This is a genomic window from Metabacillus sp. GQ13, from assembly GCF_059758525.1.
Map to the genome: position 1 here is coordinate 1 of NZ_JCAXET010000012.1, position 57,671 is coordinate 57,671.

Consider the following 57,671-nt stretch of genomic DNA (forward strand, 5'->3'; position numbering starts at 1 on the left):
ATTTTTACGAGTTTGGTCCGATGTACTAATTTGAAATGAGCATTACTCATTTCGTTAAATATATTGTCATTTTCTTTGAAGAAGGATTTCAATGGTAAAAATCCTAGTGCCGATTTTTACGAGTTTGGTCCAATGTACTAATTTGAAATGAGCTAATGAGCATATACCCTGATTAAAAAGGGCACATTAATTTTTAAGATGTATTTCAGGGAGGATAATATGAAGTCGATCTCACTATCAAAGGTTTTTTTTACATTCATAGCACTAACGATTCTTTTGACAGCAGGTATAAAAGCATATGGAGAACAGAATGAAGTGGTTAATATTGATTATGAAAAGTGGAGTCGAATTGCCCTTTCAACAATAAAGGATAAGTATCCTGAGGCACAGTTAATTGATTATAAATACGTAAAGCGTGAAGCAGTAAATGATGAAGAATCCAAAGATATATTTCATGTTAAGGTGAAAGACAAAGAAGAAGTATTTATTGAAAACGTTCAAGTCGTGTTTAATCCGAAAACAGGAAAACTTATAACAGTGAATGCAGAAAAAAAAGAAGGCGCTGACTCAATGGGTCAGGCCCCTCAAACTCAATTTATTGGCACTTGATTAATAGAAAGGGTTGATACATTGGGCTTGTAAGAGGGACAGAACCTTATACCCCTCATTCTCAATATATCGGCTTTTGGCTAATTGAAAGGCTATTTATATGGGTTTGGAGGGGGGGACTGATCCTTATGAGTCACCGTTATCTCATTCTTTATTTATGGAAAAATAAGCTAAAAGTGAATGTTGATTAATAACTAAATCAGATAATGTGTACTGGTCAAGCACGTTAAGATAAGCCTGTAATGCTTTGTTAAGGACGTGTTTTAGGCCACAGGCTGGCGATATGATGCATTGATTATGGTCATCATCAAAACATTCGACTAGCCGAAAGTCTTCCTCAGTTCTACGAACGATTTGACCGATATTAATGTCCTCCGGAGAATGTGCTAACCGAATACCACCATTACGTCCACGAATCGTCTCTATCACATTCATTTTACCTAATTCGAAGGTAACCTTCATCAAGTGATTTTTTGAAATATTATAGCTTTCGGCTATTTCTTTAATATTCGAAAGCTCACCGCTAGGTTTAGTTGCTAAATATATTAAAACTCTTAGTGAGTAATCAGTATAATTTGTTAATCGCATGATTGACCTCGCATTTTATAAAAGAAGTTCTCCCCCTTTGTAGGAAGTTTCTTATATCTTACCACAATTCATTCAAATTTCTTTCATTTTAGGACCCGAATGTGACATCTTTATTAAAGATGTATTTTATATATTGCTTTTAATATTGAAAGGGCTATTATAAAGATATATTTAAAATACATCTTTAGGGGCTGGTTTTATGTTATCTGAAAATACAATTAAAATAGTGAAGTCAACTGCACCAATTTTAGCGGAGCGTGGCGTAGAGATTACATCATACTTTTACAAAACATTGTTTGAAGCACATCCAGAATTATTGAATATATTTAATCATGCGAATCAAGAGCAAGGACGCCAGCAAACAGCTTTAGCTAACACTGTATATGCTGCTGCAACTTATATTGATCAACTTGAAGTGCTTCTTCCTGCAGTTAAGCAAATTGCTCATAAACACCGAAGTTTATCTGTGAAAAAAGAGCATTATCCTATAGTTGGAGAATTTTTGCTAAAAGCGATTAAGGATGTCCTAGGTGATGGCGCAACACCAGAGGTCATTCAAGCTTGGGGAGAAGCGTATCAAGTGATTGCCCAAGTATTTATTGATATCGAGACAGAAATGTATGCAGAGGCAAAACAGCAAAAATGGGAAGGTTTCAAATCGTTTAAAGTAATGAAAAAGGTGAAAGAAAGTGCATTAATTACTTCTTTTTATTTACAACCTGAGGATAAAAATGATGTACTATCCTTCCAACCAGGTCAATACGTAACCGTTCGTTTAACAGTTGATGGTGAGGAATATTTACTTAATCGCCAATATAGTTTATCCGATGCGCCAGGTAAAAATCACTTGAGAATATCAGTTAAGAAAGAAGGAGTAGAACCTACGACGCTTGGGAAGGTATCTAATTATCTGCATGATCATGTGAATGAGAATGACATAATTGAACTAACTGCACCTTCTGGAGATTTTGTTCTTGATGAAACAAATACGAATCCACTTTATCTAATTAGTGGTGGGGTCGGAATCACACCAATGATGAGCATGATAAAGCGAGTGGCTGATAGCAAATCAGATCGGAATGTGACGTTTATCCATGCTGCAAAAAATAGTGAAGTTCATGCATTCAATGATGAAGTCCTAGATACGGTGAAACAATTATCGAATGCCCGTAAATTTTTCATCTATGAAAACCCATCAGCTTTAGATAGAGATAGTAAAAAATTCGATGCTGAGGGATATTTGGATTTCGAAAAGCTTCAAAATCTAGTTCCTGATACGCAAGCATCGTTTTATATTTGTGGACCAGTAGCGTTCATGAAAAATACAATTGCGAATTTAGAAAAACTTGGCGTGAAAGAAGAAAACATTCACTTTGAATTCTTCGGACCAGCTATTAATTTAAACGATCTTCAAGAAGTGTAAGGACGTAAACGATTTTAATAAAAATGCCCTAGTGTCGAACATGGAATAAAAATAAAATGAAAAATTATAATAAATGCAAGTCCCTAAATTCTACTTGGGACTTGCATTTTCTTTTGACATTCATTTTACACTACCTACATTAATAGCTCTGGATGACAAAGTGAAATCTCTTACTTGAAAAACTAGTCTACATGGTTAGTTACACCCTTCACAACTTGTCCGTTAGCATCTTTTCGGACTAAGTCTCATACATTATGTTAAAGAAAACTTGGGGGGGAGACCATGAAAGATGCTGATCAAAAGGCCCTTAACTATGCAATAGGCGAAATAACAGAGGTTGCAAAGGGGTTTGGGCTAGATTTTTATCCAATGAGATACGAGATATGTCCTGCCGATATTATTTATACATTTGGTGCTTATGGTATGCCAACAAGGTTTTCACATTGGAGTTTTGGAAAACAATTCCACAAAATGAAGCTGCAATATGATCTAGGTTTAAGTAAAATTTACGAGCTAGTCATTAATTCAGATCCTTGCTACGCATTTTTATTAGATACAAACGCCTTAATACAAAATAAATTAATTGTTGCACATGTGCTTGCACATTGCGACTTCTTTAAAAATAATGCACGATTTAGTAATACAAAACGTGAGATGGTCGAAAGTATGGCGGCAACTGCGGAGCGAATCAAGCAGTATGAAATCGAGTATGGTCGACAAGCAGTAGAAACCTTTTTAGATGCAGTGCTTTCAATTCAAGAACATATTGATCCATCACTTGTACGTCCAAAACTATCCTGGTCAAAAGATGATATTGATTTCGATGAGGAGAAAGAGGAAGTGAAATCCGCAACACCTTATGACGATCTCTGGGATCTTGATAAAAAGAAGGAACACAAGCAATCTCCTAAAAAAGTGAAACGTAAATTTCCACCTTCTCCTGAAAAGGATATTCTTCTATTCATCGAAGAATATAGTAGAGAGCTAGAGGATTGGCAACGTGATATCTTAACGATGATGCGTGAGGAAATGCTCTATTTCTGGCCACAGCTAGAGACGAAGATCATGAATGAAGGCTGGGCTTCGTACTGGCATCAACGAATCATTCGTGAACTCGATTTAACTTCTGATGAGTCAATCGAGTTTGCTAAACTTAACTCAGGGGTTGTTCAACCGTCAAAAACAAGTATAAATCCTTATTATTTAGGCTTGAAAATCTTTGAGGATATTGAAGAGCGCTATAATAATCCGACTGAAAATATGAAAATGTTTGGTGCGAAGCCTGATTCTGGCAGGGAAAAAATGTTCGAGGTTCGTGAGGTTGAGTCCGATATATCGTTTATTCGTAACTATTTAACAAAAGACCTGATCATGCGTGAAGATATGTATTTATTTCAGAAAAAAGGCCGGGATTATAAAATTGTTGATAAAGAGTGGGAATCAGTGCGTGATCAGTTAGTAAGTATGCGTGTAAATGGAGGATTTCCTTATATAACGGTTAATGATGGAGACTACTTAAAAAATAATGAACTTTATTTAAAGCATTGGTTTGAGGATATTGAGTTAGATCTAAAATATTTAGAAAAGGTCCTTCCATATGTTCATCAGCTTTGGGGTCGTCCAGTTCATATGGAGAGTGTGTTAGAGGATAAACCAGTGTTATTCACCTATGATGGAAAAACAATTTCACGAAAATATTTATAGAACATCAAAGTCACTGGATTATTCAGTGGCTTTTTGTATAGGGATGAGAAAATAGAGAAAGATAGTATTAAATTCTCTATATCTATTGAATATATAAGTAAATTATTATATAGTGATTTACAGATGAATTGTGAGGTGTGAAAAGATGGTGAATACGAATATTAATCTTGAAAGTGCTGCAACAATTTTTAAACTTTTAGGTGATAAAACGAGATTAACAATGGTAAAGATGTTAGATTCAAATGAATGTTGTGTATGTGAGTTTGTTGAGGTCTTTAAGACTAGTCAGCCTGCAATCAGTCAACATCTCCGTAAATTGAAGGATGCAGGTATTGTTAAAGAAGCGAGAAAAGGTCAATGGATTATTTATTCATTAAATAAAACGAGTGATTATTATCCATTTGTTCAGACTATCCTTCAACCCCTACCAAATCAAGATTATCGAATAAAAGAATTAGAAGCACAAGGCTTACGAATTTCTTGTGAATAAATGGAGGTATTAATATGACATCAGTCATTCTGGCATCATTGATCTTTATACTCACACTGACACTTGTTATATGGCAACCGAAAGGCTTATCAATTGGTTGGTCTGCATGTGGTGGAGCAGTACTAGCTCTTCTTGTAGGTGTTGTTGATTTTAAAGATGTCATTGACGTTACATCAATTGTTTGGAATGCAACATTGGCCTTTATTGCAATCATTATCATTTCATTAATTTTAGATGAAATCGGCTTTTTCGAGTGGTCCGCTTTACATATGGCAAGAGCTGCAAAAGGAAACGGCCTCAAAATGTTTGTATATGTAAGTATTCTTGGGGCCATTGTTGCTGCATTTTTTGCTAATGATGGTGCAGCATTAATTCTTACACCGATTGTATTAGCAATGGTAAGGAATTTAAATTTCAATGAAAAAATGGTATTCCCATTTATTATGGCTAGTGGATTCATTGCTGATACAACTTCACTCCCATTAGTAGTGAGTAACTTAGTTAATATTGTATCAGCCGATTTCTTCGATATCGGATTTGTTGAATTTGCATCGAGAATGATTATTCCTAACTTTTTCTCATTAGGTGCAAGTATTTTAGTGTTATATCTCTTTTTCCGAAAAAGTATCCCAAAAGATTATGACATGACTCAATTAAAAAAGCCGGTTGAAGCAATCCGTGATCAAAAGATGTTCAAATTATCTTGGGTCGTTTTAGGCATCTTACTTGTTGGCTATTTTGCGAGTGAATTCATTGGGGTTCCGGTTTCGATCATTGCAGGTATTGTTGCTATATTCTTCCTATTTATGGCGAAAAGAAGTAAAGCTGTTAACACAAGAACCGTTATAAAAGGTGCGCCTTGGGCAATTGTGTTTTTCTCAATTGGAATGTATGTTGTGGTTTACAGTCTAAGGAATGTAGGGTTAACGAACATTTTATCGGATTTAATCCAAGTAGCAGCTGATCAAGGTCTATTTGCTGCAACAGTGGGGATGGGCTTTATCGCGGCAATTTTATCTTCTGTTATGAATAACATGCCAACCGTAATGATTGATGCACTTGCAATTTCTGATACAAATACCACTGGTGTATTGAGAGAAGCCCTTATTTATGCAAATGTGATTGGATCTGATTTAGGACCGAAGATTACACCGATTGGTTCACTAGCCACGTTACTATGGCTTCATGTCTTATCCTTAAAAGGTGTGAAGATTTCATGGGGCACTTACTTTAAGACTGGAATTATCTTAACCATTCCAACATTATTTATCACGCTTGTTGGTTTATATATTTGGTTACTTATCATCCATTAATCTTATTTAAAAAGGAGAAATTAACATGTCTAAAAAAACAATTTATTTTTTATGTACGGGCAATTCTTGTAGAAGCCAAATGGCAGAAGGTTGGGCAAAAAAACACTTAAGTAATGAGTGGGAAGTAAAGAGTGCAGGGTTAGAAGCTCATGGATTAAACCCAAATGCAGTGAAAGCAATGAAAGAAACAGGAATTGATATTTCTAAGCAAACGTCAGATGTGATTGACAAAGAAATTTTAAATAATGCTGATTTAATCGTAACACTTTGCGGTCATGCAGCAGACAATTGCCCAGTGACACCTCCTCATATCAAACGTGTACACTGGGGCTTTGATGACCCAGCTAAAGCGGAGGGGACAGAAGAAGAAAAATGGGCATTCTTTGGTCGTGTTCGTGATGAAATTGGCGATAGAATTGAACGTTTTGCGAAAACTGGAGAATAAGTACAAAGATAAAGCCGTGAGAACCCTCTTGGCTTTATCTGTATTTGTATATTCTTATGAAAGGGGATGCAACGATTTATGAAAGTAGAAATATTTGACCCTGCGATGTGTTGTTCAACAGGAGTATGTGGCCCTAGTGTTGATCCAGAATTAACACGTGTAGCTTCAGCTGTGTATTCACTTGAAAAAAAGGGTTTTGAAATTATCCGGTATAACCTTACAAATGAACCAGCTGCTTTTTTAGAGAAAAGTGAAATAGCTCAGCTACTTAATGAAAAGGGTCCAGATGCTCTACCTGTAACCCTTGTTCATAACAAAGTTAAAAAAGTGGGAGAATATCCATCAAATGTAGAATTGTCTGAGTGGTTTGGTGTTGATCCAGAATTGTTAAAAGAAAAACCAAAGATGCGATTATCGATTGATTTAAAGCAATTGTAATACAGAGGAAGAAGGGATAACGTGTATCAGCCTTTTAATCCGAAAAATGCAATCAATACACCATTTTTATTTTTCACAGGAAAAGGTGGAGTAGGAAAAACATCTACTGCCTGTGCATCCGCTTTAGCATTAGCTGATGAAGGAAAAAAGGTATTGCTTGTCAGTACAGATCCAGCTTCAAATTTACAGGATGTATTAGAAATAGAATTATCAAATACACCAAAATCAATTCCAAACGTACCTAATCTTTTTGTAAGTAATTTAGACCCAGAAGAAGCAGCCAAAGAATATAGGGAAACAGTCGTTGGACCTTATCGAGGTAAATTACCTGAATCAGTCATAGCTACAATGGAAGAACAATTATCTGGTGCATGTACAGTAGAAATAGCAGCATTCGATGAATTTACGAGTTTGTTAGCGGATGAATCAATTGTCAATGAGTATCATCACATCATTTTTGATACTGCACCAACTGGACATACGTTAAGACTATTACAACTTCCAACAGCATGGAGTGGATTTTTAAAAGAAAGTACACATGGTGCTTCATGTTTAGGTCCTGAATCAAGATTGGGAGAAAAAAAAGATTTATATTCCAAAACGGTTGAAGCGTTATCTGACGCAACAAAAACTACATTATTATTAGTTTCTAAACCAGAAATTTCTTCTATAAACGAAGCAAACCGTGCATCAATTGAGTTAAAAGCAATCGGGATCAGAAACCAAACACTGATAATCAATGGTTTATTACAATCCTATCTTGAAGATGATGACGTTTCTTCTGCTTTTTATCATCGACAGAGAAAGTCACTGACCTACATTCCAGAAGATTTAAAACAAAATCCTATTTATTCATTACCGTTTGTTTCTTATTCCTTAACAGGTATTGATAACCTTCGAAATTTATTTAACCAATACACTTTATTAGATTCAGAAGTTATTTGTAATGTAGAATTTGATGCTGAATTAAATGAATTAGATGTGATGATAGAAGATTTTTCTCGAAAAAACAAAAGGATTATCTTTACTATGGGAAAAGGTGGAGTAGGAAAAACGACGGTTGCATCAGCAATTGCAGTTGGACTTGTAGAAAAGGGACATCAAGTTCATTTAACAACAACAGATCCTGCTTCACATATTTATGATTTGTTTGATAATAATGAAAAAAATAAGGACCTAACGATTAGTGCGATTCATCCATTTGAGGAAGTAGAAAAGTACAAGAGGGAAGTACTTTCAAGAGTGAGTGATGAACTTGATGATGAAGGTATTGCTTACCTACAAGAAGACTTAAATTCACCTTGCACAGAAGAAATAGCTGTTTTTCGAGCATTTGCAGAAGTTGTTGCAATCTCACAGCAACAGATTGTTGTAATTGATACAGCACCGACGGGACATACGCTATTGTTGTTAGATTCAGCACAGAATTACCATAAAGAACTTGCTCGTTCCACTGGAGAAGTACCTAAAAGTGTGAGCCAATTACTTCCAAGGTTAAGAAATCCAGAAGAAACGAGTGTTGTTATTGTTACCTTAGCTGAAACAACACCTGTTTTAGAAGCTGCGAGGCTTCAAGAGGATTTAAAACGGGCAGAGATTCAACCGGATTGGTGGGTGATCAATCAAAGCCTTTTGGCTTCAAAAACTCAAGATCCTATTTTAAAGGGAAGATCGGAATCTGAAAAAAGGTGGATTAAAAAGGTTAGCGAGCAGTTAGCAACTCGTACTGCAATTATCCCTTGGATTAGTGAAGAGAAGATTGGTTATGATCGAATGAAAGAGTATGGAGAGCATAAAATAAAAAAGTTATAAGAAGTTTGTCTTAGAAATAGGAGGGATAATATGACAGCAGCAACTAATTATCATGAATTATTGAAAGATCGTATTTATATCGGTGGTGCAGGTGATATTGATGAGGTAATGGAAAACGAAGAAGTCGATATTGCATTTGATTTAAGAGCAAATTCAGACAAAGAAAAATCACCGTATAATCGTGTACATAGTCCAATTGTTGATGACGAAGATCAACAGGATGAATCGGTTAAGAAATCAATTGACCTTGTAGTAAATGCATATAACGAAGGGAAAAATGTTTATTTTCACTGCCAAGGAGGTAGTAATCGTACAGGTACTGTTGCGATCGGCACACTTTTAGCTTTGGGTAAAGCAAAGACAATTGAAGAAGCAGAAGAGATGGCAAAGACTGCCCGACCAAACATTAATGTAAAACCTGAGATGAAGGAAACATTAAAAAGAATCTATCCAAATTCATAAGTATTGGGGAGAAAATAATGAACATAACCGATGGAGCTAAAGGTCTGTTAGAAAACTTTTTACTTGAAAAGGACTCAGAAGGAATCCGTCTCACTTCTGTTGCCGGTTGCTGTGGTCCACAGTTTACAATTTCTTTAGATAGCCCACAAGAAGCTGATACCGTTGAAACCATTAATGGAATCAAAGTCGCAATCGATTCACAACTATCTGGAACAGATGAATTAACACTAGACAAAGAAGAAACTCAAGAAGGTGTTGGGTTAGTTTTGTTAGGTGCAAGTAGTTGTTGTTAACTAATTATTCTCTTTACTAAAGTTTGTTGTTTGTAAGCTTATGGTAATTTTACGGAAAGAGTCCTGTGATGATGAAGAAAACAACGATCTGTTAGGGGCCCGATAAATAAAAGGGAAGTCACTGACTTCCCTTTTATTGCCTTGATGGTAGAAGCATAACAGAAACTCCAACTAAGCAAATTGCTGCACCAATTAAATCGTATGTATCTGGTGTTTTCTTATCTACTCCCCACCCCCAAAGGATCGAAAGAATAATAAAAACTCCACCATACGCAGCATAGACCCTACCGAAAGAAGGAAATGTTTGCAAGGTAGCTATCATTCCGTATAATGCTAAAGCGACTCCACCAGCAATTCCGAAATAAAATGGTTTTCCTTCTCGTAACCACAACCAAATTAAATAACCACCACCAATTTCCGCTAATCCTGCTACTAAAAATAATGCGATAATCATAAACATCATCTACACCTACCATCTATTTTCTAAATAATTGGCTATTTTCGTAATAAGTACTGTTTTACGTATTTAGCCTTTCGTTGTGCTCAAAATAAAAGTCACTGAAAAATCCAGTGACTTATCGTGTTATCTATTTGGAATGTCAAAGGGTAAAACGTAGATAAAATCTCTTAATAAAAATGTCCAATATATTAGTAAGAATGTTTAACTTCAAGATACTGAATATGACGGCCATCAATTTTATGAACCTTGAAAAAGTAACCTTCAACTTCAACTTCTGTACCAGTTTTCACATCAATATTTTGGGTGAGGATCCAACCACCTAAGGTGTCGATTTCTTCATCATTTAAATGAATTCCAAGCAAATCATTGACATCTTCTAACAGGATTTTTGCGTCTAGAATATAATGATCCGTGTCAATTTTTCGAATCTCTGGTACTTCATCTTCATCGAACTCATCTCTAATTTCTCCAACGATTTCTTCTAAAATATCTTCGACTGTTACTAAACCAGAGGTACCACCATATTCATCTATAAGAATAGCTATATGGGTACGTTCTTTTTGCATTTTTACTAGTAAGTCATGAATTGGAACAGATTCGATAACATGAATAACAGGATTGGTAATTGAGTCGAGTGTGATAGGTATATTTGGGTTTTCATTCATATAATTTGAAGTTAAGAACTCCTTCGCATTTATAAATCCAATAATATTATCTTTGTCACCGTCAACTACAGGGTAACGCGTATATTGTTCGGTTTTAATGATATCTAATACATCATCATGGGTTTCATCAATTGAAATACTGATAATTTCAGTCCGCGGTACCATAATTTCTTTTGCTATTCTTTCGTCAAATTCAAAGATATTATTCACATAGTTTAGTTCGTTTTTATTAATCGCTCCACTCTTAAAGCTTTCTGAAAGTAAGATACGAAGTTCTTCTTCAGAATGAGCAACATCTTGTTCGGAAGCAGGCTTAAGTCCCAAAAAACCTACCAATAAACGAGCAGAACCATTTAGAAACCAAATAAATGGATACAAGATTCGATAGAACCAAATGATTGGAACGGCAAACATAAGTGTAACAGCCTCAGTTTTTTGAATTGCAATTGTCTTTGGGGCAAGTTCCCCAACAACTACATGTAGAAATGTAACGACTGCAAAGGCAATACCAAATGAAAATATATGTGTGATCGATTCACTGAAATTTAGATAATCAAATAAAGGATGTAATAATTTTTCTACAGTAGGCTCACCTAACCAACCAAGTCCTAAAGCTGTAACAGTTATCCCTAACTGACAGGCTGAGAGATATTCATCTAAGTGGGTAACAACTTTTTTGGCCGATACTGCTCCTTTTTTTCCTTCTGCAATCAGTTGGTCTATCTTCGACATTCTGATTCTTACTATGGCAAATTCCGTAGCTACAAAAAAACCTGTTAATGCAATTAATAAAACAATTAATAATAAATTTATAGTTGTCAATAAATAGTCTTACAAAATGTAAGACTTACACCTCCTGGAATACTTAAATCTCATTCTACATTATTATGTTTCAATACAAATTTAATAGATACGAATAGAGTCATCCTATTCCTACTACATAAACGAATACATTTATTGGAACATTGATAATATTAAAAATTACCTTTTTTAGGATCGATGGGATATAATTAATTAGAGTAAATTTTTTACAAACCATAGTTTGCATTTTTTAAATTGAACAAATATTCACTGAAACTTCGATGATAATCATGATTATTTGAAGGGGAACGCTCTTTTTCAAGGATCTTTTAGTAACCCTAGTTCTTTCAACTATTTCGCCAATTTTTAGAATCTCAGCCCCTATTGAATCCCTCCAAACGTAATGGTTATCTTTATTAGTTTATTAGTTATTATTGATGAAAGCAAACAAATAGAAAGTGGTTGCAGAAAAATATCGATATTTTGGAAATAAAGCTTTAGTTTTGTTCTTCTTATCTTCTAAAAAGATGGATAAAAGGGATGAAATTTGAGTATATACATATAATGAAAGGTCTGGTTAGAAGTGGTAACGAAAAAGAAGAAACGTGTCTTAAAAGAAGTGAAACAAATCATTATGATCACAATTGGTGCAATAATTGCTGCAATTGGACTTGAACTATTTTTAGTTCCTAACAATATTTTAGATGGTGGCGTTATCGGACTTTCAATCATTGCAGCAGAATTAACAGGTCTAACGATGAGCATCTTCCTAATTATCTTGAATTTGCCATTTCTATTAATTGGTTATAAGAAAATCGGGATGAAGTTTACACTGCACACTTTGTATGGAGTTATTGTTTTATCAGCTAGTACTTCTTATTTACATCATTTTGAACCATTTACAAATGATTTGTTTTTAGCAACGATTATAGGTGCAGTTATATTAGGAACAGGTGTTGGTTTAGTTATTAGGACTGGTGGTGCTTTAGACGGCTCAGAGATTATAGCCATTCTCGTTAGTAAAAAACGTCCTGTATCAGTTGGACAATTTATCATGATCATTAATGTTTTCATTTTTATTCTTGCAGCTTTACTAGTTTTTAGCTGGGAGACAGCAATGTACTCGATTATTACTTATTATATTGCTTTCAAAATGATTGATATAGTAGTGGAGGGTATGGAAGAATTAAAATCAGTGACAATTATTTCTGATATTCCTGAAGTACTTGCAGATGCTTTAATAAAGGAATTAGGTAGAGGGATAACTTATATTCATGGTGAAGGCGTTTATACAAATGAGCCTAAGAAAATTATATATACCATTGTATCTCGAATTGAGTTATCAACTTTACGTTCAATTACCCATGAAATAGATCCTAGAGCATTGGTTGCGATTGAGAATGTCGCGGATGTGTCAGGAAGTAATTTTAAGAAAAGTGCAACACACTAGTATAGATAGTCATAATATCGATGAGCCAGGAATATTTTCTTGGTTCATTGATGTATTATAGATAAATTTTTGTTGATAAAAATATCTTCAAATAGATGCTTCTCTAGTTGAACAAGACTCCGTTGACCAAATCATTTGATTTGGTCTTTTTCGTTTATAACTATTTTATATTTCAGATAGATGGAAATAAATAACTGTTTTTTACATATATTCATTTGCAGGAATATTCTATATGCGTTATATTTAAAGTGAAAGGAGCAAGGTAATATGGATGTCAAAATCACAACAACTTTGAATGCACTTGCTGAGCCTAACCGACAACATATTGTTGAGCTTTTACGTGATGGCCCACTCACTGTAGGAGAAATTGCAGAACGACTTGGTCTTCTCCAACCGCAAACTTCCAAACATCTTCGTGTACTTAGTCAATCTGGACTCGTCGAGGTGCAAGCAATTGCTAATCGTCGAATCTATAAGCTACGACAGCAAGCATTCCAAGATCTAGATAATTGGCTGGAATCTTTCCATCATGTCTGGCATAAACGATTCGATCGTTTGGATGATTATTTGAATGAATTACAAGGTAAAGACTAAGATTGTGACGAAGCAGATGCCTACAGAAAAATTGGGACCACTTATTACGAAAATTTGGTAGGAGGAATTCAAATGTCTGAAAACAAATTAACAAAAAGTATGACAACTAACGTAGAAGAGCGAGTTCTTGTCATAGAGCGAATCTTCAATGCACCACGAGATCTCGTATTTAAAGCCTATTCGGATCCTGAGCACTTGGCGAACTGGTGGGGACCAAGTGGATGGCAAACAGAAATTCGCAAATTTGAGTTTAAGCCCAACGGTGTATGGCATTATTGTATGCGTTGTACAGATGAGAACCAAGGCGAGTTTTTCGGTCAAGAATCATGGGGTAAATCTGTTTATCAAGAGATTATTACGCCTGAGAAAATTGTTTATACGGATGTGTTTGCAGATCAGGATGGCAATGCTGTAGATGGAATGCCAGAGATGCTGATTACGATGAATTTTGTTGAATACGAAGGAAAAACGAAACTTATTACACGTTCTCAGTTCGCGTCAATTGAGGCTCTTCAGGAGGTAATGGACATGGGTGTTATCCAAGGAATGACATCACAATTTGAACGCCTCGATAACCTTCTGGAAAAGCTTCAGTAAATAAGAACAAGTATTTTAGGAGTTAATTAAGTCAACTTTTTCGTAAATTTCTAATAGGGTCTTTGTTGTAGGCCCTTTTCTAAAAGTTTGTTGCTCTACTAATAAAAAGTGTATGATGTAAATGTAAGTGATCTCCAGAGAGGTTTCAGAGTCATTTAACCAATAGGCACAAAGGTATACTTAAAACGAGTACATTCGAACTTTTTACGAAAAACAACAATCTTTTTCGTAAATAGCTTTCTATTATGATATATTTTAATACCACTTTTACTCAAAGCATTCTTTTATTTTTATAGTAGCTTGTCTGTTCTGAGCATATTCCTCGACTTATTTCAATTTAGTGCCTATAAAGTTCAGATTCTATGAAAATTCAATTTCCTTTTGACTTATTAATGGATTCTTAATCAAAAAAAGTTGATTAAATGATTAAAAATACATCAGCAAGTAGGTCTAAATAAACAACAGAGCTCTGCTGATAACAGGTGATTTACCTCGTCTAAGTTGAGTCTGTAGTAGCTCCATGTACCTCTTGTTTCTTTGGTGATTAAATTGGCGTCTAATAATATTTTTAAATGGTACGATAGCTTTGATTGTGTCATATTTACCATAGGAGCCAGATCGTTAACATTAATCTCACCCTTTTGAGTAAGGATGTTCATAATATGAAGTCTCTTTTTATCAGCAATCGCTTTAAACTTTCCTTCATACTGATCGAATACCTTCTCTAATGAAGTGTCTTGTAAGTTGATTTCTTTATTCATGAAAAAGCACCTTTTCTAAATCAATATTTTTTGATATTTTTACTATATCTACATTTAATTAAGATGTCAATTAGAAACAAATAAACATGATTTTATGATGTTGTATTCAAAGGGGTGATGGGGAAGATGGAAATAGTGATCATTGATATGGAAAAGGACCATTGGGATCATGTATTGAAAATTTATTTAGATGGGATTGCAACTGGAATAGCAACCTTTCAAACCCAAGCACCAGCTTGGGAAGAATGGGATAGGGGACATATGTCTACATGTCGTTTAGTTGCAACAGTAGAAAAAGAAGTTGTTGGATGGGCAGCATTAAGTCCAACTTCTAGTAGAAGTGTTTATGCTGGAGTAGCAGAGGTTAGTGTCTATGTTAACAAACAATATAGAGGAATCGGAATTGGGAAAGCATTACTTGATGCGTTAGTAAAAACAAGTGAAGAAAATGGTTTATGGACTCTTCAGGCAGGCATTTTGTTAGAAAATATAGCTAGTCTCACATTACATAAACAAATGGGATTTAGAGAAGTAGGCATTAGAGAGCGAATTGGGAAAATGGGTGATGTTTGGCGGGATGTCGTATTACTTGAGAGAAGAAGCAAAGTTCAAGGGATTGATTAAAAAAGTCCATTTTCTAAGAGTTATTGCACTATGCTAAGCTTTTGGAAATCAAAAACAGCTAGTGAACTATTCATGAGTATATGAAGACTGAATCCTTCTGTAAGATTCAGTTCTTTGGTCAATTTTTAAATTCATCAATTTTTTTTGATGAATTGAATTGCAATAACGAAATATTTCTACTATAATCATCTTATAAATCAAAAAAAGTTGATTTATAATGTTTTATACATCAAAAAAAATTGATTAATAGGAGGAAAATTTATGAACGTTCACATTGGGTTAAATATTACCGATTTAACGAAATCTATTAATTTCTATGGAAAATTATTTAATGTTGAGCCAGTCAAGGTTAAGGAGGATTATGCAAAGTTTTTACTTGAAAATCCAGAACTGAATTTCACATTAAATGTGATGGAAAAAGTGTCTGGAAACCAAGTTGGGCATTTTGGTTTTCAAGTAGAAAACCAAGAAGAAGTATTCCAACATAAAAATCGTTTAGAGAAGGAAGGATTTTTTGCAAGAGAGGAAATGGATGTAACATGCTGTTATGCTACTCAAGATAAATTCTGGGTTACTGACCCAGATGGGAATGAGTGGGAGTTCTTTTATACAAAAAAAGATTAATTTGATAGTTTGGATCAACAAAATTAAGCTTTAATTCAACCATTGGGTGCTTTACTACACGCTATTTAGGATGACGCGCTTCCCTATAACAAGGAAAAGCGCTTATCTTATTTTTAGGATAGATTGTCTAAGAACATTATCTAAGAGATTGTGAATACTTGTACTTAAAGGAACGTCAAAGTTAAAGAAGGGATAATAAGGGTTTTAGACGAATATTGTTTCTTAGATATATGGAAGGGTGTGGGAGTATGGAAAATGTAATAAATGGAATAAACCATTGGATACATTCACTACCAAAAGCATACAACTCAATGTCGGAAATAGAAATATCTAATCGACCCTCATCAAATAAATGGTCAAAAAAAGAGATATTAGGTCATCTTTGTGACTCTGCAATAAATAATATTGAAAGGTTTGTAAAAATTCAATATTCAGAACAACCTTATGTTATCCAGTCGTATAATCAAGAACAATGGGTGGTAGTTCAGAATTATCAAGAAAGGCCTCTTAATGAAATACTAACACTGTTTCAAACTCTAAATAAGCAAGTAATTTATATAATTATAAATATCCCTGCGGAGAAATTATCTAATATATGTGATATTGGTAATCACCATCAAAAAACATTAAATTGGCTTATACAGGACTATTTTGAACACATGGAACATCATATTAAGAAGCAAATTTTAATGAAAAGGAACGACTAAATACTAATTTTTCTTATTTAACTGCTACAACCTTTTTTCTTCTTCCAATAAATAAACAGATTTGTTAAGGAAGTAATGTTACAATTATTTACAGACGATTTTTGGGGGATATGAGGTAATTGCAACTACTATATGTACTATTTTTTATTGCCGTTGGTATATTCATTATTTACTACTTACCACTAATATCAAAGGATTTACATAACATCACGAAACAAAATGATGAAATTTTAAAAAATTTAGAGAAAATCCTTGATAAGGATGATGGTTAAAAAGGTTCATCTTGAAATAAAGGGTGCGACACTCCAATAGAGAAGGTCGCCTTCTTTATTGAACTAACGTAGAAGGGATTAAGTGGATGATGTCTATTATGAAAAAAAATAAACGATTCTGGATAAGAACAATCATACTAACGATTCTTTTAAGTGCTCTAATATATTCACTTTATTCAAATCTTATACGAAAAGACCAAAATCAGAGGGTACAGGTAAATCAAGAAGCTCCAAATTTCATTCTCCCAACATTAGACGGTGAAACGATAGAGTTAAACGATCTTCAAGGAAAAGCTGTGCTAATAAATTTTTGGGGTAGTTGGTGTATCCCATGTAAAAGGGAAATGCCTGCTATCCAAGATGCATATGATCAGTATCAAGATCACAACTTTGAAGTTGTAACTGTTAATATTCAAGAATCACAAATAACAGCTAGTAGTTTTATTAAGAGCAATAAGTTATCTCTACCTGTAGCTTTGGATAAAAGTAGCCAAGTATACGATGCTTACGATGTGTATAACCTTCCAGCATCTTTCTTTCTAAACTCTGATGGTACTGTTAATAGAATCTATGAAGGAGAAATGTCGAGGGATATTCTTGATAAATGGATTAAGGAGGTATTACCTAAAAAAACTAATTCATAGTCGGAGGTTTTTAAATGGAGTCTATAAAAGTATTATTGAGGTGAAGAAAATGTCCATTAGGATACTTATCCAACTTGGTTTAGCTTCAATACTATTAATAATTTCTGCTGGGGCTGCATGGTATGAAGGTAGCGAAATATTGAAGGACCCTTGGGAATGGAAATATACTGCTATTTTTTCTCAGAAGGTGAATGGACAAGTGGAATATGCAAGTGATATTCTACCAATTGACCATTTTGTATACGCAGCTAAATTTGTGCCTACTTTTCCTTTCCTTATGTTGCTTAGTGGTACATATCTGATAGTCCTTCTAGGCTATATTCTACTCAAACGTACCCATAAGATGTTCTCATATTTTCTATCATGTATTGGGATTTTGTTCATGGTAATAAGTAGTCTTTTATCGAAATCCCCAACTATTGGTTTGAAATTATTTTTTAATAGTTTTCTGTTAATTGGAATGTTATTAATAGTTATTGCGAAGGTTAAAATTTTCACTAATAAGATTGAAGATGTATGTTAACTCTTATTTCTTTAGAGCTAACCTGTTTTAATTGAACAAGCGGCTAAAAGGATCTTCCAGTCGAAAGTCCTTTTACAGTATTTATAACATCTGATTATGTTAACTAGATTTGCATAGAGTTTACACCTTGTTGTAAAGTGAATTGCCGTATATTGTGATGATTACACGGCTGAGGTAAACCAGCCAATTCCACAGAGAACTAAAATCTTTCTTGACTGTCAGATGATTGAATAATTGAAGAGGGGTGTTCCTTGATGACAAATCCTAAGGTTGATGAATTTTTAAGTAAAGCCAAAAAGTGGACGGAAGAATATGAGAAGTTGAGAAAGATCGTTCTTGACTGTGAGCTGACCGAAGAATTTAAATGGATGCATCCTTGTTACACGTTTGAGAAAAAAAACATCGTTTTAATACACGGATTTAAAGAATATTGTGCGCTTCTGTTTCACAAAGGTGCCTTGTTACAGGATACCCATGGAATTCTAATCCAACAAACGAAGAATGTACAGGCAGCGCGCCAGATTCGCTTCACAAATGTTCAAGAAATAGTTGAAATGGAATCCATCTTGAAAGCCTATATTCAGGAAGCCATTGAAGTTGAAAAAGCTGGTTTGGAAGTGAATATTAAAAAGAATACAGAATTCTTAATTCCTGAAGAACTTCAAAATAAATTCGATGAAATCCCTATCTTGAAAACTGCTTTTGAAGCATTGACTCCGGGACGGCAAAGAGCATACATTCTACATTTTTCTCAACCCAAACAAACCAAAACACGGGAGTCAAGGGTTGAAAAATGTATGGAGAAAATTCTCAATGGAAAGGGATTAAATGATTGCACTTGTGGACAATCACAAAGGATGCCCAACTGTGACGGCTCGCACAAGTACATTCAATGAGAAAGTAATATGAATCAACCTTCAGATATTTTTTCGCTTTGTGTACATTCGAACTCCTTCCTGTTACAAGGTAGGTAGTGCTTATACTCTAAGTAACACTTTTTTATTTTTTTCCATTTTAAATGATTTGATTGATTGTTACCTGCGATCTAAAGTACCACTATTCTTGATTGACCATGAAAATAAACCCCTATAACCCCGAAAATGACCCAAAGAGGACCCAAAGAGGACCTATCTCATTCATTCGGTTTAAAAAATAGAGTGAGCCACAATTAATGTAATGATGGATTGACTAGATTAAGAATCAGTATTGACAGTTCGACATATCTTCATTCTCTGTGGTGTAGCGACGATATTTTGCTGCATGATGGCCTGTTTTCAACATAAAAGCGGACTTTCCTAAAAGGGAAGACCGTTTTTTTATGCTTTCTTACATGAGTGTAAGAAAAGTGTAATGTAAATAGATGGGTAGTAATTAATATTTCTCCTATAATGAAATCAACAGCAAGATAATAAATTCAATTGAGAAGGGGTTAATTCAAAATGAATAAAATCATTGAAATCATTTTAGCTGTTGTAGGTGTGTGGATTGATGGTAAACAAGTAGCATATGCGTTAAATCAACGAAACGATGAATAGGTATCTCCTAGCTAGGAAGTTAGGTTGATTGATATAAATATAGACTGTTTTCGCAGAGGATGTTGTTTTCAGTACTAATGTACATGTTTTACGTTTATCTTCGTGCATTTTTCGCTTAATTACTCTGATCCACACCCTAAGATTGCGCTAGAACAACAAACTTTTAGAAAAAAGCCTAAATATAATAAAAGGAGTTTCTAAATATGAAAAAAATTCTTACAGTTTTTGTTAATGTAACAGTATTAGGATTCTTATTGTCAGGTTGCAATCCAATCGATAAATTCTTTCCACAGGCAAATGGAATCATTTTGTATGGAGATCAACAGCAAATAGAGAGTTCATTTGAAAAGGTAGAAAAATCTCTTGAAGAAGATGGATACTCAGTGAAGGTTGCTGAAGCTGGAGATCAAGAAATAGTCATTTTAGAAGAAAAAACAGCTAAAGCAATACTAGAAAAAGGGTTATTTATAGAAGTAATAAATGACTCAGACACAGAACCAATTACATCTTTGCGTGACTTAAAAAAGGATGAGATGGTGCTTTTTGCAAAAGGAAAATTAAACGAAGTCACTATAGATGGACAGCCCTTAAAAGTAACGTATGAAGGAAATAAAATGATTGGAGACGCTAGAGTTTACGGAGATATGTTCTTAATTGTTGACGATGCCAATTGGTCTACTATGCAGGGAACTGAAAAAACGATTGGCATTATAAAATATGATAAAGATCCTAGTGATGAAATTGGTGAGTTTGATGTAGAAAGGGATCAGCTTGTAAAAATAAGCGAATGATTATACTAGGTTTGCTCTATTCATGAAATGGACAAACCTAGTTTTTATTCGGTATTAGGCTAGTTTTACAATTGTTCTACCGCGCACTTTTCCAGCTAATATAGAAGATAAAACGGCAGATAACTCTTCTAAAGGTATTTCGTGAACAATCTCTTCATTTAGATTTCTTGGTTTTAAGTCAGTGGCTAATCGTTGCCATACCTTTTCTCGTATATCCATAGGACATTGTACTGAATCAACACCGAGCCAGCTTACTGCCCTGCCAATAAAAGGAGCTACTGTTGTCTGAACATCAACCCCTCCAGTCAGTCCACTTGTCGCTACACTAGCACCGTACTTAAGTGTACTAAGAATATATTGCAAGGTTTTTCCGCCAACAGGATCAACTGCTCCAGCCCAGCGTACTTCCCTGAGTGGTTGTGGTGTAGAATCGATCACTTCATCACGGTGAATAATTTGCGTTGCACCCAATTTTTCTAAATACGTATGTTGGTTCGTTTTACCTGTACTAGCTACCACTTCATACCCTCGCCCCGCCAATATGTCGACAGCGATACTACCTACTCCACCAGTTGCTCCTGTTACAAGGACAGGACCTTGTTCAGGCTTTAATCCGCTAGCTTCTAATCGTTGTACGGAAAGGCCCGCTGTAAAACCAGCTGTTCCTAATATCATTGATTCCCTTAAGGTTAAACCTTCAGGTAGGGGCACCACCCATTTAGCAGGAACTCTTGCAATTTCACTATAACCGCCATGATGTCCTGTTCCTAGCTCATAGCTTGTTACTATAACGGGATCACCAGTTTTGAAACGAGGATCCTTTGATTCTATAACAGTTCCTGCTAGGTCAATCCCAGGTATGAGTGGGAATTTATTTACGAATTGGCCATGAATACCTACAATTCCATCTTTAAAATTCACACTTGAGTATTGAACCTTTACTGTTACTTCTCCTTCATGTAGATCCTTTTTAGAGAGGGATTTAATTTCAAGTTTCTTTTGATTATTTACTTCATCTAATACAAGTGCTTTAAATTGTTCCAATTTGTAACACCTCTTTACTAAATTTTAAATGAATGAAGATTTAGGTAGGCAAAGATTCATGTATATCGCTTAACTCTGTATAAAAACATGGTAACAAAAATGCTACAAAGGTTAAAAATAGATCACCTTTTGTAGCATTTAAGATTAGTTGTTTATTAATACATACTTTTCAATCGCATGTGCAACACCATGCTCGTTATTCGTTAAGGTTACAACATCCGCCAAATCCTTGACTGTTGGATCTGCATTCCCCATCGCAATAGAAAGACCTGCTACTTCTAACATAGGTACATCATTGAAATTGTCACCAATGGCTACTGTGTTTTCGATCGGAATACCAAAATACTCTGCCATTACCTTAACACCGTTTCCTTTATGTCCATTTACATCCATAATTTCGATATTAAAAGGACCTGATGTAGTGATAGAAATGTCCTCAATTTCTTTAAGTGTGGCAATCAGTTCCGCTTTTCCTGAGATAGTCGGAATAAAAAACTTTTGAATCGCGATATTCTCTTTATTTAGTACATCATCAATCTGTTCAAATAATTTAATTGAATCTGACTCTTTAGGTTGCTCGGTCATAAATTTGTATTCCTTTGGGGTTAAGCCTTTGCTAACCTCAGGATTTTTTTCTAAAAAGGCAAGCATACGATCCGCCCAGGTTTTAGCTACGTAGATTCCTTCGCTAGTATACAGTTTAAATGGAAATTGTTTTTCGTTAAGAATGGCAGCAACGTTATCGACCTTTTCTTTGTTAATGGAAACTTGACTTAGTAATTTCCCATCAGCAATCACCATTGTGCCATTACTACCTGCTACTGGACACTGGAGGGGAGTTTGATCAATAACTGTTTTAATGTCTTCTGGTGCACGTCCAGAGCAAATCATCACAATATGTCCCGCTTCTTGTGCTTTTTGTATGGCTTGGATATTTTCCTTAGAAATTTCAATGTTCGATGATAATAATGTTCCATCTAGGTCAATAGCAATTAATTTTTTCATCTTTTTTATCTCCTTTAATCTTTTTTTTATTTAAGGGGTAGAACGGGGCTCTATCCTTCTTGATAAGAGGATTATTTTAATAGTAGAATGCATATTAAATACGTAAGTATTTATTAATGACTCAATTATTTAGGCAAGTAAAGTAAATAACGTAAAATAGAGCACATTACGAAAAACAACAATTTTTGCGAAAGCAACCTTTATCTATTATGACATATTTCTTGTTCTTTCATTATAAAAATGTTCTAGGAAGTAAGATCTTTTTGTTATGGAAACGCTATCAATTAAGCGATCTGGGTGTGGAGACCTTTCTCTTTTACTGAAAAAAAGTTATACTTCCATTAGCTTAGATATATGGAGGGATACTTATGGTGAGGTTTGGTATAATCGGTACAAATTGGATTACAGAAAGCTTTATTCAAGCCGCAAGTAAGGTTGATGGCTTTGCTCTCACAGCGGTCTATTCTAGAACAAGTGAAAAAGCGGAGAACTTTGCAAATAAATTCACAATTGAGCATACATATACGGATTTAAAAGAATTCGCTAGTAGTGACAAATTTGATGCAGTTTATATTGCGAGTCCTAATTCATTACATGCATCACAAGCAATTCTATGTATGGAAAATAATAAGCATGTACTCTGTGAGAAACCAATTGCATCAAACAAGAAAGAATTAACAGAGATGATAAAGATCGCTAATAAACATTCTGTCGTCTTAATGGAAGCGTTGAAAACGACTTTATTACCTAATTTCTTAGCGATAAAGGAGAATCTTTCGAAAATAGGTAAAGTAAGACGATATTTTGCAAGCTACTGTCAATATTCTTCACGTTATGATAAATACAAAGAGGGTATCGTTTTAAATGCTTTCGATCCAACTTTTTCAAATGGATCCTTAATGGACATTGGTATTTATTGTCTCTATCCGGCCGTTAATTTATTTGGAGAACCAAAACAAATACAAGCAACTAGTTATATGCTTGAATCAGGTGTAGATGGAGAGGGTAGCATTTTGCTAACTTATGAGGATATGGATGCAGTGATTATGTATTCAAAAATTACTAACTCCTATGTCCCTTCTGAAATCCAAGGTGAAAATGGTAGTATAATAATCGATAAGATCCATACACCAGAAAGCGTTAAGATTCATTATAAAGATGGAACAATAGAGGATTTAACAGTAAAACAGGATTTTGATAGTATGTATTATGAAGCAAGAGAGTTTATCAATGTTATTACAAATAAAGACCTACAATCAAAGTTGAATTCTCACGAGAACTCTTTACTAACGTCCACGATAATAGAAACGGTTAGAAAACAAATCGGATTAGTATATCCTGCTGACCTATAGGTTCATTGGTATTTCGTTTTGTTTAATAGAATAGCTATCTCCAAAGCGATATCAGTGTAATTTAGTGAAAAGAGCACGAGGATATACTTAAAACGTGTACATTAGTCATTTATACGGAATACAACAATCTTTGCGAAAACAGCTTCTATTAAAGATGCTTGGATTTAATAATCTAAGCATTTTTTTTCGTGCTATTCCTTATTAAATTGTAGGAAGAAGAGGACGCATGAATACTAGCAAAAACTACCTACCTACTTGAATATTAAATGGAAAATAGGAGAAAGTATGAATGGGATATACCGATTCCTGAAAATTCCATTTGATGAATAGGAGGATAAAAGATGAAAAAGGATCCATCCAATCGAGATCGACCAAAAACAAATGAAGAAAATGAAGACACGTTAACAAACCGACAAGGACATCCTGTCACTAATAATCAAAATATGAGAACAGTAGGTAACCGTGGTCCGGCAACTTTAGAAAATTACGATTTCCTTGAGAAAATTAGTCACTTTGATAGAGAGCGGATACCCGAGCGAGTGGTTCATGCACGAGGAGCTGGGGCACATGGTTACTTTGAGGCGTATGGTACAGCAGGTGATGAAGCTGTATCAACATATACACGAGCAAAGTTATTTCAAGAAAAAGGTAAGCAAACTCCTGTGTTTGTCCGTTTTTCATCCGTTATCCACGGTGGTCATTCACCAGAAACGCTTCGTGACCCAAGAGGATTTGCCGTTAAATTTTATACAGAAGATGGAAACTGGGATTTAGTCGGAAATAATTTAAAGATATTTTTTATCCGCGATGCAATAAAATTTCCTGATATGATTCATGCTTTTAAACCGGATCCTGTTACAAATATCCAAGATAGCGAAAGATTCTTTGACTTTTGTGCTAGTTCTCCAGAGACATTCCATATGGTTACGTTTGTTTATTCACCTTGGGGGATACCAGCAAACTACCGAATGATGCAGGGATCAGGGGTTAATACATATAGATGGATCAACAGTGAAGGGAAAGCGGTTCTTGTAAAATATCATTGGGAACCAAAACAGGGAATTAAAAACTTAACACAAAAAGAAGCTGAAGAAATTCAGGCGAAAAACTTTAACCATGCGACACAGGATTTATATGATGCGATAGAGAGTGGAGATTATCCAGAATGGGAACTACTTGTTCAAGTTATGAGTGATGACGCTCATCCTGAACTTGATTTTGACCCGCTCGATGATACGAAACTATGGCCAGAAGACCAGTTTCCATGGTTACCAGTCGGCAAAATGGTATTAAATAAAAACCCAGAGGATTATTTTACAGAAGTAGAGCAAGCTGCCTTTGGTACAGGTGTATTGGTTGATGGTCTTGATTTTTCAGATGACAAGATGTTACAAGGCAGAACATTTTCATATTCAGATACGCAAAGGCATCGTGTAGGGGCAAACTATTTACAACTGCCAATTAACGCTCCGAAAAAAAGGGTAGCAACGAACCAAAGTGGAGGACAGATGCAATACAAGGTTGACCTCGCTCCCGGACAAAATCCGCATATTAACTATGAACCATCAATCCTTGGTGGTTTAAAAGAAGCAAAGCAATATGGCGAGGAGCATACACCGAAAGTTGAAGGAAACCTTGTACGTGAATCGATTGATCGTCAGAGTAACACAAAACAAGCTGGTGAAACATATCGCATGTTCAAAGAATGGGAAAGAAATGAATTACTATCAAACTTAATTGCAGACCTTTCTATATGTGATCAAAGATTACAAGATAAGATGATTGCTCTCGCGGAAGAAGCAGATGAAGAATACGGTCGTCGTTTAAGAGAGGGATTAGAAAATGCTTCCAATAAGGGGTCTAGCCAGAAACCACTAGGTAATAAAGATGGCGATAAAGCAACTGAAGCAGCAGTCAATAAAGGGCATGACGCTGACCCTTACTGATGTAGTTGAGTAATCCGAAAATAAGGAGGGAATCAAATGGCTTCTAGAGATAATCATAAAAATCAACAAAAGAAAATGAAAAAAGCTAGTGATGCAGTTAATACAGATAAAGACTTTGGAAATGATTTAGCTGAAACAAATCATAATGAGAAAAAGTCAAGAAAATAACGACGAGTAAACGCCACTTAAAAAGCTTGAATTTATATAAATTCAAGCTTTTTGTGACGAATAAAATAGAGAGAGTAGTTAAAAATCCATACTTTATTTCTAATGCGTTATAATAGTAGGGTAACAAATTAGTTTTTTAACGTGTTTTGTTATGGCTACTCATTATAATAAATGACAGTCTTTATAAATGTACAGTCATAGCTATATAGATAGATAATGATTAACAAGGGGGACTATGATGACAGAAATTCCACTGGAAGTACAACAGCAAATAAAAAAACATCAAGGTTTAACGAAAGGGAAAATCTTTAAAAGGGCATTATTTATCTGTATTGGTGCTATTTTGATGGCTGTGGGCTTAGAGATTTTCTTAGTTCCTAATAAGGTCATTGATGGAGGAATTGTGGGTATTTCGATTATCCTTTCTCATTTAATAGGCTGGAAACTAGGGTTATTTATTTTCTTACTTAATATTCCGTTTTTCTTTATAGGATATAAACAAATAGGAAAAACATTTGCGGTATCGACTGTGTTTGGAATATCCGTGCTTTCAATCGCTACAGTATTATTACATCCAGTTCCAGCATTTACAGAGGATATCCTTTTAGCAACTGTCTTTGGTGGAATCATTCTCGGAGTTGGTGTCGGGATTGTTATCCGTTATGGCGGATCGTTAGATGGAACTGAAATTTTAGCAATATTAGCGAATAAGAAACTACCCTTTTCTGTAGGCGAAATTATCATGTTTTTTAATATATTTATATTAGGTAGTGCTGGCTTTGTTTTTGGATGGAACAGGGCGATGTATTCATTGATCGCTTACTTTGTTGCTTTCAAGACAATAGATATTGTCCTCGAAGGACTTGATGAATCCAAATCAGCATGGATTATAAGTGACCAGTATCGCGAAATTGGGGATGCAATATTAGCTCGTTTAGGACGAGGTGTAACGTACCTAAATGGGGAAGGGGCATATACAGGAGACGATAAAAAAGTGATTTTCTGTGTTATTACGCGACTAGAAGAAGCGAAACTAAAGTCAATTGTTGAGGACCATGATCATTCTGCATTTTTAGCAGTTGCAAACATTGCAGAGGTTAGAGGTGGAAGATTTAAGAAGAAGGATATTCACTAAAATAGATGGTTAAAACATTGTATTTGTTCATGCCATTATTATCTATAAGTTTAGCTAAGCTCTGTATATATCTTTTATCGTCATATACCTAGGTTTACTATTTTGACTGTAAAAAACAGGGCTAATTTCTACATAACCTTCATACCTATATACGGACAAGAGTTGCTTGGACATAAATATTAGGGTAAGGGTGTGGACATATGGAGGAAGCGATTCTGGGTATATTGGAATGGCTGACAGGACTTGGTTATCTTGGTATTGCAATTGGACTTATGCTTGAGGTCATTCCAAGTGAAATCGTATTAGGTTACGGTGGATATATGATTGTACTTGGAAGGATAGGGTTTATCGGAGCAATCATAGCAGGAGTAATAGGAGGGACCATTGCTCAATTAATCTTATACTGGATAGGTAGCTACGGAGGTAGACCCTTTCTCGAAAAGTATGGGAAATTTCTGCTAATTAAGAAACACCATTTAGATCTATCAGAATCGTGGTTTGAAAAATATGGTTCAGGTGTAATATTCGGAGCAAGATTTATCCCTGTTGTCAGACATGCGATTAGCATACCTGCGGGAATTGCCAAGATGCCAATATGGAAATTTACCTTTTATACGATTGTGGCTATGATTCCATGGACGATCTTTTTTTTATACTTAGGTATACAGTTAGGAAATAATTGGATGTATATAAAAGAAGAAGCACAACCATACATTATTCCTGTCATAGTCATTACACTTTTAATCGCTTGTATTTTTTATTTAGTAAAAAAATTCAAGAGTATACGAATAAATTGAGATATAAGATGGCTTTCCTGATGGTAATATAAACGATTGAAAGTTAAAGAATATTATCGTAAGTTTTTGCGATTTCCATCATCCATTCATATCAGTGTTGGGTGTGGATTGTTATAAAAAAGTCACGAAATCTTCCCCTTTGGATAGGCATTATCTAAAGGGGATTTTTTTATGAAAGGTACTGTTAAAATGAAAGGTTCTCCGTTCCAGACGTTCGTTTCGTGGGCTTTCCAAGACTTGCCTTCTCCTGAAAGAGTCTCACGCGTCCTCCACTCCAATAATCATAGCGTGATAAATCAACCATAAGCTATAATAGATAATGTCAGTTTTCAATTAATCGATTTTAAAAGGAGTAGCTAGGTAAGATTATGAAGATATATAAATTAAAGAATAATTTTAAAGGTTTAAAAAAGGGAACACAATTCTATTTGATTGCTGAATCTGAATTTATTGGTGTCAAAGATTTTGTTTTACGAACTAAAGACTTGGAAATCAGAATATCAATTAATGAAAGGGAGTTACTTAACAATTTTACTTTATTGAGATATGAAGGAACGGTGAAATAAGGATTTAAATGACATAAGACGAGAAGGGAAATTATACGATCTGATTCTCAATTGTAAGTCGATCAACAGCCTAGATTGGGTTTAGTATAAAATTTTTATTTCGCAATCTGACCAATTTAATAGAATAACAATTTTAAATAGAAGTGGTATTTTTAAGTTACTTTATCCTTTATAAATTCTCCATCTGAACAAGCTCCAAAGGCATAAAAACATATTCTCCGTCCTTAATAATCTCACATTTACGTACTTGAATAGGATGTTTGAAAATGGGTCCATCTATTACTGTAGTATGGAATTCGCCACCTTCTCCGCAGGGATCAATACCACGTGCTTCTAGCTCCTTCACATATTCATGGGTTAACGTTCGCCCTAAATCATCCTCTCGCATACCAAATGATAAATTAATAGTTACAATGATCGTTACAAATCCAAGATTTATGAACTCTTCGACAGCTTCACGATGGTTCATTTCCCATAAAGGCATTCCCAGCTTTAATCCAGCATTCTTCGTAACCTTTTCATGCCAACAGCCATGAGCAGGCATATCTAAGTCTCCAGTTACTAACACTTCTGCTCCTTGATTTTTAGCTTTTTCTAAAAGGCGCATAAATACTTTTTCATAATCTGTCCAACTTGCGGCTCCAGTATATAGGGGCAAACCTATAGATTTAGCTTGGGCACGTATGAGTTCCGGAGGCATTCCATGGGATCTGGAACGTTTCCCTTCTTCCTCTAGCATGACGATCAGTCCAACCGCTTCTCCAACCTTCATTGCTTTGTATAGAGCTAAGACACTATCCTTTCCTCCGCTGAAAGAACCTATAAATTTATGCCCGCGAGCACTATTTTTCCAATCCTGTAATTCTGTCATTTATATCTTTCCCCTTTATTGTTATGACTTTTTTCACGATGTCTGTTATAGCCAATTTCATAGCTCTATTTGTTTGATTTTATCACGATTGGACCTTACAAATAAGAAAATATTGACCATGATACAAAAAAACTTGAAATCCATAATGAAGAAAAGATAAGTTATACCGCTAAATGGGCTTTTCTAGAAATAACTACTGCAATAGTGATCTGGACGATCTTCCATTAAAGGGAGCAATTGTTGAGTAACATACAGATTTAAACGACTTTATTGTCACTTTACAGTTGGGATGATTTATGAAGGTAAATAGATATCGACTATTTTTATGCAATGGTGTACAATTCTATTTAGATATATATCTAAATACTTGAGTGGAGGTGTTATGTTGGGGTTTCCAGAAACTTTTAAAGCACTATCTGACCCAGTGCGACGAGAAATTTTAGTCATGTTAAAAGATGGGAAAATGTCAGCTGGGGAAATAGGGAAACGATTTGATATGACAGGTGCTACAATTTCTTACCATTTGTCTCAATTAAAAAAAACAGGATTGATTTTTGAAACTAAGTATAAGAATTTCATTTATTACGAAATAAATGTTTCAGTATTTGAAGAAGTAATGCTATGGTTTTCACAGTTTGGAGGAAAAGAAAATGACAAGAAAAATTGATATGACGATGATTACTTCCACTCTGGTTTGTTTGCTACCTATTATACTTGCGTTAGTACTATATAATAAGCTACCAAACCAAATAGCTATTCGTTGGGATTCTGCTGGAACTCCTGATAATTTTGCTCCAAAGGCAATTGCGGTTTGGGGATTACCTTTATTCCTAGCTGGAATTAATATATTTTCACATTTTATGATTAAAAATGATCCTAAAAATGCTAATGCCTCTTCCGTATTAAAGCTGTTAGGAAGATGGATCATACCCATAATGTCAGTCATTTTAACGCCGATAATATTGTTTAAAGCACTTGGATATAATATTCCAATTCAAGTTGTTGCCCCTGCAATGGTAGGTATCATCATCATCGTGTGTGGAAATTATTTACCTAAATGTAAGCAAAATTATACAGTCGGTATTAAAATATCTTGGACACTTAATAGTACAGAAAATTGGAATAAAACACATCATATGGCTGGCTATTTGTGGATAGTTGGTGGAATCTGTATGGTTATTGGAAGTTTTTTACCGATAAACTGGCTACCAATAACTCTTATAATAGTAGCAGTTCTAGTTGGAGTACCATTTATGTATTCCTATTCCCTTTATAAAAAGGGAATATAATTGGGGGGTAAATGAAGTATTTCATAAAACTAAATGTGGTCAGCATTCTATATGCTCTGATGATCGTTGTTCCAATCCAGATTTTAGGAATGTTTAGAGGATTAGTAGGTTAACGAGTTGGAATATTGGTACTATAAATACACTAAGTAGTGTAACTATTGTTGTTGGGTTTATATTAGGTACAATCCTGCTCCTTCCGCTTACAAAAAATGGATAAAAGGTCGAATAGCTAACTTTTGGACGGTTATCCTTTGAGTTCCATATTTTGTATTTTTTTATATATATTTTCGCATCTTTATTCCCGATAACAAATGGAGGGGATGCTCCTAATCCTGTTACGGGCTTTCTGATAATAGGAGCTTTGATGGTCTTTCCTATTTATATTCTATTTATCAATTTCATAGGTATTAAGAGTGAACATAAAGCAATAAAAATAACTTAAATGTATACTACCGTGATTGTGGAACAATATAGAAAGTGATCATACTTTATTATTAAAACAAGCTTAAATCTAATGGGAAAATCCACTTTGATCAAATTAATCATTTATCAAAATGGTTTTTTTTATTTTTTTAATTCTTAAAATAGGGGTTTTTGGATATCCAAAAGCTATTTAAAATGTGGGAAAAGTAAAACACTTTACCAGAGTGGAATGTATCTATAATTGTTGATAAATATTGTTTGCCTTTTTGATGAAAGCAGAATATAATCAGGAAATGATAATACTTAACAAACATAATAATTAAATAGATTAAGTATTTTATATAACGCTAAAATAAATTATAAATCTGGGCCTACTTTATTTGATTTACAACGATTCATTAATAGCAGAGTTCCTATGGTACCTACTAAATGTTACTGTACAGGTAAAACTATCATCAGGTCTTTTCGTTACCTAGAGCTTAATACATACAAATTCTTGTTAACTACTAAATAATATCTTCTATATTGAGGTGGGAAAATATTGGAACATTTAAGTCAAAAGGAAAAAGTTACAATTATGATTGCTATTATTGGGGCCATGTTTTTTGCTGCAGTTAACCAAACAATTGTAGGGAATGCACTACCTAAAATCATTGCAGATCTAGGTGGGTTAGACTACTATAGTTGGGTTTTTACCATTTATATGTTAACGTCTGCCATTACAACGATATTAGTCGGTAAGTTATCAGATATTTATGGACGTAAGCCATTTATTTTAATTGGAATCTTTATTTTTATGATTGGAGCCTTTTTATCTGGTTTATCTAAAGACATCATACAACTTATTATCTTTCGAGGAATACAAGGATTTGGGGCGGGTATGATTATGTCGACTGCTTTTACTGCTGTTGGTGATTTTGTTTGCTCCTCGAGAACGTGGTCGGTGGCAGGGGGCAATGGGGGCTGTTTTTGGAATTTCGAGTGTTTTTGGTCCAACACTTGGTGGATATATTGTAGATAACTTAGAATGGAAATGGGTGTTTTGGGTGTTTTTACCTTTGGGGTTTGGTGCCGCAATGTTGATATGGAAGCTATTTCCTAAGTCTGAAAAGAAGCTAGGAGAGAAAGTCGACTATTTTGGCTCGATCTTTTTAACCTTAACCATTGTTCAAGCATTACTCGCATTCTCCTGGGCAGGAACAAAGTATGACTGGGATTCTAGACAGATTATCGGTTTGTTTGTAGGGGCTATCTTCTCGTTTATTCTGTTTATCTTAGTGGAGAGAAAAGCCAAAAGTCCGATAATACCGTTGTATCTGTTTAAAAATAGTATTTTTACAATTTCAAATATTATCGGTTTTGCTATTGGAGTAGCTATGTTTGGTGGTGTTATGTATATTCCGTATTTTGTTCAAGGAGTTTTAGGTTTTAGTGCCACACACTCAAGTTTTATCACCATGACCATGACACTTGGATTAGTTGTTGCAAGTGGTATTGGCGGACAGATAATTACGAAGACTGGTAAATATAAGCTTCAAGCTATTATTGGATTGGTTACTACAACAATTGGATTGTTCTTATTTACGATGATGGATGCTCAAACTTCACAATGGGCATTAATCATTTACTTAATATTAGTAGGTATGGGTCTTGGAATCGGAATGACTGTCTTTACCTTAACTGTACAAAATGCTGTTGAACAAGAATATTTAGGCGTTGCAACTGCAACATCGCAGTTATTCCGTTCAGTCGGTGGAACCGTTGGCGTTGCAATCATGGGTACCGTGTTAAATCAACGCATGAGTGATAAGATGTCCAAATCATTTGCAGGTATAAGTGAACAAGCAGAAGCTGTACCACCTGAAATGCAGGAACAACTTACTGCTTTACAAAATCCACAGCTATTGTTGGATCACGAGAAGTTGTCTCAAATACAAAAAAGTTTACCACAAGAATTAAATTCTTTCTTTGATAAAATTGTAACCATGCTTCAGGATTCAATGAGCTTTGCATTATCAGGCGTGTTTATGACTGCTGCGATCGTCATGATTGTTGCTGTATGCTTAACCTTCTTCCTAAGAGAGATTCCACTTAGAAGTTCTAGTGACATTCAACCAAACATACAACAAGAAACTAAGAAGGACAAGAAGTTAACAAAACAACAAGTATAAAGTTGGGGAGATATCCTCAACTTTTTTTATATTTCTTCGTACTAAAGCGAGAAAACCTCTTCAAAAAAAATGGATTGTTTAAAAGAGGATGGATCACTTAGGTTTTAAAAGTGAGGCCAACTCAAGTTACACGTATATTATTCTTATTTAGATTTCTGAGTCAGTCATCCCAGTTATTTAAATTTGGTTAATTGTTTTACTTGAAATGATTCAAGAGAAAGATCTCTATTAATGATCTCCGATTCAAGAATACTAATGAATTCAGGACTCAAATTTAATTTGATAGCTTCTTTATAGCTAATTATTAATATTTTATTTGACAAGCTTGATAAACCCATTGCTATCATCCTTTTATTCGTTATAGTTACTTAACTCTAGCTTTTATAATTGATTCCTTTAAGCAATTATTCTATTAGCTTTTACCACAAAACAGATAACCATAAACAGTATCCGATAAACCAGTGACTAAAGTAATGGGTTTTGTGGAGGATAAAACGTTTAATCGATGTAATCTAGACTTATATCATTAGGTAAATACACATACTTTGTCTATATTAAAGGTAAATTAATTTAAACATTCTAAAAATTTAATCTTCGTTACTTTTGTCATGTTTACTTTTTTTTTTGTTTCTTTACAATGGTGGTAAGCGTTTTCTTAAGGAGGGGTCTTAGTGGGTAAAGGTCGAATCCGTATAGAAGAAAGTATTAAAACTGAAACTGACGAGGAAATTTTTGAGGCGAAACTTTTGGAGGAAACGAACAAAAAGCAAGATGAAAATTAAGGCAATGTTAAAGCAGATGGAAAGTCAGGAATGGAAATTGAATGATAAGAACAAATGTTTTATAATGTAACTTCGTATACAGATTTAAATCGAATGGATTACGGAGGAATTACCTATGTATGTAACGATTGTAGATTATATGAAAGAATGGAATAACGAAGCAGCGTTAACTCAAAAGGTTTTGGATGGTTTGACTGATGATTCATTAGGACAACAGGTTTATCCAGAAGGTCGTACCTTAGGAAGGATTGCGTGGCATTTAACGACAAGTATTCCAGAATATTTAGCGAATTTCGGATTGAAGATTGATGATATAGAAAATGGAGAAAGTGTGCCCGAATCAGCCAAGGAAATTGCTGAGACATTTAAAAATGTGTGTTCAAATGCGGCTGAAGTTATTGAACAACAATGGTCAGACAAATCTCTGCAGGAAGTGCAAAATGCATTTGGTAGGGAAGAATCAAATGCTCAAATTTTGATGGGTCTAATCAAGCACATTGTTCATCATCGTGGGCAAGTTACAGTTCTTATGCGTCAGGCAGGAATCAAACCTTTTGGAGTTTATGGACCACCAAAAGAGGATTGGATTAATTTTGGAGTGGAAAATCCACCACGTTAATAATTGTGTGTTAACAGTGGTTTTAGGTGGAAATTGATAGTAAAGTCTATGAGCTTGGAGAACATTTTCGAAGTTCATTTTTATTGTTTTAGATTAGGATCCTTTTCGACTAGAAGCTTAAGCATAGATAAAAAGAAGGAAGAGCGAGTGATTAAATAAATTACTCTCTCTTCCTTGTATTTGATTAAAGATCATCAAACCCGTTATCCTGATGGTTAACCTTTGTATATTGCCTAGATTTTTGCTCGAAGAAATCAGATTTACCTAAATCTACTTCTTCATAGGCTTTTATCCATTTAAGAGGATTCGTACGGAAGCCTTCAAAAGGACGATCATACCCTAACTGATTGCAACGAACATTTGCATAAAACTTGATATAATCCTCAACATCTTGCATGTTAATACCATCTATTTTATTACCGATTATAAAACGTCCCCACTCAATCTCTAGCTCTACTGCATGTATGAAAGTTTCTTTTACAAATATAGCTAGTTCTTCTGTGTCTTGTTCTGGGTATTGTTTTAGTATCTCTTTAAAGATTTGCACAAATAAGTCAACGTGAATTTGTTCGTCACGATTAATATAGTTAATCATTGTACTAGTGGCGACCATTTTTTGATTACGTGCCAGGTTATAAAAGAAGGCAAACCCCGAATAAAAGAATAAACCTTCCAATATGACGTCATAAACAATCGATTTTAATAGATGATCAATTGTTGCATCTTCTGCAAAGGCCTGATAACCACTTGTAACAAACTCATTCCGTTTTCTTAAAATCGGTTCATTTCTCCAATACTCAAATACCTCTTCCTGAGTCTGTTTTGGTACTAAACTGGAGAGAACATAAGAATAGGAATGGTTGTGAATAACTTCTTGTTGAGCAAGAATAATCATTAATGCATTAACACTTGAATCGGTAATATAATCAGCCACTTTGCCAGCATAATCGGTTTGAATACTATCAAGTAGAGCTAATAAACCAATAATTTTCAAAAATGCCTCTTGTTCATCATCTGATAATGCAGGATATTGTTTGATATCCTGTGCCATGTTGATTTCAAAGGGTGTCCAAAAGTTGGCTAACATTTTTTTATATCGAGGATATGCCCATTGATAAGTGACATCATCCCAATTTAAGACATTTGAACTTTCTCCGTTAACGATAGCTGTTGAGCGATTTGGAGCATCAGCATCCATGATTTTACGCTTTTTTAAGGTTGTTCTGTTATTCATTGTTGGTGCTCCTTTGTATTAATTTTCAAGTTACTCGTGATCAAACGACCTTAGCTAGCACAGGAATCGCATTCTTCTATTGAGCTTGAGGTAGAGCGGACGTAGTACGTTGTTTTGAGTCCTTCTCTCCAAGCGGTCAAATGGAGATTAAGTAAGTCCTTTGCTTTGATCGTATTTTGTACATATAAATTAAAAGATATCGATTGATCGATATGGCGTTGTCTAGCCGCGTTTTGTTTAATACTCCACTGTTGGTCAATAAAATAAGCAGATTTATAAAACCAAGTTGTTGTAGGATCTAAATCTGGAACTGTGACGGGAATCTTATAATCTTTCTTTTCTTCTGAGTAAACCTTTTGAAAAATAGGATCTATGCTTGCTGTACTTCCTGCAATAATTGATGTTGATGCATTTGGTGCTACAGCCATTAAATAGCCATTACGAATTCCGTATTGTTGGGTTTCTTCTTTTACTAGATCCCAATCGAATGGGCTTGTCGAAGACAGGTATCCACGTTTATCAAAATATAAACCAGTATCCCACTCAGAGCCATCAAATGCAGGGTAAGAACCTTTTTCTTTTGCTAATTGTAAAGAAGCCTTAATTGTATAATAAGCGATTTTTTCATAGAGCTTATCACAGCGGTCAACCGCTTCTTCACTTTCCCAAGCAATCCCCTCTAATGCAAGTAAGTGATGCCAACCGAATGTACCTAAACCAATTGATCTATATTTCTCATTGGTTAGTCTAGCTTGAAGAACTGGTATTGTATTTAAATCGATAACATTGTCTAACATTCTTACTTGAATGGGGATGAGTTTTTCTAACACGTCATCTGTTACTGCCTTTGCAAGGTTAATAGAGGAGAGGTTGCACACAACAAAATCTCCTGGTGTTTTAACAGTGATGATTTTCCCATCCTCTGTATATTGATTTTCTACTGTCGTTGCACTCTGATTTTGTGTGATTTCAGTACAGAGATTGCTACAGTAAATCATGCCTTTATGAGAGTTAGTATTTTGTCTGTTAACTTCATCACGATAGAACATATAGGGTGTTCCAGCTTCTAATTGACTAATCATAATTCGTTTCATGACTTCAATAGCGGGGACTTTCTCTTTGGAAAGTGCTTCATTATTGACACATTCCCAATATTTTTGACTGAAACTACCATTTCCTTTTTCTTCATCGTAAAAGTCCTCAATATGATACCCCATAACTTGGTAAACCTCATGTGGGTCAAATAAATACCAATCGTCACGAGCTTCTACTTGTTTCATGAAGATATCTGGGATACATACGCCTGTGAATAAGTCATGGGTACGCATGCGTTCGTCACCATTATTAAGTTTTGAATCTAGGAATGAAAAGATATCTTTATGCCAGACATCTAAATAAATCGCAATGGCTCCTTTACGTTGTCCAAGTTGGTCGACACTTACGGCTGTGTTATTAAGTTGTTTCATCCATGGAATACTTTTATTGTTACTCCCTATATGTTCACTTAGGGGGATAGGTCATTTCTGCCTACCTCTATACATCGCTGCACAGAACAGACTATATCTTTATCCACTTTTTATTGTTTCTGAAAGTGGATAGGTGGTTCGAATTATATAATCACTTATATAACTACTTAGTCGTTGAACCTTCTTCCTACAAATAGGAAGCTCGGCTGCAGATTATCCGCACTCGCGGTTTTTTAGGGAGCGCCATGTCATTACTGCATGGTATCCTACGTTGAGATACTCGGAGTTTCCCGCATTTGACCACCTTTATTACTTGTAACTTACGCCACAAGAGGGCTACCTTTAACCCCTGATGAAACACCTTTAAAGCCTTTAATATCACTACCGCGGCTTCTTATTTTCCCAAAATATGCGCCTATACCTCCTCCAGATTTAGAAAGATTGGCAATATCTGTATTACTATCAAATATTCCTTGTAAACTATCATCAATCGTATCGATAAAACAACTAGATAATTGGCCAATAGGCTTTCCAGCATTCGATAGAGTAGGAGTTGCTACTGTCATATATAGATTACTCATTGCCCAATATGATTGCTTAATAAGCTCAAGGCGATTGTCTTTATTCTCGTTGGCCATTAACGTCATGGCGATGAGTAGGAATCGTTCTTGTGGTAATTCAAATGTTTGCTTTGAAAAATCACGAGCTAAGTAACGATCAGCTAACGTGCGAATGCCTATATAAGTAAATAAACGATCCCTATTTGGTTGGATATATCCCCCAATCTCTTCAATTTCCAATATAGAATATTGATCTAAAATTTTAGAGTGGTAGAGCCCCTTTGAAACTAATTGATTAATTAGATCGTTAAAACTACCATATTTTTGTTTGTTATCATAACCTCTGTTAGTAGCAGCTTCTTTATAAAGCTTTGTTAAATAAAGTTGGGCACAAAAGTAGGTCCAGTCGGGTTCCTGTTCAGTAATATTAGATAATCCTTCTAATATAAGTAAATTAGTGAGTTGTTCTGATGTGTACGAATCTCTTTGGAGAATAGTACTATGGATTCTATGTAAATAATCATCTATAGGTAAGGAAGGGAAATGCTGATGAATAGACAGAATAAACGTTGTAAGTTTGTTTGAATCAAATGTTTCTTGTCCATTATCGTCAATAATAGTAGGTGCAGTTGTTATACTCATAATAAAGAGCCTCCATCGTTTTTTTGTAAAAACCGCTCGGGGATGAGTGGAGAAAACGACAGATTAAGGAGAGTAGGAGAGAAATGGAGAAATCCATACTGGCTTTCCGTCGTTTCATCTTCTCAGTCCCCGAAGAAATTGAAACTTTCGCAAGCGTTAGGTAGGTCTCCTGACTTGTGTTCATCCTACTATGAGCCCTTCCCATACAAAGAATTGTACAGTGGTTAACTCAGTTCGTCACACTTACAGTTGCGGGGACAGTTCTGGATTTACACCAGATTCCCTTTTCAGCCCAATAGGCGCCTAATCTTGCAAAAATACAATATATAGTTTTGGTGTTTATTGAAATATCAACATATAGGTAAATAACTTCTATTTAAATGATAAAGCAGATAAGTGAATTAATCAACCAATACTTTCTATTTGTCGAAATTTATCATATTCGATAAGTTAGTGTGGAGGGTTACGATCTATATAAGCACAAAATAACGAAAAAAAGAAATCTAACTTAAAACAGTTAGATTTCTTTCGGTGTCTTATCTTTGCCAAAAAACCCGTAAAGAATAGAAAATAGTAATGACAAGTATAAAAAGAATGCAAAAGGTAAGAAGTCAACTACAGATACCCCAAGTGTTTGTGCAAAGAACGCACCACTAACTCCCCAGGGTATTAAAGGATTAATTAATGTACCTGCATCTTCGAGCGTACGTGACATATATTTCCGTTCGATCTTCATCTTGTCATATAAGATTTTGAATGATTGCCCTGGAATAAGAATCGATAAGTATTGTTCACCTGTTAATAGGTTAATCCCTAATGAGGATGTAGCAGTTGATAGAATTAGTTGCCCTTTAGTATGAACTCGCTCAATCAATCCAGTTAACAGCGTTGGAATGATTTTCAGTACATCTAATAGACCGCCAAATGCAAAAGCAATCAAAATGAGTGAAATTGACCACATCATCGATTGCAGTCCACCCCGATTCATCATATTTACAACCTGCTCGTTTGCGATTGAGAAGGATGTACCATTCTGTAATACTTGGAAAAATTGTGTTAATTGTATTCCTTGTATACTTAATGCTGTTACACCTGCAGTTATGATTCCCATGATTAGTGCTGGGATAACCGGGATTTTTCGAATAGCCAATATAATAACTAAAAGCGGTGAAAGTAAAGTTAAAGGACTAACATTTATAGTACCTTCAATGATTGTTATCATGTTTGTCATTTCTGTAATTGATGATGATTGAATCGGTGCCATCCGACCCAGAATAAAGAATACAACGGTTGTAATGAGAATGCTTGGGATCGTTGTTTTTGTCATATGGCGAATGTGAGTGAACAATTCAACGGAAGAAACACCAGATGCAAAATTTGTTGTATCAGACATCGGAGACATTTTATCTCCAAAGCAAGCACCTGAAATAATGGCACCGGCAACCCACTCAACTGGTAAGCCAACTGCCATACCAGCACCCATAAGGGCGACACCGACTGTACTGACAGTAGTGAACGAGCTACCAACAAGACTTGATATAACCATACAAGAAAATAGCGATGTGATCAGTAAGTAACTAGGATTAATAATTGTTAAAGCATATACCATTACAGTTGGTATTGTGCCACTACTCATCCATGCTCCAATGAGAATCCCGATTAAGGCTAAAATAATAATTGGTTGTATTCCACTTTGAATCCCTTTGATTATTCCGTCTTCTAACTTTTTCCACGGATAACCCTTCAGTAAGCCAAGGATTGAAATAGACACCAAACAATTTAATAATGCAATATGTGGTTCTGTTTTAAGAATAAACAAACTAGAATAGATGATGACTAAAATCATCACTAATATAAATAGAGCCTCTTTAAAATGAAAGGCTTTTTTGGGGGTAGACATATATTTGCTCCTTTATTCTACTTTACTGTCAGTTATATACTAATTGAATTTTAAAAACGTTAATACTTAAACGCTTTTATGCTTTAGGGTACAAAAATATTATATCAGGCTAATAATTTATGTCAATTATAAGTTTGATTTAGACAGTGGAAAACGATAATCTTACAGGATAATTGGTTGTGAACAGGGTGTGTAAAGGAGTGAGGTATTCGGCAGATGGATACGAAAAGAGGGAAGTCAATAGTATATCCATCAAGTGATAAAGTCATAGAAAAATACAACAAGTAGAGACCATAGTCAGTCTTCACTTGTTGTATTTGGTAATACAAATACAAAGGTATTGGAATTTATTACATTGTTTCAGCGATATCCTTTAAGCTATCTGATGTTTCTGCAATTTGAGTAATTGCTTTAGAGACATCATTAATAACATTTGTAAAGTTCATCAAATCAGATTTTGCTTTTTCACTTTGCTGTTTGTTATTATTCATGAATTCTAGAATCGTATCAAAAAATGAATTCATATCACTCATTTGTGTTGTGCCTTTAGTCGTTAATTCAGCTACATTGCTAATTGCGGTAGACATACTATCAATTTGGCTATGAATATTCAAAATTAAACTAGATACACCTTGGACTGAATTTTTTGTTTCCTCAGCAAGTTTACGAACTTCACTTGCAACAACTGCAAATCCCTTACCGTACTCACCAGCTCTAGCTGATTCAATGGCTGCATTTAAAGCTAATAAATTCGTTTGTTCAGCTATAGAGGTAACGATTGAGACAACATGATTAATTTTTTCTGATGTTTGTTCCAATGATTCCATTTGTTTTAAAATTTCGACAGTACTTGTTTCAATAAAGTTCATTAACTCATTTTGTTTTTCAAGATCAACTTTACCACTAGTGGCTTGGCTTTCTGCTGTTGATGCAACTTCTAGGTGATCGATAGAGTATGATGCAATTTCCTTTGAGTGAGCCAGTATTTCTTGAACAAACGCATTGGTATCTTCACTTGCGTTCGCTAATTGTATGGCTAATTGATTTACTTCAGCTCGGGTCTGATCCTTCTCTCGTTCAATGGCTGCTCGTACTTGTGCATATTCAGTTTCATAGGCTGCAATGACAATTTGCTGTTCTAGGTTGAAAAGTTTTGTTAAACTATGGATTACTTTTAATAGCTCATGCTTTGTTTGGAGATGTGGCTCTACAGTTTGAATAACTGACGCTAAAAGTGGTTGAAATGCTGCCATATACCAGTTAGCTTCTAGTCCTATTTTTACATGGATATGAGCGATTCTTCTAATACGACTAACGTCTTCAGGAGTAAAGCTTCCATCAAACATGCTTAACGTATGTTTTTTTAAGGTTGATTTTAAACGATCTACAGAGCTATATGTGTTAATAATATCTATTAGTCCCAAGTCTGATTCAAAGGAAGCGTAAAATGCATTCACGATTTCCTCGATATTAGCCTCTATATAAGGTTGAAGTTTAAGCGATAACAGTAAATCATCGGTTGTAAGACCAATCATTTGAATTTGCTTTTTTAGTGAAGGTTCATCGACCTTTAAGACAATCTGATTTAAAAGATCCTTCGGTGCTGCTGGTTGTTTTTTTTCCTTTTTAAAAGAAAGAATACCCATTCATTAATCCCCTTGTTTAGAATTTACTATCTACTAGGTATATCGACTAGTATTTGATAAATTGAATGGTTTTTCTGTTTAGATATAAAAAAAGTAGACAATTTATACTGTCTACTTTTTTTAAAAGGTTATTTTGCGATTAAAACAGGGATATTGGATCGTTGCGAGACTTTTTCACTAACACTACCAAATATTAACCGTTTTAAGCCGTTCATATTGCGACTACCTACGATAATGAGATCAGCATGATGATCTGTTGCATAAGAAACAATTGCTTCAGAGGGTTCGCCGTATAAAATATTCACGTTACCTTTTACATTATTTAGATCTAATATTCGTCTAGCTTCACTTTTTAATGCCATCGTTTTTTTATCATGTTCTGTTCCATCTATTACATTTCTAGGTTCAGGTACAATTGGATAATTTCTCACTTCATCTGTAGGATGACTACTAGTAGGGCTTATTAATACCAGGTTTTCGGTAGCTGAATCTTCTTTAAATGGACCATCTTTTTGAATGTGAACAACTGAAATTTCTGAGTGTAACTGTTGCGACATATCAATTCCTAACTTAAGCGCCTCTTTACTATCCTCAGTTTCATCAAAAGCTACTACTAAGTGTTGAAATGTTTGCATTTTCATCATCCCTTCAAAAGCTTTGATGTTATTTAATACCCTATAAAATCATCTTCTAATCTGAATTCAAGTATTTTTTTTATTCGGAAATAATTAAAGGCTGTTTTCGGAAAAATTGTTGTTTTCCGTACAACGTACTAATGTACACGTTTTAACTATATCTTCGTGCTCTTTTCGCTAAATGCCTCTAATACCCCTTTGGAGATAGCTTCAATTTAGAAAAGTGCCTGATTAAAAAATCAAATTAACTAAAAAAGATATGACAACGATTGCTCCTACAATTAATAGTATTGTTCGTACCATGGTAACACCTCCCTGAAGATCACTCATTTATATATTAATCTAATTAAAGCTTAACTTTCATAGCAGGATGTAATCCAAGTTCACGTTTCTTAATTGCTGTTGGTGAAGTGATTTCTTCAATTTTTTCTAATTGTTGTTTCGGAAAAGGACCATCAATTAGTAAATTTAAAGCCTGTCCTGTGTTTACTGTTAATAAATATGTAATTAATTTAGAGAATTTTGCAGAATCAACAACATTCTTATTTTTAGTAAGAAGGTAAATTTTCCCTTCATATGATTTTGCTACTTGATTTATTTTTAATATTTGATCAATTCTTAATTGCTTTGAAATACGTAGGTTAATTGTCAATAATTTATTAGTCATCGTTTTACCTCCAATTATCGAATGATTGTTTTAAGTTATTCTTTACATACCTCTTTACCACAATTGAAAAACATGTTGATGTAAAAATAGTTAAATAGTCACTAATTATTTATTAGTCTTTGAAAGTCAATTACTATCTCTACTTGAAGTGGTGCTAGCAATAAAACCCGATGTTTATTCATTTAAAAAAAGAAAATCAAGAAAAAATATTCATCTTTTTTACTAAAGGAGATATAGTAAAGATAGGGAACAAGAAAGGAAGTTGGAGATGGATAAGGTAAAGTACATAAGTATGATTACTGCAGTCTTCACTCAGATTATCGGAATTATCTTCTTGTTTATTAAAATAAAAATTGCGCTGATCTTTTTTGTTCTTTATTTTTTCTCGTTACTTGTATTACTTATTACATTTATAAAATCTAGGATTGATGAGAAGAGAGAGGATGAGAAGAATGATTATCGTGACTACTGATTCAGTACCAGGTAGAGAGTCAAAGGAGTACAAGGGATTTGTAAAAGGTAGTACAGTTCAATCGAAACATATAGGAAGAGATTTAATGGCGGGGTTAAAGACAATTGTCGGTGGGGAGATCAAGGAATATACAGAAATGATGGAAGAGGCAAGACAAAAGGCGATTGGGAGAATGGTCGAAGATGCCAAGGGGAAGGGTGCAAATGCGATTGTTTGTATGAGGATACAGTCTTCAGCTGTCATGCAAAATGCGTCTGAAATCATCGCATATGGGACAGCTGTTTTGATTGAAGAAGAATAAGGATTAAAGGTCTCAGACATTAGTCTAAGACCTTTTTTAATGAGAGAAGTGTGTTTAAATGATTGTGGGATATTCGTTATTATTGAATGCTTAGTCAATAAGCTTGTAAAAGGGAAAAATCAACAATAATGGCGAATTTGAAGAAAGAAAAGGCAATTTCTCAAACACTACACTCACAATTCTTTAAGGTAAATGACTTTATATAGAGAGAATAGACATGTAAAAAAGAAATGGTAATAGAGGATACAAAAGTAGGCAACTTAAGTGATCGATTTAGAGCTTGCGCTTTTGTTCTTCCCAATAGTACATCTGTGGAAACCGTATATAAACCACGTATTCATGGAACAAAGTATAGCCAACAAAGCCAACGAGCTTCCAATCAATAGCATCAAACATAACGATCGCCCCTTTTTAGTTTCAAACGAACATAAATAATGGCTGTTTTCGTAAAAATGTTGAGCCTAGGTAATTGATTTATTCGTTTAAATAGTATATGGTTCGACCAGCTTGTTTGATACACCTTTTACTTTCAAATAGATCTTAAGGTAAGGCTGTTTTCGCAAAACTTAGCTATCTAGATCAATGTCGTGCTCTTTTCGTTTTATGCTTTGTCCGTATCCTTTGAAAAGAGCATTAGTTAACTACAAAGAGGCTGACAGGAATGTCAGCCTCTTTAGCCAATATATTTAATTATTATTGTTGAGAAAAGCTACCCATGGATTGTTGAGCCATAGAAACTAAACGCTTAGTAATTTCTCCACCCACAGAACCATTAGCACGTGAAGTAGTTTCAGCACCTAGGTTTACTCCAAATTCAGAAGCGATTTCTAATTTCATTTGATCAATCGCTTGAGATGCACCTGGTACTACTAATTGGTTAGACGAACTGTTTGCCATGTTGATTCATCTCCTCATAATAGTTTTGATTGGTTGGGTTAGTTGGATTTGCACCAAACATATGATTTGTTCATAGCCTTACTCGGCGTAACCCATTAATTAAGTGCGAGTTATTGATACAACGTTTTGCCGTTGTTAATAAGTATTATGGATGTTTTTATTGTACATATGCAATGTATGAAGTGGTAATTTTTTCTGGTTTTAGAAAAGATCCTCGGAAATAAACTTCAGTAGTTTGCGGTAAGCTTTACATAAATCAATAGTGGTTGAGAAAACATAGTGATAGGTTAGTTTTTAAAGGGGATGGAGCAATGGATTTATGTCCTTTATGTAATGGACTAGAGATACGGACGGTACAATGCCCTAATTGCCAATCAGTGTTAGAGGATAATGGGAAGCTTACAGACTACCTAGATGACTATAGTGCATATATGGATATCGATATAATGAAGCTTTTTGACGGTAATAATGAATCATTAGAGGGACATCAATGCATGCATTATTTTCATTGCCAGTCATGTGGACATGTAGAGATCAACGCCATCAAGGAATAACATGAAACAAGCCCGGTTCATAAAAGAACGCGGGCTTGTTTCATAATATAAGAATTTAGTTGTGCTAATATTAATAATTATTCACCAACTGGGTGGATTCTTAGATCTGTTTCAGTATCAAAGAAATGAGACTTGTTCATGTCAAACGCTAAGCCAAGTGCTTGGCCAGGTTTGATGTCAGTACGTGAATCAACACGTGCTACAAATGTTTGACCATCAATTTCTGAGTAAAGCATTGTTTCTGCACCCATCAATTCAGCAACTTCGATTGTAGCATCAATTTTCGTACCTTGTGAAGCTTCAATGAATACTGGCTCATCATGGATATCTTCAGGACGAACTCCTAATAGGATATCTTTGTTTACATAGCCTTGTTCACGAAGGTATTTCATTTTACCTTCAGGTACAGTTACTGAAGTATTCCCGATAGCGAATTTTCCATCAGTAAGTTTTCCTGAGAAGAAGTTCATCGCAGGTGATCCCATGAATCCACCAACGAATACATTATCAGGTTTGTCATAAACTTCTTTAGGTGTACCAACTTGTTGAATAAGACCATCTTTAAGGATAACGATACGAGTTGCCATAGTCATTGCTTCAGTTTGGTCATGTGTTACGTAAATTGTAGTTGTCTGTAAGCGTTGGTGTAACTTAGTGATTTCAGCACGCATTTGTACACGAAGCTTAGCATCAAGGTTAGATAAAGGTTCATCCATTAAGAATACTTTTGCATCACGAACGATAGCACGTCCTAAAGCAACACGTTGACGTTGTCCACCTGATAATGCTTTTGGTTTACGTTGAAGGTACTCTTCAAGTCCAAGAATTTTAGCTGCATCTGTTACACGACGTTCAATTTCATCTTTAGGTAATTTACGAAGCTTTAATCCAAAAGCCATATTATCATATACATTCATATGTGGGTAAAGAGCGTAGTTCTGGAATACCATTGCGATGTCACGATCTTTTGGTGCTACATCATTCATACGCTTACCGTCAATGTAGAAATCCCCTTTAGAAATTTCTTCTAATCCTGCAACCATACGAAGTGTAGTTGATTTACCACAACCAGATGGACCTACGAATACGATAAACTCTTTATCTTGAATATGAAGATTAAAATCCTCTACTGCTGTTACTTTATTATCATATACTTTATAAATATTATCTAATTTTAACTCTGCCATTTTTTGTTCCTCCTCATAATTTGAAAGCGTTTTATCTTAACTTGATTGTAAGGGATAATAGTTAAGAATGTAAACGTACAAGTTGCACGAAAATAACTAGGCACTTTTGTGCAACTTGTAAACGCTATCCTAATCCTTATGACGTACTAGAATAATCGCTAGGAAAATGAATGCAGCATTCGAAAACATTCTGATGTCTAAACCGGTTTTCTCTAGCAACTTTTCTAGTCGATACTGAAGACTATTACGATGAATGAATAGTCGTTTAGCTGTCGACGATGCATTTAAATTAGATTGTAAAAAGGCTTCAATTGTATGTAGGAGTTCTTTGTCATCAATTGTTTCTACTAATTGATTTGAAAGAATATCCTTGCTGATACTAGCAGGAGATTTCATGATTAGTATGGGCATTGCTTCGTAAAATGTTAATGCTTTTTCCCGATTAGCTGCACGATGTAAGGTTTGAAAACAACGTTGTTCTAAGGAAAACTTGTATTTAAGCTCGGGATCATTCTTTTGAATTTGACCTATATATAAATAGGGTTCTACATAAAAGTCAGTCGTTAAAGTATCACATAAATCCTTCAATGAATCTACCTCAAGTGTTGTTGAAGGTTGTTCTTCAATAATAATACCGTGAGAAAAACTTAACCAAATAACAAGATCTGAATTGATGATTCCTTGTACAGCCTCTTCAAAATTTTGTTTATCATCAATTGGCTGTTTTAGATAAAAATAGTAAAACCTAAGGATCGAATCCTCTGGAGTAAGTGGTGATTGTTCTTGTTTTTCAGTAAATAAATAATCAAACCATTTACGTTGAGCTAATGGTAAATGTTCCTCGTTTTGTTTGACTACTTGTTGAAACAATGAAATGAGTAATTTTTTCTCATTCTCTACTAATGAACTTTTAAGAATACCAAAGATTTGTCCAACGTCAGATTGAAACCATTCATATCTTGTATCGGCCGGATTATAGGTCATTACCATAGCTTCTTTATAGTGTTGTTTTAGATTGTCTAACATTAAACGGCTCCTTTTAGTGCAATCTTTCTTCTCTTTATTATAGATAAGAAATGCCAAGCATGAAAGAAGATGTGCTGTTTAATGACAAATTTTCTGAGAAGGTCTATAAGTTTGGAGTGGGATTTTATCTATAAAGGAGAGTAATGATGATGGTTAGAAAAGGATTATACCTGAATACGAATATAGACACTTTGTCAGGACTCTGTCTTAGAAAATGTGGCTTCACTTTGAATTAGAGCTTGGATAACAGCGCCAATGGCTTGAATCCAACTACCAACAAAATTAAGGTTTTGACTATTTTTACCCTTTAACTCGATCATTCCTGATAAAGATTGGAGGGAGTTTCCTATCGTTTGAAGTAGTGCCCCGTAAATACCATAAAGCGTAGTAATTGAAACCTTATTATTATTTAGTAAATCAGGAAGAGCTAAAATGCTTCCTAATGCTTGAAGTAAATTTCCTTTTATATCTAACGTAGTACTTTCTTCCTTTTTTAATGGAATGAAAAGGCCGATAATCACTGTGGAGTTCCCTATAGCTTGTATCTCGTTGCCACGTTTATTCAGAGTAAAGCCTTGTATACTATCAGCTACTAATGCATTTCCTGTAGCTTGCATAACATTCCCTAATAGTGAAAGATTGGTTTGGAGCGTGTCACTTATTTTCTCTGAAGGAGTGGAACTGATGGCAGAAAGAAGGGTGCCTAGAGCTTGTTCCCAAGATCCAAATAATGCTTTTAGTTCAATATCCATACTTATGCCTACCTTAATTCTTTCGTCATAAGACAGCATATTCACCTGGATGGTGGATTGTTTCAGTTATTCGACTATGGAAATTAAGACATGCTATATTAAAATTTCAAAGCAAGTTCATTAGGAGAAAAACGCTTTTCCATTTATAGAGAACCAAATATTATCCAACATCGCTAAATATACAATAGCTATAATAAAGGCTGTAACAGAAAGTGAAATCCTCATTCTTAATCGAATTATCCTGTATTGCTTATACATTTTACTTAAAAGAAGGATATTGATGATAAAAAAGGTGTGCTAATAATAATGGCTAATAAATCAATATGATTAAACGGTTTGCCCAAGTAGCTATTAACATAAAAATTGATAACAATGAGGGCAGATAATAAGAAGAATTGGTAAACGATAAATCTACTATAGATCATGAATGATTTTCTCCATTCTATATATGGTCATACTTTACAATATAAACTCAAAAGGGTATATTGCAAAATTTACCAGGATGTTTAGACATAATAAAAATCTAGTACTGTGGATAAGCGCTCGAGATTCAACACAAACTAGTCCAACTTTCAGAAGCAGAAGCCTTAACATTGTTTGGGCTGAACAAGCGCTGATTCTATGCTCCTAAAGTCGTCAAATGTTTAATAGAAAAAGGCTGGTTTAAGTTACTAAATATTCATCTCTTTAAGCGTAAAATAAAAACGACATTTCAACGTTCGAAATGTCGTTTTTGGTTATTTGAAAGACTAATGAGGTGGCTCTTCTTTGATTAGATCGTTAGCTTCTTCAATATTCGTTTGTTCTTCCCTCATATGAACAGATCCACCTGATAAACCTTCATTTATCATGCGGTCAATATCCAAATAGACCTTATCCTTACCTTCATAATTAAGGTCTTGTTTTACACCTTCAGTATTTTGTTTCATTATCAAAACCTCCTTATGGATATAGGTTGTACTCGAGGAGTCTGAATCATTCATATACATGGAAAAGCATTAATTCATGGATCTGCATATGAATCTCGTCTTCACAATCCTTAGGAGGGGACATAGCACCCCATTCGATTTGCCCATTTTTATGATAGATGCCGTTATAATGAGTTCCTAGAAAGAAAAAGGAAATTCGCCAGCCTGGTAAAGTTGCTTGATTAAATAATGGTTTGTATTGAAAATGAGTAATCATCATTTAGTAGCTCCTTTATTCGTTATATTAGGTATAATACGGCGAAAAATTGAAAAATCCTTCTCCTTCAACCAACACGTGGCGCTAATTCCTTAAACAACCTCGCTAATTCTACTATTCGATTCGCTTGGATATCTTCTTCATCAAAAACCATTGGCTTTGAATTGACCTCAAATATAACTGGTTTACCATCAGTTGCTATTCCCACATCTATTGAAAATTCACCAATGAAGCCAAGGGTTTTAGAAAGTTCTTGCCCAACTTCCTCTACTAGTTGATTGAGCTGAGTTTTCGAGTATTTATGTTTAATTCGGTCAAGAGGAATAATGTCACCGCCATTAGGCACATGTGTGATGATCGAGTTAGGGAGGGCTTTACGAACTCCGATTCCTAAAATTTTATGGGAGTCTTCTTTATACATACAGAGAATTCTTAAATCATATTTACAGTCGCCATCAATCGTATCAGTGACAATCTCCTTCTGTAAAAGATAGGGGCTTTTTTTTAATAACTTTCCAATATATTGCACAAAATCGGAATAGAAATACTTTACCTTCTTGTCTTTTCTTTGAACAAAGTAATGAACGCCATCGAAGGACAGTTTATAAATCCCCTTACCTTTATGACCATTTACAGGCTTTACATAAACAGAGTGGTGAGTGGTCAGCTTAGATAATAAATCACTCATAGTAGAATACATCCATGTTTCTGGTAGGTATGGAGCAAGCTTTTCGGACCTAGTGAGACTTGAATAGGTTTCCCATTTATTGAAAAAACAGGGGTTAAAAAAGTACTTACCAGAGTTTTTATATACTTTTTTTAAGGCTAGGAAGGGTTCTAAGACTTCTTCTTTTCGAGTAGAGATTTTGTTATAAATAAGATCAGGGAAAGGGAAGTCTACTTTTCCCCATTTTTCCTGTGTTTCATAATAAATAAATCCAGACACGCAATTATCCTTGATATCATCTGTAGAGAAAATAAACGATAATCCACCAATTGATAATAGTTCCTTTTGAATAGACCTTAAAACAGTGCTTTCTCCCCGGAATGTAACGTCTGTTTTTCCCTTGCTTACCAGAATCCCTATTATTGGATAGTAGTTAAACTTTTCCATGTAATAAGTCCTCAGGATTGATAATTGCCTCTTTTGCTAAAAAAAACCCATACTCAAGAGATGATTTACGTGAAAGAATATCGGCCTCTTTTAGTTCGGGGTGACAAAATATCGATCTGCCTGGCTTGGAATTAGCTTCAAACATCCATACATGACCATTTTGATCAATGCCCAAATCAAAACCAATTTCACCGATAAACCCTTTAATATTATCATCAATACTTTTACTAAGGGTAATAGAAGCATTGGTTAGTTGATGGAGAACCTTTATCCTTTCTTGTGGGTCATCATAAATTTCTTCTAGCGTCTTAACCGCACCACCATTATTTAAATGTGTGGTTACGCTCCCTTTTCCAGCTACCTTTGCAGCAATAGCAGTAACCTTCCAAACCCCGAGAGCATCTTTATTCGTGTGAACGCGAAAATCAATTGGATTACCATCTAAACGAATAAGTTTGATGCCTTGTTGGACTAGATAATTAGAGAGTAGCTTCCCTTTAAATGATGACTTTAAGAAATGTTCGATTGATGAGTATTTTCGTAAACGGTTAATATCCTTTTCATCTCGGTACCTACAATAATAATGATTATCCTCACGTGAATACATAAGTTGATAAACTCCTAACCCTAGACTGCCATTTGCAGGTTTTAGATAGATATTTTGATAGGAACTAAGCATTTCCTCCATTTTACTAATTGAGGGAGGATGGTGGGTTGCAGGGAGGTAGTTTGCTGCTCTAGGTTCATGAATAATAAGTTTGTGAACATTCCATTTATTGAAAAACCCAGGATTATACCAGGGGATCGAATATTCATCAGTCAGTCGCTTTTTAACCAGTTTTAATGCATGGTGATTTTCGATACGACGATTCGGTAAACGATCATATACCACGTTAGGAAAGGGAAGGTTTACTTGTTTCCAACCATTTCTGCCATACGTATACCCATCTATTGTCCCATCCTCCCAATTAATGTGGTGGGCACCAAACACAAAGGTGAAAAGACCGATAGATTGGTCAATTGAGAGAAACTTAGCGAAAAATAGAGATCTTTCTCCAATTGGGCGAAGATTTGATTCTGTAAAGCCGGCTGTGAAAATACCAATCAAAGGTCCTAAGTATAATGTGCCTTCATGAATGAGCAGGTTTGTTTTTCTCTTTTTAGAAAGTCTAAGTTGATTTGCTAGATTTAAATTAAGGACAATGTTTTGATCAAGCTCTTTTTTATAGGAAACTTTACATGGAAGCAAAAGAGTTCCAAACGATACAGACTCAATAGAGCCAAATTTCATTAGAGATTTAGGCAAGAGGATCGATTCATCAAAATTGGTTGAAGTATCAATGGTATAAAGATTACTCATTTATTTCGACTCCTTTACCTGACTTGCTTCCTAAGTATTTACAATAGACTAATGGTGCATTGTAAAGTTTTTCAGATAATTCAGGTTGAGTTTGTAACAGTGTTTTCCGTCCTGGCTTTGAATTCATATCTAGTATCCATACAGAGCCATCCTTTGCGTAGCCGATATCTACGCCGATTTCAAATAATCGATTACATTGTTTTTCTAATGAGCTCGGTAAGTGATCAACAATCGTTTTTAGGTCATCTTCTAGTAATACTTTTTGCCTTGAAGTTAATGTTGAGGCCCATTCTTCATATGTGAGTGTCTCGCCACCGCTATTCAAATTTGATAAGAAGGAACCATAATAGCCTTTACGAATACCTTTCCCAACTAAATTCCATTTCCCGTTTTGATTTTTTTGAAAAAATAAACGAATATCAAAGGGATAATGATTTGTGTCTAGTAATGGAAGTAATGGTTGAAGAAGGTATGTTTGTTGTTGGATTAACTTCGTGCACCATTCTTCAAAGTCTTTTAATGAATAAAATTCCTTCGTCTTTTTATCTCGACCTTTATGGTACGTTAGCTTAATAGATTGTGATGTTTGATTAACAGCAATTATTCCTGCACCTCTCGAGCCATTGATCGGTTTTAATAAACAGTGGGTATCTACTTTAAGTTTCCTAAGAATTTGAATGGAATCTTGTACGAGTTCTGTATTGGGAAGATAGCAGCTAATTATAGGATCTTTTTGCATTGAATGATAAATTTCCCACTTATCAGGTAAGCCAAACCCTAAGAAGGATGTCTGTGGATTCTTTTTTAACCAATCTACTATCGGTTTATTTTTTTTTGTAACTTGTTTGCGATGGTAAAAGCAACGGTCATAAATAAAGGAGGGGATTGGAAACTGATGTTCTTTCCAATCTTGGGAATGGAGGTCAAATTTCTCGCCACTTATCATTAACGTGGTAGGGTCAATTGATGTCGGCTCAAACCTCACACACAAAATATCATATGTGGAACTACGTTTTGCCACTTCAGTAAGATAACTATGCTCATGATTTTTATTTACCACTAGAAAACCTAATGTTACTTGCTCCAATTTGGTCACTCCATTCTTGATACGATCTACTCCTTAAATTTGGAAAGAAACAAACAATAATTTATAACAGCACGTGCAGAGGGGCGGATTTTACTAGTTTGACTATCATTTGCTTTTGATGGTTTTGTATTTACCTCGATAATCCAAGGGTGACCATCCTCATCTAATGCGAGGTCTATGCCAAATTCCCCGAATTCTCCACCAGCACGAAGACAAATTATGTTTACAATCTCCAAAGATAGCTCTGCTAACAATTTCCGTAGATGGAGGCTCTCTTTGTTACTATAAAGCTCATTTAAAAGAACCTTTAGTGAATATAATTCACCACCCCTAGCTAAATTGGCTACAAATTGATTAGCGTTAGAAACTCTAGCAACTGCGGAAGTTACTCTCCACGTATGACCATCTTTTTTATGGCATAAAAACCGAAAATCAAGTGTTCTATTTTGATACTTCTTAAGCTTAATCGTTTCTTGTAATAAAAAGCCTTCTTTTTTTAATCGCGGATAAAGAACTGAAAATAGTTGTTTATAGCTGTCATAGTCTTTTTTGATATCACCGGAGAATGTCGTGAAATCAAGGTGATATGTTTGATCATCCATTTCCATTACACGAAAGATCCGACGACCCTGACTTCCATTAATTGGCTTGATGAAAAGATCTTTTTTATCTTTAAGCATATTCTCGAAGTTTGATTTTGATTCTAATAATTGTGCTTCTGGTATATAAGGCATCAAATGTTCACTTTCTGATAAAATCTGATGAACTTCCCATTTATTTAAAAATCGATCATTAAAATAGGGAATTTTCTTTTTAATTAAATCAGAAGTCACTTCTAGAAATTTTTTAGAGTATTCCTTTTTCCTAGAATGGATCCGATTGTGGACAACATTTGGATATGGGACAATTGCTTCATGCCAATCCTGTTGATGAAAATAGAATCCTCTTAATTGTTTGTTATCGTAGGTTGATAAAGAAAAAATATAGAAAAAGATACCTTTTGTCTCACAAAAGGTGGCGAGTTCTTCACAAAAATATTCAATGGACCCTAAGCTTATTCCATTATCAGTATGTTTAATATCTGCCAACAAACCAATGATTGGCCCAAGCTGAAGCAGTTGCTGATTCACTAATTTCACTTGAAGGGTATAGGGCTTTAAAGGTAAGTGAAGTTCATCAAAAGCTTGTTTTGTTAAAGCTAAGCTAAGATGATCCTCATTCTTTATAAATACGATTGGACAGAGCACAGTATGCATCCCACAGCAAATCTCCAAAGAATGAAGTTGTTTGGAGAGACCTAAATTCTTCCTTAGCCCTTCACTCATCTTACATAATATTGGATTCCTAGTACCGAGAAGCGGTGTAATTTCTATTGTCTTGTTAATCATGACAAATCCCTCATTTGATCGCCATACGGACAAGCTCTATAATGTTCATAGGCAGATGTTCTATAAAGGCTTATGAAAAATTAGCCTATAAGGCATCTTATGTTTTTTTGAAGGATTGGGGACGATACCTGCTTATTTTTGTTATCTTTTTCGAAATATGCCCCAGTTAATTCTTTGGAATTAATCTGTGTAGAAACACGTTGTTTGTAATAGCGCGAAATAAAGGTTTTAATATAATAGCAGTGAAACTCATGGAGTTTGTTCTATAAAAATGAATAAAAGTGTGGAAGGTAGATGGTTATGAACAATAATATAATGATCGCAATCATTATGATTGTAGTTGGAGCAGCAATCGGAGGTATAACAAATTCTTTAGCAATTAAGATGCTTTTTCGACCATATAAACCAATATATATATTTGGAAAAAGGGTCCCTTTTACACCAGGGTTAATTCCAAAGCGGAGAGAAGAGCTAGCGAATCAGATGGGTAAAATGGTAGTAGAACATTTGTTGACTGTTGAAGGCATTAAACGGAAATTCACGCAGTTGAAATTTCAGGAGCAACTTATTACTTGGGGAGAAACTCAAGTTAGGAAGATGACTAACTCTAACAAGACAGTATTACAGTTATTGTCTTATTTTCAAATAGAAGATCCGGTACCACAAATAGATTTCAAGCTAAAAAAATTCGTGCAAACTAAATATGATGTCATGATGATTGAAAACAAAGGAAAAACACTTCAAGAAATCATTCCAAGCGAATTATTGGATAGCTTGAATGACACCATTCCTGAAATAGCTCAACTCATTACGTCAAAGGGAATAACTTATTTTGAGAGCAAGGAAGGAAAACAACGATTAGGGAAAATGATTGAGGATTTCCTTTCTACAAGAGGGAAGTTAGGTAATTTAATTGGGATGTTCTTAGGAAATGACAGTCTAGTTGATAAAGTACAACCAGAAGTAGTTAAGTTTTTAAGTAACCAAGAAACGAAAAATTTAATACGTGCATTAATCGTTAAAGAGTTGAACAATATTCAAGAAATGACCCTTGACGATGTAGATCAAAAATGGAAATTGGTCGACAAAGGATCTGTGCTTCTTGAAAAGGCTGTTGATCAATTAAATATTGAAGAACTCCTTTCAACACCGATCTCTACTTATTTAAGCACATATGAAAACTCAATTAGTAAAATATGGCTACCTAAAATAGTTGAAATATCAACGGGATATCTGATTTCAAATTTAGACGTTATGTTAAAACAACTAAAATTAGAAGAAGTCGTTCGAGAACAAGTAGAGTCATTTGCAGTTGAACGCCTTGAGGATATGATTCTTTCCATTTCGAGAAGAGAATTTAAGATGATTACATATCTTGGAGCACTTCTTGGTGGTATTATTGGTGGGTTTCAAGCGCTGCTTGTGATGTTTTTATAGTCCTTTTGAAAATGTTTTTTAGTATGCATAAGCCCATCTGTTCAGAAGGTTAAAGAATAACAAAAATAGCCGTCTCGTCTTATATTTAGGCTCTTTTTTTAAAGATTGTTGCTCTAGTATGAATAAAAGTCGGCTATTGGATTCTAAAATCAAAGCTATTGTCCAAAGGGATATCAGGGTGAAAAGAGTACGAAGATATCCTTAAAACGTGTACATTAATACTTCGTACGGAAAACAACAATCTTTGTGAAAACAGCCTATATTTATCACAGATAAGCGGAAGCCTTAGACTTTTCTTTTTGAATCTTGCCCAGAGTTTGTTATAGTGTAAGTAGAGCCTACATTGGTCTAAACTAGAAAGGGGGCTCATCAATATGTCAAATAACGTATATGATGTTGCAAACGATTTAGAGAAAGCATTACGTGAAAGTGATGATTTTGTCTCTTTAAAGAAGCTTTACGACGAAGTAAATGCGGATGAAGCAGCAAGCAAAATGTTTGAAAACTTCCGTAATATCCAATTAAACCTTCAACAAAAGCAAATGTCAGGTGAAGAAATTACTCAAGAAGAAATAGACCATGCACAAAAGTCTGTTCAACTTGTTCAACAACATGAAAAAATTTCTCAACTGATGGCTGCCGAGCAACGCCTTAGCGTAGTCGTAACTGAATTAAATAAGATTATTATGAAGCCACTTGAAGAATTGTATGGAAGTTTATAAGTAGCGGATATACATAAGTAGTACCATAAGATTAAACAGAATGGAGAAAGAAATCCATTCTGTTTTTTTATCGTTTTTTCCTAAAAGCTTATAAAAAAACTGACTACGTGAAACACCTTTATCCTCTATTTGCCTCTCCGTAACATGACAAGCAAATGTAATATAGTCACTAGTGTTGTTCTAATTTCTCTGAAAGGGACATAACCTCTTAATAGGTTTTTGACACCAGTAGAAGGGGGAACCAAAGTGATACATTATCAATTACTAGCATTAAATATTGATGGAACATTGCTTCGTTCAAATGGTCGCCTCCAGCCATCAACGAAAGAAGCGATAGAGTATGTAAAGAATAAAGGGATTTATGTGACGCTTGTAACAAATAGGCATTTTCAATCTGCGAAAAAGCTTGCAAAAGCGTTAAAATTAGATTCATTATTGGTGACACATGGGGGAGCTTTTATTTCGAAAAAACTTGATGAGCCTTTATATGAAAAGCGAATATCTGAAGAAACAACATTTAATCTTGTCCAGGTGCTAGAAAATTTCAATTGTAACATTCGGATAACTCATGAGCGTTTTTCGATAGGTAATCGAAAAAAAGTTTCGTCAAACCTACTTAGTAAGTCAATTTTAAACACCTCTGACT

Annotated in this window: 61 protein-coding genes, 2 pseudogenes and 1 riboswitch (1 of these 64 running past the window's edge); of the genes and pseudogenes, 37 read left to right on the plus strand and 26 right to left on the minus strand. The window is 34.7% G+C overall.

Features of this window, described 5'->3' with window-relative positions:
• Positions 1-219: 219 nt before the first annotated feature.
• Complete coding sequence (locus AC6CHR_RS15405) at positions 220-609, plus strand: DUF3889 domain-containing protein (protein ID WP_498249887.1); 390 nt, start codon at positions 220-222, stop codon at positions 607-609.
• Between the two features lie 144 nt (positions 610-753).
• Here the strand turns inward: AC6CHR_RS15405 and AC6CHR_RS15410 are convergent, their stop codons facing one another.
• A complete protein-coding gene (locus AC6CHR_RS15410) occupies positions 754-1,197 on the minus strand; it encodes an RrF2 family transcriptional regulator (RefSeq protein WP_498249888.1) in 444 nt (147 codons plus the stop codon).
• 199 nt (positions 1,198-1,396) lie between these two features.
• Here AC6CHR_RS15410 and hmpA point away from each other — a divergent pair, with 199 nt between their 5' ends.
• From hmpA to AC6CHR_RS15455, 9 genes are all read left to right on the plus strand, one after another.
• Complete coding sequence (hmpA, locus tag AC6CHR_RS15415; protein WP_498249889.1) at positions 1,397-2,620, plus strand: NO-inducible flavohemoprotein; 1,224 nt, start codon at positions 1,397-1,399, stop codon at positions 2,618-2,620.
• Positions 2,621-2,902: 282 nt separating this feature from the next.
• Positions 2,903-4,324 carry a SpoVR family protein gene (locus tag AC6CHR_RS15420; protein ID WP_498249890.1) on the plus strand — a complete coding sequence of 474 codons (1,422 nt, stop codon included), beginning with the start codon at positions 2,903-2,905 and terminating at the stop codon, positions 4,322-4,324.
• A gap of 145 nt (positions 4,325-4,469) precedes the next feature.
• Complete coding sequence (locus AC6CHR_RS15425; RefSeq protein WP_498249891.1) at positions 4,470-4,814, plus strand: ArsR/SmtB family transcription factor; 345 nt, start codon at positions 4,470-4,472, stop codon at positions 4,812-4,814.
• Between the two features lie 14 nt (positions 4,815-4,828).
• The gene (locus tag AC6CHR_RS15430) at positions 4,829-6,127 is read left to right on the plus strand and encodes an arsenic transporter (protein WP_498249892.1); all 1,299 of its coding nucleotides are present in this window, start codon (positions 4,829-4,831) and stop codon (positions 6,125-6,127) included.
• 25 nt (positions 6,128-6,152) lie between these two features.
• Complete coding sequence (gene arsC / locus AC6CHR_RS15435) at positions 6,153-6,572, plus strand: arsenate reductase (thioredoxin) (RefSeq protein ID WP_498249893.1); 420 nt, start codon at positions 6,153-6,155, stop codon at positions 6,570-6,572.
• Between the two features lie 78 nt (positions 6,573-6,650).
• A complete protein-coding gene (gene arsD, locus AC6CHR_RS15440) occupies positions 6,651-7,010 on the plus strand; it encodes an arsenite efflux transporter metallochaperone ArsD (RefSeq protein ID WP_498249894.1) in 360 nt (119 codons plus the stop codon).
• A gap of 21 nt (positions 7,011-7,031) precedes the next feature.
• Positions 7,032-8,822, plus strand: a complete 1,791-nt coding sequence (arsA, locus tag AC6CHR_RS15445; RefSeq protein ID WP_498249895.1) for an arsenical pump-driving ATPase — start codon at positions 7,032-7,034, stop codon at positions 8,820-8,822.
• A gap of 30 nt (positions 8,823-8,852) precedes the next feature.
• A complete protein-coding gene (locus AC6CHR_RS15450; protein WP_498249896.1) occupies positions 8,853-9,284 on the plus strand; it encodes a protein-tyrosine phosphatase family protein in 432 nt (143 codons plus the stop codon).
• Between the two features lie 17 nt (positions 9,285-9,301).
• The gene (locus AC6CHR_RS15455; protein ID WP_498249897.1) at positions 9,302-9,577 is read left to right on the plus strand and encodes an adhesin; all 276 of its coding nucleotides are present in this window, start codon (positions 9,302-9,304) and stop codon (positions 9,575-9,577) included.
• 133 nt (positions 9,578-9,710) lie between these two features.
• On the opposite strand, the gene AC6CHR_RS15460 is transcribed toward AC6CHR_RS15455, so the two are convergent.
• The gene (locus AC6CHR_RS15460; protein WP_498249898.1) at positions 9,711-10,037 is read right to left on the minus strand and encodes a YnfA family protein; all 327 of its coding nucleotides are present in this window, start codon (positions 10,035-10,037) and stop codon (positions 9,711-9,713) included.
• A 188-nt stretch (positions 10,038-10,225) separates the two neighbouring features.
• Positions 10,226-11,524: a hemolysin family protein gene (locus tag AC6CHR_RS15465; protein WP_498249899.1), complete on the minus strand. Its 1,299-nt coding sequence runs from the start codon at positions 11,522-11,524 to the stop codon at positions 10,226-10,228.
• A gap of 562 nt (positions 11,525-12,086) precedes the next feature.
• Between AC6CHR_RS15465 and AC6CHR_RS15470 the strand changes: the two genes are divergently transcribed.
• The 3 genes from AC6CHR_RS15470 (at position 12,087) to AC6CHR_RS15480 (ending at position 14,144) form a co-directional block, all read left to right on the plus strand.
• Complete coding sequence (locus tag AC6CHR_RS15470) at positions 12,087-12,953, plus strand: YitT family protein (protein ID WP_498249900.1); 867 nt, start codon at positions 12,087-12,089, stop codon at positions 12,951-12,953.
• A 267-nt stretch (positions 12,954-13,220) separates the two neighbouring features.
• Positions 13,221-13,547 carry an ArsR/SmtB family transcription factor gene (locus AC6CHR_RS15475; RefSeq protein ID WP_498249901.1) on the plus strand — a complete coding sequence of 109 codons (327 nt, stop codon included), beginning with the start codon at positions 13,221-13,223 and terminating at the stop codon, positions 13,545-13,547.
• A gap of 72 nt (positions 13,548-13,619) precedes the next feature.
• Complete coding sequence (locus tag AC6CHR_RS15480; protein WP_498249902.1) at positions 13,620-14,144, plus strand: SRPBCC domain-containing protein; 525 nt, start codon at positions 13,620-13,622, stop codon at positions 14,142-14,144.
• 437 nt (positions 14,145-14,581) lie between these two features.
• On the opposite strand, the gene AC6CHR_RS15485 is transcribed toward AC6CHR_RS15480, so the two are convergent.
• Positions 14,582-14,905, minus strand: coding sequence for an ArsR/SmtB family transcription factor (locus tag AC6CHR_RS15485; protein WP_498249903.1), 324 nt, complete (start codon positions 14,903-14,905; stop codon positions 14,582-14,584).
• Between the two features lie 126 nt (positions 14,906-15,031).
• Here AC6CHR_RS15485 and AC6CHR_RS15490 point away from each other — a divergent pair, with 126 nt between their 5' ends.
• From AC6CHR_RS15490 to AC6CHR_RS15525, 8 genes are all read left to right on the plus strand, one after another.
• A complete protein-coding gene (locus AC6CHR_RS15490; protein ID WP_498249904.1) occupies positions 15,032-15,529 on the plus strand; it encodes a GNAT family N-acetyltransferase in 498 nt (165 codons plus the stop codon).
• Positions 15,530-15,790: 261 nt separating this feature from the next.
• The gene (locus AC6CHR_RS15495) at positions 15,791-16,153 is read left to right on the plus strand and encodes an ArsI/CadI family heavy metal resistance metalloenzyme (protein ID WP_498249905.1); all 363 of its coding nucleotides are present in this window, start codon (positions 15,791-15,793) and stop codon (positions 16,151-16,153) included.
• Between the two features lie 248 nt (positions 16,154-16,401).
• Positions 16,402-16,860, plus strand: coding sequence for a DinB family protein (locus AC6CHR_RS15500; RefSeq protein ID WP_498249906.1), 459 nt, complete (start codon positions 16,402-16,404; stop codon positions 16,858-16,860).
• 119 nt (positions 16,861-16,979) lie between these two features.
• Positions 16,980-17,132, plus strand: a complete 153-nt coding sequence (locus AC6CHR_RS15505) for a hypothetical protein (RefSeq protein ID WP_498249907.1) — start codon at positions 16,980-16,982, stop codon at positions 17,130-17,132.
• 98 nt (positions 17,133-17,230) lie between these two features.
• Complete coding sequence (gene resA / locus AC6CHR_RS15510; RefSeq protein WP_498249908.1) at positions 17,231-17,776, plus strand: thiol-disulfide oxidoreductase ResA; 546 nt, start codon at positions 17,231-17,233, stop codon at positions 17,774-17,776.
• Positions 17,777-17,825: 49 nt separating this feature from the next.
• Positions 17,826-18,299 carry a YjdJ family protein gene (locus AC6CHR_RS15515; RefSeq protein WP_498249909.1) on the plus strand — a complete coding sequence of 158 codons (474 nt, stop codon included), beginning with the start codon at positions 17,826-17,828 and terminating at the stop codon, positions 18,297-18,299.
• A gap of 254 nt (positions 18,300-18,553) precedes the next feature.
• On the plus strand, positions 18,554-19,195 hold the full coding sequence (locus tag AC6CHR_RS15520; RefSeq protein ID WP_498249910.1) for a YdeI/OmpD-associated family protein: 642 nt from the start codon (positions 18,554-18,556) through the stop codon (positions 19,193-19,195).
• Between the two features lie 842 nt (positions 19,196-20,037).
• Complete coding sequence (locus tag AC6CHR_RS15525; RefSeq protein ID WP_498249911.1) at positions 20,038-20,625, plus strand: lipoprotein BA_5634 family protein; 588 nt, start codon at positions 20,038-20,040, stop codon at positions 20,623-20,625.
• A gap of 54 nt (positions 20,626-20,679) precedes the next feature.
• Here AC6CHR_RS15525 and AC6CHR_RS15530 read toward each other — a convergent pair whose 3' ends face one another.
• Together AC6CHR_RS15530 and AC6CHR_RS15535 are read right to left on the minus strand one after the other, a co-directional pair.
• Entirely contained in the window at positions 20,680-21,669 is a 990-nt protein-coding gene (locus AC6CHR_RS15530) for an acrylyl-CoA reductase family protein (RefSeq protein ID WP_498249912.1), read from the minus strand.
• 144 nt (positions 21,670-21,813) lie between these two features.
• A complete protein-coding gene (locus tag AC6CHR_RS15535) occupies positions 21,814-22,674 on the minus strand; it encodes a Cof-type HAD-IIB family hydrolase (RefSeq protein WP_498249913.1) in 861 nt (286 codons plus the stop codon).
• A 368-nt stretch (positions 22,675-23,042) separates the two neighbouring features.
• On the opposite strand from AC6CHR_RS15535, the gene AC6CHR_RS15540 reads away from it, so the two are divergent.
• From AC6CHR_RS15540 to uptA, 5 genes are all read left to right on the plus strand, one after another.
• Positions 23,043-24,026, plus strand: coding sequence for a Gfo/Idh/MocA family protein (locus AC6CHR_RS15540; RefSeq protein WP_498249914.1), 984 nt, complete (start codon positions 23,043-23,045; stop codon positions 24,024-24,026).
• Between the two features lie 341 nt (positions 24,027-24,367).
• The gene (locus AC6CHR_RS15545) at positions 24,368-25,972 is read left to right on the plus strand and encodes a catalase (RefSeq protein WP_498249915.1); all 1,605 of its coding nucleotides are present in this window, start codon (positions 24,368-24,370) and stop codon (positions 25,970-25,972) included.
• Positions 25,973-26,008: 36 nt separating this feature from the next.
• Positions 26,009-26,140: a hypothetical protein gene (locus tag AC6CHR_RS15550; RefSeq protein ID WP_498249916.1), complete on the plus strand. Its 132-nt coding sequence runs from the start codon at positions 26,009-26,011 to the stop codon at positions 26,138-26,140.
• Positions 26,141-26,378: 238 nt separating this feature from the next.
• Entirely contained in the window at positions 26,379-27,275 is an 897-nt protein-coding gene (locus tag AC6CHR_RS15555) for a YitT family protein (protein ID WP_498249917.1), read from the plus strand.
• Positions 27,276-27,475: 200 nt separating this feature from the next.
• Positions 27,476-28,072 (plus strand): undecaprenyl phosphate transporter UptA, encoded by a 597-nt coding sequence (uptA, locus tag AC6CHR_RS15560; RefSeq protein WP_498249918.1) that lies wholly within the window; start codon positions 27,476-27,478, stop codon positions 28,070-28,072.
• A gap of 735 nt (positions 28,073-28,807) precedes the next feature.
• Here uptA and AC6CHR_RS15565 read toward each other — a convergent pair.
• Complete coding sequence (locus AC6CHR_RS15565; RefSeq protein WP_498249919.1) at positions 28,808-29,509, minus strand: Dph6-related ATP pyrophosphatase; 702 nt, start codon at positions 29,507-29,509, stop codon at positions 28,808-28,810.
• A gap of 385 nt (positions 29,510-29,894) precedes the next feature.
• Here AC6CHR_RS15565 and AC6CHR_RS15570 point away from each other — a divergent pair, with 385 nt between their 5' ends.
• The 3 genes and pseudogenes from AC6CHR_RS15570 (at position 29,895) to AC6CHR_RS15580 (ending at position 33,392) form a co-directional block, all read left to right on the plus strand.
• A complete protein-coding gene (locus AC6CHR_RS15570; RefSeq protein WP_498249920.1) occupies positions 29,895-30,176 on the plus strand; it encodes an autorepressor SdpR family transcription factor in 282 nt (93 codons plus the stop codon).
• Complete coding sequence (locus tag AC6CHR_RS15575; RefSeq protein WP_498249921.1) at positions 30,160-30,798, plus strand: SdpI family protein; 639 nt, start codon at positions 30,160-30,162, stop codon at positions 30,796-30,798. The genes AC6CHR_RS15570 and AC6CHR_RS15575 overlap by 17 nt, the downstream gene beginning before the upstream one ends.
• A gap of 964 nt (positions 30,799-31,762) precedes the next feature.
• Positions 31,763-33,392: pseudogene (locus AC6CHR_RS15580) on the plus strand (DHA2 family efflux MFS transporter permease subunit).
• A 173-nt stretch (positions 33,393-33,565) separates the two neighbouring features.
• Here the strand turns inward: AC6CHR_RS15580 and sda are convergent.
• Positions 33,566-33,739: a sporulation histidine kinase inhibitor Sda gene (gene sda, locus AC6CHR_RS15585; protein WP_498249922.1), complete on the minus strand. Its 174-nt coding sequence runs from the start codon at positions 33,737-33,739 to the stop codon at positions 33,566-33,568.
• Between the two features lie 324 nt (positions 33,740-34,063).
• On the opposite strand from sda, the gene AC6CHR_RS15590 reads away from it, so the two are divergent.
• Positions 34,064-34,174, plus strand: coding sequence for a YhdX family protein (locus AC6CHR_RS15590; RefSeq protein ID WP_498249923.1), 111 nt, complete (start codon positions 34,064-34,066; stop codon positions 34,172-34,174).
• 115 nt (positions 34,175-34,289) lie between these two features.
• Entirely contained in the window at positions 34,290-34,793 is a 504-nt protein-coding gene (locus AC6CHR_RS15595) for a DinB family protein (protein ID WP_498249924.1), read from the plus strand.
• Between the two features lie 184 nt (positions 34,794-34,977).
• Here AC6CHR_RS15595 and AC6CHR_RS15600 read toward each other — a convergent pair whose 3' ends face one another.
• From AC6CHR_RS15600 to AC6CHR_RS15630, 7 genes and pseudogenes are all read right to left on the minus strand, one after another.
• The gene (locus AC6CHR_RS15600) at positions 34,978-36,027 is read right to left on the minus strand and encodes a ribonucleotide-diphosphate reductase subunit beta (protein ID WP_498249925.1); all 1,050 of its coding nucleotides are present in this window, start codon (positions 36,025-36,027) and stop codon (positions 34,978-34,980) included.
• A gap of 50 nt (positions 36,028-36,077) precedes the next feature.
• A pseudogene (locus AC6CHR_RS15605) lies at positions 36,078-37,520 on the minus strand (ribonucleoside-diphosphate reductase subunit alpha); the annotation flags it as partial.
• Positions 37,521-37,813: 293 nt separating this feature from the next.
• Positions 37,814-38,695 (minus strand): ribonucleotide reductase N-terminal alpha domain-containing protein, encoded by an 882-nt coding sequence (locus AC6CHR_RS15610; protein ID WP_498249926.1) that lies wholly within the window; start codon positions 38,693-38,695, stop codon positions 37,814-37,816.
• Between the two features lie 142 nt (positions 38,696-38,837).
• Positions 38,838-39,016, minus strand: a riboswitch (cobalamin riboswitch).
• Between the two features lie 196 nt (positions 39,017-39,212).
• Positions 39,213-40,595, minus strand: coding sequence for a Na+/H+ antiporter NhaC (nhaC, locus tag AC6CHR_RS15615; protein WP_498249927.1), 1,383 nt, complete (start codon positions 40,593-40,595; stop codon positions 39,213-39,215).
• A 350-nt stretch (positions 40,596-40,945) separates the two neighbouring features.
• Positions 40,946-42,241 (minus strand): protoglobin domain-containing protein, encoded by a 1,296-nt coding sequence (locus AC6CHR_RS15620; RefSeq protein WP_498249928.1) that lies wholly within the window; start codon positions 42,239-42,241, stop codon positions 40,946-40,948.
• A gap of 128 nt (positions 42,242-42,369) precedes the next feature.
• Positions 42,370-42,876 (minus strand): universal stress protein, encoded by a 507-nt coding sequence (locus AC6CHR_RS15625; protein WP_498249929.1) that lies wholly within the window; start codon positions 42,874-42,876, stop codon positions 42,370-42,372.
• Positions 42,877-43,222: 346 nt separating this feature from the next.
• The gene (locus AC6CHR_RS15630; RefSeq protein ID WP_498249930.1) at positions 43,223-43,543 is read right to left on the minus strand and encodes a hypothetical protein; all 321 of its coding nucleotides are present in this window, start codon (positions 43,541-43,543) and stop codon (positions 43,223-43,225) included.
• Between the two features lie 268 nt (positions 43,544-43,811).
• Between AC6CHR_RS15630 and AC6CHR_RS15635 the strand changes: the two genes are divergently transcribed.
• The gene (locus AC6CHR_RS15635; protein WP_498249931.1) at positions 43,812-44,015 is read left to right on the plus strand and encodes a hypothetical protein; all 204 of its coding nucleotides are present in this window, start codon (positions 43,812-43,814) and stop codon (positions 44,013-44,015) included.
• Complete coding sequence (locus AC6CHR_RS15640) at positions 43,996-44,316, plus strand: YbjQ family protein (RefSeq protein ID WP_498249932.1); 321 nt, start codon at positions 43,996-43,998, stop codon at positions 44,314-44,316. The genes AC6CHR_RS15635 and AC6CHR_RS15640 overlap by 20 nt, the downstream gene beginning before the upstream one ends.
• Positions 44,317-44,589: 273 nt before the next feature.
• Here AC6CHR_RS15640 and AC6CHR_RS15645 read toward each other — a convergent pair whose 3' ends face one another.
• Entirely contained in the window at positions 44,590-44,712 is a 123-nt protein-coding gene (locus AC6CHR_RS15645; RefSeq protein WP_498249933.1) for a hypothetical protein, read from the minus strand.
• 297 nt (positions 44,713-45,009) lie between these two features.
• Entirely contained in the window at positions 45,010-45,213 is a 204-nt protein-coding gene (locus AC6CHR_RS15650; protein ID WP_498249934.1) for an alpha/beta-type small acid-soluble spore protein, read from the minus strand.
• A 311-nt stretch (positions 45,214-45,524) separates the two neighbouring features.
• Between AC6CHR_RS15650 and AC6CHR_RS15655 the strand changes: the two genes are divergently transcribed.
• A complete protein-coding gene (locus tag AC6CHR_RS15655) occupies positions 45,525-45,767 on the plus strand; it encodes a hypothetical protein (protein WP_498249935.1) in 243 nt (80 codons plus the stop codon).
• 77 nt (positions 45,768-45,844) lie between these two features.
• Here the strand turns inward: AC6CHR_RS15655 and AC6CHR_RS15660 are convergent, their stop codons facing one another.
• The 9 genes from AC6CHR_RS15660 to AC6CHR_RS15700 all read right to left on the minus strand — a co-directional run bounded on the left by AC6CHR_RS15660 (position 45,845) and on the right by AC6CHR_RS15700 (position 54,866).
• Positions 45,845-46,954 carry an ABC transporter ATP-binding protein gene (locus AC6CHR_RS15660; RefSeq protein WP_498249936.1) on the minus strand — a complete coding sequence of 370 codons (1,110 nt, stop codon included), beginning with the start codon at positions 46,952-46,954 and terminating at the stop codon, positions 45,845-45,847.
• A 129-nt stretch (positions 46,955-47,083) separates the two neighbouring features.
• Positions 47,084-47,980 carry a PucR family transcriptional regulator gene (locus AC6CHR_RS15665; protein ID WP_498249937.1) on the minus strand — a complete coding sequence of 299 codons (897 nt, stop codon included), beginning with the start codon at positions 47,978-47,980 and terminating at the stop codon, positions 47,084-47,086.
• A 194-nt stretch (positions 47,981-48,174) separates the two neighbouring features.
• Positions 48,175-48,732: a DUF6944 family repetitive protein gene (locus tag AC6CHR_RS15670; protein WP_498249938.1), complete on the minus strand. Its 558-nt coding sequence runs from the start codon at positions 48,730-48,732 to the stop codon at positions 48,175-48,177.
• Between the two features lie 749 nt (positions 48,733-49,481).
• Positions 49,482-49,661, minus strand: a complete 180-nt coding sequence (locus tag AC6CHR_RS15675; RefSeq protein ID WP_498249939.1) for a hypothetical protein — start codon at positions 49,659-49,661, stop codon at positions 49,482-49,484.
• A 46-nt stretch (positions 49,662-49,707) separates the two neighbouring features.
• A complete protein-coding gene (locus tag AC6CHR_RS15680; protein WP_498249940.1) occupies positions 49,708-49,917 on the minus strand; it encodes a YheE family protein in 210 nt (69 codons plus the stop codon).
• Positions 49,918-49,984: 67 nt separating this feature from the next.
• Complete coding sequence (locus AC6CHR_RS15685; RefSeq protein ID WP_498249941.1) at positions 49,985-51,031, minus strand: YheC/YheD family endospore coat-associated protein; 1,047 nt, start codon at positions 51,029-51,031, stop codon at positions 49,985-49,987.
• Positions 51,018-52,391, minus strand: a complete 1,374-nt coding sequence (locus tag AC6CHR_RS15690; RefSeq protein WP_498249942.1) for a YheC/YheD family endospore coat-associated protein — start codon at positions 52,389-52,391, stop codon at positions 51,018-51,020. The genes AC6CHR_RS15685 and AC6CHR_RS15690 overlap by 14 nt, the downstream gene beginning before the upstream one ends.
• The gene (locus AC6CHR_RS15695) at positions 52,384-53,478 is read right to left on the minus strand and encodes a YheC/YheD family endospore coat-associated protein (RefSeq protein ID WP_498249943.1); all 1,095 of its coding nucleotides are present in this window, start codon (positions 53,476-53,478) and stop codon (positions 52,384-52,386) included. The genes AC6CHR_RS15690 and AC6CHR_RS15695 overlap by 8 nt, the downstream gene beginning before the upstream one ends.
• Positions 53,479-53,504: 26 nt before the next feature.
• Entirely contained in the window at positions 53,505-54,866 is a 1,362-nt protein-coding gene (locus tag AC6CHR_RS15700; RefSeq protein ID WP_498249944.1) for a YheC/YheD family endospore coat-associated protein, read from the minus strand.
• A 315-nt stretch (positions 54,867-55,181) separates the two neighbouring features.
• Between AC6CHR_RS15700 and AC6CHR_RS15705 the strand changes: the two genes are divergently transcribed.
• From AC6CHR_RS15705 to AC6CHR_RS15715, 3 genes are all read left to right on the plus strand, one after another.
• A complete protein-coding gene (locus tag AC6CHR_RS15705; protein ID WP_498250054.1) occupies positions 55,182-56,303 on the plus strand; it encodes a DUF445 domain-containing protein in 1,122 nt (373 codons plus the stop codon).
• 374 nt (positions 56,304-56,677) lie between these two features.
• Positions 56,678-57,025 (plus strand): YlbF/YmcA family competence regulator, encoded by a 348-nt coding sequence (locus AC6CHR_RS15710; protein WP_498249945.1) that lies wholly within the window; start codon positions 56,678-56,680, stop codon positions 57,023-57,025.
• 249 nt (positions 57,026-57,274) lie between these two features.
• Positions 57,275-57,671, plus strand: the start of a protein-coding gene (locus AC6CHR_RS15715) for a Cof-type HAD-IIB family hydrolase (RefSeq protein ID WP_498250055.1). 491 nt of this gene lie beyond the right edge of the window; 397 of the gene's 888 nt are visible here — the first part of the coding sequence; its start codon is at positions 57,275-57,277; the stop codon falls past the right edge of the window.

Coding starts and splice junctions, on each gene's coding strand:
- AC6CHR_RS15405 (WP_498249887.1), top strand. CDS start 220: ATGAAGTCGATCTCACTATCAAAGGTTTTTTTTACATTCATAGCACTA.
- AC6CHR_RS15410 (WP_498249888.1), bottom strand. CDS start 1,197: ATGCGATTAACAAATTATACTGATTACTCACTAAGAGTTTTAATATAT.
- hmpA (WP_498249889.1), top strand. CDS start 1,397: ATGTTATCTGAAAATACAATTAAAATAGTGAAGTCAACTGCACCAATT.
- AC6CHR_RS15420 (WP_498249890.1), top strand. CDS start 2,903: ATGAAAGATGCTGATCAAAAGGCCCTTAACTATGCAATAGGCGAAATA.
- AC6CHR_RS15425 (WP_498249891.1), top strand. CDS start 4,470: ATGGTGAATACGAATATTAATCTTGAAAGTGCTGCAACAATTTTTAAA.
- AC6CHR_RS15430 (WP_498249892.1), top strand. CDS start 4,829: ATGACATCAGTCATTCTGGCATCATTGATCTTTATACTCACACTGACA.
- arsC (WP_498249893.1), top strand. CDS start 6,153: ATGTCTAAAAAAACAATTTATTTTTTATGTACGGGCAATTCTTGTAGA.
- arsD (WP_498249894.1), top strand. CDS start 6,651: ATGAAAGTAGAAATATTTGACCCTGCGATGTGTTGTTCAACAGGAGTA.
- AC6CHR_RS15450 (WP_498249896.1), top strand. CDS start 8,853: ATGACAGCAGCAACTAATTATCATGAATTATTGAAAGATCGTATTTAT.
- AC6CHR_RS15455 (WP_498249897.1), top strand. CDS start 9,302: ATGAACATAACCGATGGAGCTAAAGGTCTGTTAGAAAACTTTTTACTT.
- AC6CHR_RS15460 (WP_498249898.1), bottom strand. CDS start 10,037: ATGTTTATGATTATCGCATTATTTTTAGTAGCAGGATTAGCGGAAATT.
- AC6CHR_RS15475 (WP_498249901.1), top strand. CDS start 13,221: ATGGATGTCAAAATCACAACAACTTTGAATGCACTTGCTGAGCCTAAC.
- AC6CHR_RS15480 (WP_498249902.1), top strand. CDS start 13,620: ATGTCTGAAAACAAATTAACAAAAAGTATGACAACTAACGTAGAAGAG.
- AC6CHR_RS15485 (WP_498249903.1), bottom strand. CDS start 14,905: ATGAATAAAGAAATCAACTTACAAGACACTTCATTAGAGAAGGTATTC.
- AC6CHR_RS15490 (WP_498249904.1), top strand. CDS start 15,032: ATGGAAATAGTGATCATTGATATGGAAAAGGACCATTGGGATCATGTA.
- AC6CHR_RS15495 (WP_498249905.1), top strand. CDS start 15,791: ATGAACGTTCACATTGGGTTAAATATTACCGATTTAACGAAATCTATT.
- AC6CHR_RS15500 (WP_498249906.1), top strand. CDS start 16,402: ATGGAAAATGTAATAAATGGAATAAACCATTGGATACATTCACTACCA.
- resA (WP_498249908.1), top strand. CDS start 17,231: ATGAAAAAAAATAAACGATTCTGGATAAGAACAATCATACTAACGATT.
- AC6CHR_RS15515 (WP_498249909.1), top strand. CDS start 17,826: ATGTCCATTAGGATACTTATCCAACTTGGTTTAGCTTCAATACTATTA.
- AC6CHR_RS15520 (WP_498249910.1), top strand. CDS start 18,554: ATGACAAATCCTAAGGTTGATGAATTTTTAAGTAAAGCCAAAAAGTGG.
- AC6CHR_RS15525 (WP_498249911.1), top strand. CDS start 20,038: ATGAAAAAAATTCTTACAGTTTTTGTTAATGTAACAGTATTAGGATTC.
- AC6CHR_RS15535 (WP_498249913.1), bottom strand. CDS start 22,674: ATGAAAAAATTAATTGCTATTGACCTAGATGGAACATTATTATCATCG.
- AC6CHR_RS15540 (WP_498249914.1), top strand. CDS start 23,043: ATGGTGAGGTTTGGTATAATCGGTACAAATTGGATTACAGAAAGCTTT.
- AC6CHR_RS15545 (WP_498249915.1), top strand. CDS start 24,368: ATGAAAAAGGATCCATCCAATCGAGATCGACCAAAAACAAATGAAGAA.
- AC6CHR_RS15550 (WP_498249916.1), top strand. CDS start 26,009: ATGGCTTCTAGAGATAATCATAAAAATCAACAAAAGAAAATGAAAAAA.
- AC6CHR_RS15555 (WP_498249917.1), top strand. CDS start 26,379: ATGACAGAAATTCCACTGGAAGTACAACAGCAAATAAAAAAACATCAA.
- uptA (WP_498249918.1), top strand. CDS start 27,476: ATGGAGGAAGCGATTCTGGGTATATTGGAATGGCTGACAGGACTTGGT.
- AC6CHR_RS15565 (WP_498249919.1), bottom strand. CDS start 29,509: ATGACAGAATTACAGGATTGGAAAAATAGTGCTCGCGGGCATAAATTT.
- AC6CHR_RS15575 (WP_498249921.1), top strand. CDS start 30,160: ATGACAAGAAAAATTGATATGACGATGATTACTTCCACTCTGGTTTGT.
- sda (WP_498249922.1), bottom strand. CDS start 33,739: ATGATAGCAATGGGTTTATCAAGCTTGTCAAATAAAATATTAATAATT.
- AC6CHR_RS15595 (WP_498249924.1), top strand. CDS start 34,290: ATGTATGTAACGATTGTAGATTATATGAAAGAATGGAATAACGAAGCA.
- AC6CHR_RS15600 (WP_498249925.1), bottom strand. CDS start 36,027: ATGAATAACAGAACAACCTTAAAAAAGCGTAAAATCATGGATGCTGAT.
- AC6CHR_RS15610 (WP_498249926.1), bottom strand. CDS start 38,695: ATGAGTATAACAACTGCACCTACTATTATTGACGATAATGGACAAGAA.
- nhaC (WP_498249927.1), bottom strand. CDS start 40,595: ATGTCTACCCCCAAAAAAGCCTTTCATTTTAAAGAGGCTCTATTTATA.
- AC6CHR_RS15620 (WP_498249928.1), bottom strand. CDS start 42,241: ATGGGTATTCTTTCTTTTAAAAAGGAAAAAAAACAACCAGCAGCACCG.
- AC6CHR_RS15625 (WP_498249929.1), bottom strand. CDS start 42,876: ATGCAAACATTTCAACACTTAGTAGTAGCTTTTGATGAAACTGAGGAT.
- AC6CHR_RS15630 (WP_498249930.1), bottom strand. CDS start 43,543: ATGACTAATAAATTATTGACAATTAACCTACGTATTTCAAAGCAATTA.
- AC6CHR_RS15635 (WP_498249931.1), top strand. CDS start 43,812: ATGGATAAGGTAAAGTACATAAGTATGATTACTGCAGTCTTCACTCAG.
- AC6CHR_RS15640 (WP_498249932.1), top strand. CDS start 43,996: ATGATTATCGTGACTACTGATTCAGTACCAGGTAGAGAGTCAAAGGAG.
- AC6CHR_RS15645 (WP_498249933.1), bottom strand. CDS start 44,712: ATGTTTGATGCTATTGATTGGAAGCTCGTTGGCTTTGTTGGCTATACT.
- AC6CHR_RS15650 (WP_498249934.1), bottom strand. CDS start 45,213: ATGGCAAACAGTTCGTCTAACCAATTAGTAGTACCAGGTGCATCTCAA.
- AC6CHR_RS15655 (WP_498249935.1), top strand. CDS start 45,525: ATGGATTTATGTCCTTTATGTAATGGACTAGAGATACGGACGGTACAA.
- AC6CHR_RS15660 (WP_498249936.1), bottom strand. CDS start 46,954: ATGGCAGAGTTAAAATTAGATAATATTTATAAAGTATATGATAATAAA.
- AC6CHR_RS15665 (WP_498249937.1), bottom strand. CDS start 47,980: ATGTTAGACAATCTAAAACAACACTATAAAGAAGCTATGGTAATGACC.
- AC6CHR_RS15670 (WP_498249938.1), bottom strand. CDS start 48,732: ATGGATATTGAACTAAAAGCATTATTTGGATCTTGGGAACAAGCTCTA.
- AC6CHR_RS15675 (WP_498249939.1), bottom strand. CDS start 49,661: ATGAAACAAAATACTGAAGGTGTAAAACAAGACCTTAATTATGAAGGT.
- AC6CHR_RS15680 (WP_498249940.1), bottom strand. CDS start 49,917: ATGATTACTCATTTTCAATACAAACCATTATTTAATCAAGCAACTTTA.
- AC6CHR_RS15685 (WP_498249941.1), bottom strand. CDS start 51,031: ATGGAAAAGTTTAACTACTATCCAATAATAGGGATTCTGGTAAGCAAG.
- AC6CHR_RS15690 (WP_498249942.1), bottom strand. CDS start 52,391: ATGAGTAATCTTTATACCATTGATACTTCAACCAATTTTGATGAATCG.
- AC6CHR_RS15700 (WP_498249944.1), bottom strand. CDS start 54,866: ATGATTAACAAGACAATAGAAATTACACCGCTTCTCGGTACTAGGAAT.
- AC6CHR_RS15705 (WP_498250054.1), top strand. CDS start 55,182: ATGATCGCAATCATTATGATTGTAGTTGGAGCAGCAATCGGAGGTATA.
- AC6CHR_RS15710 (WP_498249945.1), top strand. CDS start 56,678: ATGTCAAATAACGTATATGATGTTGCAAACGATTTAGAGAAAGCATTA.